The sequence below is a fragment of the Mesorhizobium sp. M0701 genome (genome assembly GCF_040320365.1).
Lineage (GTDB): Bacteria > Pseudomonadota > Alphaproteobacteria > Rhizobiales > Rhizobiaceae > Mesorhizobium.
This window is the reverse complement of sequence record NZ_JAMYPO010000047.1, coordinates 1-51,628: the sequence shown is the minus strand read 5'-3', so window position 1 is coordinate 51,628 and position 51,628 is coordinate 1. Positions and strand designations below refer to the sequence as shown.

Here is a 51,628-nt window from a genome sequence, read left to right as displayed (position 1 = left end):
CGAAAGCTCATCATCCTCGCAAACGCACTACTCAGGGACAATCGGACCTGGACACCATCTCTCCCTTGACCAACACGGATACTCTGGCGCTATGTCGAACTGTTCAACCGCCGCGACTGGGATGGGGTTCGGGCGTTGACCAGCGCCGACGCACAATTGCGGGTCGCGGATTGCTTCAAGGGCAGGCTGTCGGAATCACCTTACTTCGTCGAATATGAAAGAGCCTCGACGGCCTGGAAAATGGCGATTGGCGAGATCGATGGCCAGGCGGTGCTGCTCGTGCTCCACCATGGCGAAAACGGTTGGAAGCCGGCCCATCCGGTTCGGATCGAAGCCGCCGGCGGGACCATAAATCGCATCGCCGACTACTATGCCTGCCTTTGGATCATGCCGGCGGCAGGTGCGGTGGTCGTTTCCAGGCCGGCCTGACCAGCAACAGGACATGCAAGTGTCCGGCATCAAGCTCAATGGAATGGGATCGATGCCGGACAAGACATAGGCGGCTTACTGAAGCTTCGCCTGCAGGGCGTTGACGTCATCCGTCGTCATTTCGCCGTCGGTCGTCACCTTGCCGTCGACGATCTTCCAGAGGCGGAACGGGCCGGTGATGTCGCCGTATTTGTCAAAGGCGACCGGGCCGATGACGCCTTCGTAGCGGATCGGCTTGCCATCCTTGATCAGGCCGAGCGCCTTGGCGAACTCGTCCTTGCCGGCATAGATCGGCGTGCCGGCCGGGTCGACCGCCTTGTACATCGCCTCCTTGATCTTGGCCGGATCCTCGGAGCCCGCAATGGCGATGGCCAGGCCGACGATGGCGCCGGCATCATACGACCGGTCGGCCGCCGGGTTCGACGGTTCGATGCCCGAAAATTCCTTGTAGTTCTTGGTGAAATACTCGGTCAATGCGGTCGGGCTGGTGCCGGAGGAAGTGCCGTACGCATCCTTCAGGTAATCCGCGCCAACGGATTCGATGAAGTCCGGGCTGTTCATGCCGTCATTGAGCAGGAATTTCTGGACACCCGCCCTGCGAAATCCAGGTGCGGGCGATGGTTGCGCCGTCGACAGGCGTGCTGACGAGATAAAGCCCGTCGGGCTCGCCGGCCATCGCCACCGTCACTTCCGAGGCATAGCTCGACTGCTTTTCATTGTAGGGCGTGTCGGAGACGATGGTGCCGCCGAGTGCCTTATAGGCGCGCGAAAATTCCGCCACCATGTTGACGCCGAAATCGTTGTTGACGTGGATGACCGACAGCTTCTTGAAGCCTTTGTCGATGGCATATTTGGCGGCAGCGACGCCCTGCAGCGCATCAGATGTGAATCGACACCGAGGAGATAATGCCGCCGATGATCACCGGCACCTTCTTGACCTGCACGAGCTGCGTCGCGGCGTCGACCGCAATGTTGCCCTGGCTTTGGCTGTCGCGCGTGTCGGTCGCGAGATCGCAGCCGCGGACGCCGCCCGCATCGTTGATGTCGCGGAAGGCCATCTCGACCGATTTGGCGCCGGCCTGGCCGTACTCGCCGGCCGGGCCTGTCAGTTCCATGACGAGGCCGACGGTGATCTTGCAATCGGCGGCTCGCGCTGCGCCGGCCGCTGTCAGCAGTGCGAGCGCGGTGGTGATCTGAAGTATGGTCTTTTTCATTGTTGTTCCCCTTTCGTTGCACGACTCTCATTGATGTCTTGAGCCTGTTCAGCCTTCCGGCATCTGCAGCCAGGTTTCATGCAGATGTCGCCATTCGACGCCGTTGGGCGCCGATGAACTTGTGGTGAAAACGGCACTCGAGCGGCGGCGGCTATGTTTGCCGGCGCGCTGCTGCGCTTCGATGTAGCTGACGACGATCGTGTCGCCTTGTTGCCAGCCGGCCCGGATTTCCTCGATCGAGATGGTGAAATCGCCGTCACAAGTGGCGCGGCTTGCCCTGACATGGTCGAGCACCGCGTCACGATCGAGGACCTGGCCATCCGGCACAACCATGCAGAAGCCTTCGCCAATGACGCGTTCGAAGCGCCTGAAATCTGCATTGTCCGCACTCGCCGCATTGAACCAGTCGACGAAGAAGCGGTGGAGATCGACCACCTCGGCGCTGGCGCGGGAAAGCAAGGAGGGCTTTTCGTCCATGGCCGCGTTCATTTCCTGCCTGCATTCAAATTGTAATGCATGATCGAGCCGTGGCGGCCGTGACGGTCGCGTTCCAATGTGTAGACGTCGCCCAGCGGTCCACGGCTTTGCGCGATCACGGCAGCGATCCTCGCCCGGTCGTCGGCATCGAGCGCGACGTCCATGATTCTGGCATTGGCAAGGGCGTGCGCCTGGTTGCGGGCGCCGACGATGACGGCCGCCACTTGCGGCTGCTCCAGCACCCAGGCGCTGGCGATGGTGGCGATATCGACGCCGTGGCGGTCGGCGACGGCCTTCAGTGTGCGAAGCAACTCCTGGAAAAGCTCCCAGCCACCAAAGTCGTCAATGATCAGCTTGTATTTGACCAGCGATCGGTTTTCGAGCGGCGTCTGCGGCTCGGCAGCGCCAAGCCATTTTTCGCTGAGGAAGCCGCCCGCCACCGAACCATAGCAGAGGAAACTGACGCCGTGCCGGCTGGCGAGCGCTGCAAGGCTGTTGGCTGGCCGCTGGTCGAGCACCGAGTATTGCAATTGCTGGCTGACCAGCGGCACACCGGCGGCCAGGATCTCGGCCAACCGCGGCGTGTCGAAGTTCGTGGTGCCGATGTTGCGCACCTTGCCTTCCCTGCGGATTTCGTTGAGCCAGCCCATCGCTTCGACGTAGCCGGGCAGCGCATAGTCCCACCAGTGGAACTGCACGAGATCGAGCCGCTCGGTCTTCAGCCGCCGCAGCGACTGCTCGACGATGCCTCTGATGTAGTCGCGACTGATATTGGAAAGCCTTTCCAGGTCAGGCACCAGCTTGGTGTGCACCTTCATCTTGGCGGCAGCATCAAGGCCACGCTCATTGGCAAGGCGCAGGCGCGCCGCGCCGATCAGCTCTTCGACACCGGTATAGATATCGGCGCAATCATAGGTCCTGATGCCAGCGTCGAAGGTGGCGATCAGGTCAGTTACCGCCTGTTGGCGGTCGATCGCGCCGTGCCCGCCGGCAAGCTGCCAGCCGCCGCGAATAACGCGCGAGATCGTATAGCCGGGGCTGAGCTCGAAAGCCTTGGCGGTCATCTCCGGTCATTCTCCTTCGGCAGCGGCACCGCCGTCGTTTCGGCATGGCTGAACCGCCGCTTGCCGGTCCTGACGATCCGGAGCCGGCTGGCACAATTGGGATCCGGACAAGCGATCTCGGCGTCCGACGTCATCCAGTCGTTCCTGTGGGTCGGGCGCTGCTTTGCGGCCAGAAGCGGCAACACTGCCGCAATGGAATAGATCGAGAAACCTTGCCCCGCCGGCATCGACAGCATCTCGCCCTTCAATTCGAAATAGTCGCCGGGCTTGGCGCCGCAATAGATCGGCTTGCCCTCGGGGACAACCGCCTCGACGCGAAGGTCGAAGAGTTCGAAAGTGTCGTCGGTCTCAGCCATTCAGATCTCCACCCGGGTGAAGGTGATGTCGCAGGCACCGTTGCGGCGGATCACGCCACAAGCGGCTGCGAATTTATCGCGATCCTCAGGCACCACCTGCGCGACGACGCTTCCGGCAAGCCAGCCGATCGGGAACAGCAGGCGTGCACCCGCTCCGTAGAACAGGCCGACGTCAAAGATGGCATTCGGGTTGCCGCCCCACATGCGCGGCGGCACGTAGGACAACACGATGTCGCCCGGCTGCGGCGTCAGCGTTGCGTTTTCCGCCGGCAAGGGCCTGGCATAGGTTTGGCCCTCAAGTTCGGCTGATGGAACCGGGCAGGAGATTTCCGGCCCCGTCCACATCGCATGGATGCCGGCAACGACGCGCGGCTGCTCGAGATACGCCAGCAGGAAGGCAGCGTTGTCGGGCGCCTTTTCAGGCAACAGCAGCGCGGTCACGGAAAGCATCGAGTGTGGCTCGGTGATGTTGATGCCAGGCACCGTCATGCCCTCAATCCTTCCTTGCTTGTGGATTGGAGCTTGTCGCGCAGAAAGGCGAAGGGCCGGCTGATGTCGGCCACCAGCGCCTCGCGCGCCGCTTGCGCATCCTGCCTGGAAAGCGCTGCGACGATGCTGCGGTGGTAGTGGGCCGTATCGACCTCGCCGGCGTCGGAGAAGGCGTAAATGGCAACGCGGATGCAAGGCCCGGATTGCAACCACAGGCTCTCGATCATCGGGATCAGCACGGCGGAACCGCAGCAACGGTAGATCTCGAAGTGGAAGCTCTGGTTGAGCGTGGCCTCGCGGTCGATATCCTTCTTATGCTTCAGCGCCCGCATCTCGTCCCATTCGCCGAGCATGGCCTCGACCGAAGCAATCTGGCGCGGGTTCATGCGCGGGGCGGCCAGCGCGATCGCTTCGCCCTCGATCAGAGAGCGGGCGCGCAAGAGGTCGTCGATGCGCTCCAGCGTGATCGGCGGCACGCGCACCGAACGGTTGGGAAGCGCCTCCAGTGCCTTCTCGGTGATCAGCCGTCCGAGCGCCTCGCGCACCGGCATGGTGCTGGTGACCAGCGCGTCGGCGAGGCCGCGGATGGTCAGAACCTGGCTCGGCTCGAAAAGGCCGCCGATCAAGGCGCGGCGCAGCTCCGAATAGACGCGATCCTGCACGGTCTCGCGGCCGACCGGCGTAAGCTGGGCTGCGATCATCTCATTGTTCTTTTCGATGGCGGCCTTCTGCATGGGCAATCCCGGTCTTGGCCGTTTTCGGCTTGCGGAAGAAATTAAAGCCGAATAGCGTGATCAAAGCAAGCGTGATCACAAATCAAATCATAGGCGACCAGGATCGCTTTTCGGCCTGAGGGATTGATGGGCGACACGACGGAACGGCAGGAGGAGATCCGCACGCCGGTTCTGACGGCCAGGAACGTCGTCAAACGGTTCGGCGGCCTGGTCGCGGTCAACAATGTCTCGTTCGACGTCCGGCCGGGCGAAATACTTGGCCTTATCGGCCCGAACGGCGCCGGCAAGACCACGATGTTCGACCTGCTCGCCGGCAGCATTCTGCCGACCAGCGGCGAAATCCTCCTCAACGGCGTATCGGTGTCGGGGGAAGCAGCCCATCGCCGCATTGGCCGCGGCCTTGGCCGCACGTTCCAGATCCCCCGGCCCTTGCCTAACCTGACGCTGATCGAAAACGTCATGCTGGCCGCGCAAGGGCAGGCCGGAGAAAAACTGCTCGCCAATTTCCTGACGCCCCGGCGGGTCGCTGCCGAAGAAGGGGCTGCCGAGACAAGAGCCGTCGAACTGCTCGAGCTCGTCACGATCGCTCACCTCGCGCACGAACCTGCGCGCGTGCTTTCAGGCGGCCAGCGCAAGCTGCTCGAGTTGGCCCGCGTGATGATGGCCGACCCGGCGATCATCCTGCTCGACGAGCCGGCGGCCGGGGTCAACGCAACCCTGCTCGAGATCATTATCGACCGCATCCGCGACATCAATGCGCGCGGCATCACCTTCCTGCTGATCGAGCACAATATCGACATGGTGACGCGGCTTTGCCACCGCGTGCTGGTCATGGCGAGCGGCCAGCTTCTGTGCGAAGGAACCCCGGAGGAGGTGGCGCGCGACCCGCGCGTCATCGAGGCCTACCTCGGAGGCACGGCATGAGCCAAAAGGTACTCGATGTCCGCGATCTCGAAGCCGGCTACGAGCCTGGCGTTCCGATCGTGCGCGGCGCTTCGATCACCGTCGACCAGGGCGAGATCGTCGTCGTTCTCGGTCCCAACGGCGCCGGCAAGTCGAGCCTTATCAAGGCCATCGCCGGCCTTGTCCCGATCACCGGCGGCACGGTGCTGCTGGACGGCAAGGATATCACGGCGTCGCCCGCTCACATCATGGTCCGCCTTGGCCTTGCCTTCGTGCCACAGACAGAGAACATCTTCCCGCTGATGTCGGTCGAGGACAATCTCAGGGTCGCCTGCGGCATCCTGAGGCCGCGCGAGGTCCCAGCCCGCATCGAGGAAATGTATGCGGCCTTTCCCGATCTCGCCCGTCAGCGCAGAACGGCCGCGGGCAATCTGTCGGGTGGACAGCGGCAGATGCTGGCCGTCGCCCGGGCGTTGATCGTCCATCCCAAGGTGCTGGTGCTCGACGAGCCGTCGGCCGGCCTGTCGCCGAAATTCGTGGCGATGGTGTTCGAGATGCTGGCCGGCATCCGAAAGTCCGGCGTCACCATCCTGCTGGTCGAACAGAACGCCAAGGCAGCGCTTGCCATTGGAGACCGCGCCTATGTGCTGGTCGAGGGCAAGGAGCGGCACCAGGGCGTCGCCTCCGAGCTCTGGAACGACCCGGTCGTGGCTGAACTCTATCTTGGCCAGCGCCGCCTCGACCTTGGACAAGGAAGCGCGGCATGAACCTGCAATTCGTCATCGACGGACTGCTGGCAGGGTCGATGATCGGCCTCGGCGCCATCGGCGTGACACTCACCTATTCGATCCTGCGCTTCTCGAACTTCGCCCATGGCGACTTCATGGCCTGGGGCGCCTATGCGACGCTCGCCGTGGTTGGCGCCATTGGCGCGATTTTCGGCAAGATCGCGCCGATCGCGCCCCTCTCCTTCGGTTGGCCGCTGATCGTCGCGCTCATCATCGGCATGGCGGCCACCGGCCTGCTGGCGCTGGCGCTCGACATGGTGCTGTTCGCGCGGCTGCGGGCCAAGGGCCAGGCGATCATCGTGGTGATGGCGAGCTTCGGCGCCTCGATGGCGCTGAGAAGCCTGCTCGAATTCATCTTCACCTCGCGTCCGACCTATTTCAGCCGGGCGATCCAGATCGCCATGCCGATAGGTTTCGGCATCCGCATCACCCCGGACCAGATCGCGCTGCTGCTGCTGACCGCCGTGCTGGTGCTCGGCGTGCATCTCCTGATGACGCGGACCCAGACCGGCCGCTCGATGCAGGCATTGAGCCAGAACGCGGCACTTGCCCGCATCGTCGGCATCGACGTCGCCAGGGTGGTGCGCGTCACCTGGATCATCGGCGGCGCGCTGGCCTGCGTCGCCGGCGTGATGATCGGCATTCTCATCCAGATCCGCCCGTTCATGGGTTTCGAGATGCTGCTGCCGATGTTCGCGGCCGCCATCCTCGGCGGCATCGGCAGCGTGCCCGGCGCCGTTCTCGGCGGCCTGATCATCGGCATGGCCGAAGCGGCTGCCGTGCAATTGATCGGCGCCGAATGGCGGGCAGCCGTCTCGTTCATCATCCTGATGGCGGTGCTGTTCGTGCGGCCCATCGGCCTTTTCGGAGTGAGGGAACGCTGATGGATCTGCTCGGCTACGGCGCCTTCTTCCTGACCACCGCGCTGATCTTTTCGCTCATCACGCTCGGGCTCAATCTGCAATGGGGGCTGACCGGGCTTTTCAATGTCGGGGTCGCCGGCTTCGTTGCCATCGGCGCCTACACCTCGGCGCTGCTGACCACACCCGACGATGCCGCGCGCCTGGGCGGCTTCGACCTGCCGATCCTTATCGGCTGGCTTGGCGCCATGCTGTTGGGCGGCGTCGCCGCCGCCATCACCGGCATTGCCACGCTACGTCTGAGATCGGACTATCTGGCGATCACTACTTTCGGCGTCGCCGTCGTCGTGCAACTGGTAGCGCTCAATGCCCAGAAGCTGACCGGCGGGCCGTTCGGCATCGGCTTCATTCCGCGTCCGTTCGGCGGTCTTGCCGAAACGCCGTTGCTGTTCAACCTTTCGAACCTTGCGATCGTCTCGGTAGTGACGCTGATCGTCTATCTCGCGCTGGAGCATCTGTCGCGCAGCCCGTGGGGGCGCGTGTTGAAGGCGCTTCGCGAGGATGAGCGGGCCGCGATATCCCTAGGCAAAAGCGCACGGTTCTACCGCGTCCAGGCCTTTGCCGTCGGTGGCGCCATCATGGCGCTTGCCGGTGCGCTGCAGGCGCATTTCACCGGCTTCATCGCCCCGGACAATTATTTGCCGGCGCTGACTTTCCAGGTCTGGGTGATGCTGATCGTCGGTGGCTCGGGCAGCAACATCGGCGCCGTCATCGGCAGCATCCTGGTCTGGGCGATATGGGCCGGATCGGGAGCCTTGACCAGTATGTTGTTCTCGCCGGAACAGCAGGCCCGCGCCGCTTCGCTGCAGATCGTCGCCATCGGCGTGATGCTGTGCGTCATCCTTCTGGTCAGGCCGAACGGCCTGTTTGGCGACAGGCCGCGGCGTCCAAGGTTCGGCAAGCGTGCACGCGTGGCCCCGAGCGAGAGCGGCTCATGAACGCTGTGACCCGGCCGCACGGCGTTTCCCTTTGGCATGCAGTCAGCCGCAGTCGCCACGACCGGCCCACCCTCGAAGGCGCACTCGAAGTCGATCTGGCAATTGTCGGCGGCGGGTTTTCAGGTCTTTCCACCGCGCTGCACAGTGCCGAGAAAGGCATCTCGGTTGCCGTCCTCGAGGCGGAAATCATCGCCTGGGGGGCAACCGGCAGGAATGCCGGCTTCGTCGTGCCGAATTTCGCGAAAAGAGACCCCGACAATATCATTGCCCAGCTCGGGCCCGAACGCGGCGAACGCCTTGTCGATTTCGCCGCCGGCAGCGCCGACCTCGTCTTCGACCTGATCAGGCGGCATGACATCGAATGCGATGCCGTCCAGAGCGGCTGGATACAACCAGCCCATTCACCGGCCGCTTTGCAAAAGACCAGATCGCGCGCCGAACAATGGGCACCACGCGGAAGGCCGGCTGTTGCGCTGGATGGACAGGCGGTCGAAGAGCTGACCGGCGTTCGCGGTTATCTCGGCGGCTGGATGGACAGATCGGGTGGCGTCCTCAATCCGGTCGAATATGCGCGCGGATTGGCCGACGCGGCGGAAAAGGCCGGAGCGCGCATCTTCGAGAATACGCGTGTCGCGTCGATCGATCACATAGGCGATGGTTGGGCTTTGAAGACGGCTGCCGGTTCGGTGCGTGCCGAAAAAGTGCTGGTCGCCACCAATGCCTATGGCGGGTCGCTGAACCGCACGCTTGAGCGAACCTACATCCCGCTGAAAATCTTCCAGATCGCGACGGCGCCGCTGCCGCGTGAAATACGCACTCGCCTGCTTCCTGGCGGGCAAGGCGTCGGCGACACAAGACGCAATCTCTTCACCTTCCGCTTCGATGGCGAAAACAGGCTGATCACCGGCGGCATGCATGTTTTTGGCCCCGGTGCCGACACGCGGGTGCCGCGGGCGATCTGGCGGCGGCTTGCCGGGCATCTCGATCTCCCGGACATCCCGCCGCTTGAATACAGCTGGTCGGGGATGGCTGCCGTCGAGCCCGACTTCCTGCCGCACCTCGTCGATCTCGGCCCCGGGCTGATCGCCGGCTTGGCGTGCAACGGACGCGGCATCGCCATGACCACTGCGATGGGCAAGGTGCTTGCGGATTGGGCTGATGGAACAAAGCCTCAGGATTTGCCGCTGCCGTTTGCGCCGCCGTCGCCGATCCCGTTCCATAGCCTGATGCGGCATGCACCAAACATGGTGCTCCCCTGGAGCATGCTGCGCGACCGGCTGGATGGCTGATCGACGTGCGTCTCCGGCCGCCGTCCTGATACCCGAACTGCTAGACTCGCCCACATCATATTGTTAACGACAGCGGATGAAGCAGAACTATCTTTATCTCATCATCGGCGCTTTGGCCGTCGCCGTTATTGCGTTGGGGATTTACGTTTATCGCGAGGAGACTAGGCCGAAAGGCGTGGAACTTCGCATCGACGATTCCGGCATTTCAGTTCAGGAAAAATAGACCGCGTAGTCCTGTTGCCCGGCTTTGCACTGGAAGTCGGCTTGTACCGCCTCACCCCAACTCCAACGTCGTTATCGCAAAAACTCCGGACTGCTTGAGCTGCGGCGCCTTTCCCTTGTACATCCGAGCCGTCTCGAAGCCCGGTTGAAGGCCTGCGGACGACAGCAAGTCTGCAAATTGCCGGCTGGTTTCGGGAACGTCGAGATGGACGTTTCCGGGACCGGACATGTGCGCGAGCGCGGCGAAGAGATGGCTTGCCGCGTCCAGGCTGTCGGCAAAGAGCGGGCCGATCTTGCAGCCGTCCCGGCATTGGCGCGCGACGCCGTATCCCGCAATGGCGCCGTGCTTGAGGATCGCAAGCGCCATATGCGGCGGGCGCAGCCAGTGTTCCAGGAAGGATCGCCTCGGGCCGGGAAAGAAGCGGCGGTCATAGTCCAGTATGTCCGGCACGAGTTCCGGCCCTATGGCGCGAATGTCGTTGCCGACTGCTGCCGGGACATTCGGTGACCCCATGAACCGGATCGTCCGGTAGGCCGGTGCAAAACCCATGCTGCGGTAGTTGGCCTGCTGTTCGACGACACCGTCGAGGCCGATCGTGCGCTTGCCGAGCCGCGCCGTGCCGGCATCCCAAACGACCTTGCCATGGCCTTGGCCACGCTTGTCCGGCCGGCAGATGTAGAGGCCGATGAAGCCGAAACCGTCGCCATAGGCAACGGCCGAAATGCCGGCCGCCATCTCGCCATCGATAAAGGCGCCGATGAAGCCCTGCGGGTCGGCTGCCTGAAACAGCGCGGCATCGTTAAGGCCGGGATTCCAGCCTTCCGCCGCCGCCCAATCGACTAGGGTTTGCACTTCCTCACGTGCGAGCGTTCGGATCGTTCGGGGCATTGCGATCACTCGGCGGCGCCAGGCGCGAAGGATTTCAACGCGCCATGATAAGACTTTGCCAACGGGCTTGCATAGGCGCCGCGCTTGGATGTCGTCAGGCCAAGGGCGATCAATGCCTCGGCCTGTTTCACGGCAGCGCCCACGCCGTCGATGACCGGAAGCCCGAATTCCCGCTGCAGCGCCGCCGCCAGATCGGCCATGCCGGCGCAGCCGAGCACGATCGCCTCGGCGCGATCCTCGTCGATGGCGCGCGCAATCTCGTTGCGCAGCCTGAGCAGTGCGTCGGACGCCGGATCTTCGAGGGCAAGAACCGGGATGTCGGCGGCGCGCACACGCGCGCGCCCTGCCATGCCATAGCGCTGCACCAACCCTTCGACCGGCACGCGCGAACGTCCGGTGGTGGTGACGACGGTGAAGCGCTGGGCGATGAACGAGGCCGTGCTGAGCGATGCCTCGCAAATGCCGACGACCGGAATGTTGGCCATGGCGCGCGCGGCATCGAGGCCGGTGTCGTCGAAACAGGCAATGATCGCGGCTTGCGCGCCCGAGCGTTCGCCGGCGGCGATCTCGACCAGCAGGCCGGGCACGGCAAGTGCTTCATCGTAATAGCCTTCGATCGATACAGGTCCCATCGACGAGGTGACGGCAACGATCTTCGTCGATTGGGCAGCGACCGATCGGGCCGCCGCCGCGATAGTGTCGGTCATGCTGGCGGTGGTGTTTGGATTGACGACGAGGATCTGCACTGTCAGGCACGCTCGCGGCGGCGGCCGACATAGACGATTGCGCCGAGCGTCAGCAGGATCACCAGGAAGGAAAACACGGTCGTCACGGTGCCCAGCGCATAGAGCACCGGCGTCGTGACATTGGTCGTCATGCCGTAGATTTCGAGCGGCAAGGTGTTGAACGTGCCCGAGGTCATCAGCGTGCGGGCGAACTCGTCATATGACAGAGTGAAGCCGAACAGGCCGACGCCGATCAGGCTGGGCGCGATCATCGGCAGCACGACATGTGCGAAGGTCTGCCACGACGATGCTCCGAGATCGCGCGCGGCTTCCTCATAGGCTGGCGAGAACCGGTTGAAGACAGCAAATATAATCAGCACGCCGAAAGGCAAGGTCCAGGTCAGATGGGCGCCGAAAGCGGAGGTGTACCAGGCGGGGCGGAAGCCGATCTGCTGGAAGACGACGCCGATGCCGAGACTGATGATGATCGACGGCACGACCAGGCTGGCGACGGCCAGATAGAACAGTGCGGTTGCGCCGCGAAATTTCTGCCGGAAGGCCAGGCCGGCGAGCAGCGACACGGCGACAGTGACGACCATCACCATCAGGCCAAGGACGAGCGAGCGTTTGAAGCTGCCGCCGAAGTCGCCGACCGCCTGGCGCTCGAACAAATTGGCGAACCAGTGCAGCGACACGCCGTTCAGCGGAAATGTCAGACCGCCGTTCTCGCCCTGGAAAGAGAGGATCAGGATCGCCGAAAGCGGGCCGTAGAGGAACAACACGAAAAGACCGAAGAACGCCGCCAACACATAGAATTCGAGGGTGCGCTTGTCCTGGCTCATCGCCTCACAGCTCCTTGCGGATGTCGACGATGCGCAGGATGCCCGCGACCATCAACAGCACCAGCACCAAGAGCACGACGGCGTTGGCGGCGGCTGCCGGATATTGCAGCAGCGACATCTGGTTCTTCATCATCAGCGCGACGGAGGCGCTCTGCCCGCCGGACATCACCTGCACCGTCGAGAAATCGGCCATCACCAGGGTGACGACGAAAATGGTGCCGATCGCCATGCCGGGCTTGGCGAGCGGAATGACGACGTTCCACAGAACCTGCCAGCCGGAAGCGCCGGCGTCGCGCGCGGCTTCTATCAACGACTTGTCGATGCGCATCAGCGTGTTGAAGATCGGCGTCACCATGAACAGCGTATAGAGATGCACCATGGCCAGCACCACGGCGAATTCGGAATAGAGCAGCCATTCGATCGGCTTCGGGATCAGCCCCATTTGCACCAGCGTCGAGTTGACCAGGCCATTGCGGCCAAGCACCGGAATCCACGAGATCATGCGGATGATGTTGGAGGTCAGGAACGGCACCGTGCAGACAAGGAACAGCACCATCTGCATGGCCGTGGTCCTGATATGGAAGGCAAGGAAATAGGCGACCCAGAAACCGATGAACAGCGTCAGCGCCCAGACGATGGCGGCGTATTTCAGCGTATTCAGGTAGGTTTTCCAGGTGACCCAGGAGCCGAGCGTGTCGGAATAATTGGTGGTCAGGAAATCCGGATTCATCGCCGCGAAATCGTAATCCCAGAATGAGACCACGGCGATCATCAGGATCGGCAGCAGGAGGAACGCGCCGAGGATCAGGGCAAGTGGTGTTGCCTGGAGATAGGGTGCGATGGCGGCAAAGGAGCGCCTACGTCTGGCAGGCTTTGTGGCAATGGTTGCGGGCTGATCGAGTGCCACTGTCATCTGGAACAGCCTCGGTGGTATTTTGCCGGGCTGTGATCCTTCGCGCCCCCCTCTGTCCTGCCGGACATCTCCCCCACAAGGGGGGAGATTGGCTTGCATGCCGACCCACGCCAATGATCGCCGTATGACGAAGAGCGCTGAAGAGAGCCACAGCCGATCTCCCCCCTTGTGGGGGAGATGTCCGGCAGGACAGAGGGGGGCGCGAAGGAATGCAACATCTCAGTTATCGCCTGCCTTGCATCAAGCAGCGATGAACTCGTTCCAGCGCTTCACCATGTAGCGGTCCTCGTCCATGACCGAGTTCCAGCAGGCGACCTTGCCCATGCGCTCTTCGAACGAGCCGCCGTCACGCACGGCGCCAGCCTTTTCCATGACCTTGCCGTCCGGCGACAGGATATCGCCCTTTGCCGGCTTGCCTTCGATCCAGTAGCCCCACTCGTCCTCGGACATGAACTTCTTGGCCGACACCATGTTGGCCGAGTAATAGCCCTGGCGGTTGAGATAGCCGCCAACCCAGCCGGACGTGTACCAGTTGATGTATTCATAGGCGGCATCGAGTTCGGCGCCGGAGAGATGGGCTGCCAGGCCAAGCCCGCCACCCCAGGACCGGTAGCCTTCCTTGAGCGGCTGGAACCGGCACGCGATGCCCTTGGAGCGGACCGCGGCCACGGCCGGCGACCACATCGACTGGATTACGACTTCGCCTGAAGCCATCAGGTTGACGCTCTCGTCGAAGGATTTCCAGAAGGCGCGGAACTGGCCGGCTTGCTTGGCCTTGATCAGGAAGTCGATCGTCTTGTCGATCTCCTCCTTGGTCATGTTGCCCTTGTCGGCGTATTTGATGTTGCCCGTTGCCTCCATGATCATCGCCGCATCCATGATGCCGATTGACGGGATGTTGAGGATGGCGGTCTTGCCCTTGAAGGCCGGATCCATGATGTCGGCCCAGGTGGTGATATCGCGGCCGACGAGGTCGGGGCGGATGCCAAGCGTATCGGCATTGTAGATCGTCGGCACCATGGTGAACCAGTTGGTCGGCGCCTTGGCGAAGACCTTGCTGTCCTGCGCCTCGACGTAACCGACGGTATGCGGCGCGGTGCCCTGGGCAATGACGCTGTCCGGCGTCAGCTTGCCGGTTTTGAACAGCGGCACCAGCTCGTCGTAATATTTCAGCTTGGTGACATCCATCGGCTGCAGGACGCCTGTCGGGAACACCTTCTTGCAGATCCAGTATTCGATGTCGGCGATGTCGTAGCTGTCGGGCTGCGTCACGGCGCGCTGCGCGGCGGCGTCGGAATCGGTTGCTGTCATCTCCAGCGTGATGCCGAGGTCGGCCTTGCACTTGTCGGCGATGGCATTGAGGTTGGATACGCCGGTGCCGAACTGGCGCAGCGTGATGTTCGATTGCGCCCAGATGGTCGGAAAGCCTGATATGGCGCCGGAACCGGCGGCGAAACCGACGGCGGCGGCACCTGTCTTGAGCAGCGAACGTCGCGATATTCCAGTCTTCTTGTCGGTGGTGTTGGTCATGTTCAGTTCCCCTGTTTTGGTTGGTTATGCTGGATTTCAGGAATCGAGACGGCCAAGGACGATCGCGTCCTCGGCGTCCCAGGCGATCGGCACTGCGTCGCCGACGGCAACCGGCCTGGCGAAGAAGCTGGTGTCGTCGACGATTACCGTGAAATCCTCGATGCCGGCGCCATTGACCGAGAGCTTCACGGTCGAACCGCGGTACTCGACGTTTGAAACGATGCCGGTGAAGCCGAGCCCGGCTGCCGGCGGCTCGCCGATGCGCACGTGGTCGGTGCGAATGGCGATGTCGATGGGCTCCCCAGTCTCCCTGCCCTGCCCGCTGGCGGCGAGCGTGACGCCGCCGGGCACATCGAAAACGACCATGCCGTCGCGACTACCGGTGACACGGCCGGAGATGACATTGTGGTCGCCCATGAAACGAGCGACGAAGGCCGTGGCCGGCCGCTCGAACACCGTGCGAGGGTGCGCCGCCTGCTCGATACGGCCGTCGTTCATCACCACGATCAGGTCGGCCAGCGCCATCGCCTCTTCCTGGCTGTGGGTGACGTGGACGAAAGTGATGCCGAGCGACGTCTGCAGCTTCTTCAGTTCGGCTCGCATGCGGATCTTCAGGAAAGGATCGAGCGCCGAAAGCGGTTCGTCGAGCAACAGCGCCTCGGGATCGGTGATCAATGCGCGCGCAAGAGCAACGCGCTGCTGCTGCCCGCCGGAAAGCTGCGCCGGGCGGCGGCTGGCATAGGCCTCCATCTGCATCAGCTTCAGCATGTCGAGTGCCTTGGCGCGGCGCTCCTCCTTGCCGACGCCTTTCATCTTCAGGCTGAAGGCGACATTGTCGATCAGGTCGAGATGCGGAAACAGTGCGTAGGACTGGAACATCATGGCAGTGCCGCGCCTGGCCGGCGGCAGGTCGGTGACCACTGTGTTGCCGAGACGCACGTCGCCACTCGATATGCTCTCGTGCCCGGCGATCATGCGCAACGTCGAGGTCTTGCCACAGCCCGACGGACCGAGCAGGCAGCAATAGGTTCCCGCAGGGATTTTCAGGCTGATGCCTTCGACGGCAGTCGTCGCGCCATAGACTTTCGAAACGGACACAATGTCGATTTCGGCGGCTTTGGACATCCAGCTTCCCCTTTGGTCGGATTAGCCAAAGCATCATGCGTGCCAGTTGCGCGCCGCCGCACCAACCGACTGAATCCTCGAAGAAATCAGGGCCGCCTCTATATAGCTGCCGATACGTCGCCCTTGTGCAATGCACAAATTATAGGCGATTGCCGCCGATCTTCGCAAAGATCGTATGCAATCTTTTTCATCTCTGTATTCACTTTGTCTCTCGTCCAAGCGATGCGATTCAGGGTAGAAGAACGCAGGACCACTGCCATGAACATTGCCGACCAGACCTTCCCTGCTATCGAGGCCGCCAACGAGGATCGCGCGCAGGCGATCCGCGACCAGTTGCGCGACGCGATCGTCGATCGCCGGCTGGCGCCGGGAACAAAGCTTTCCGAAGGCGAAGTCGGCACGCTGTTCGATGTCAGCCGCACCGTGGCGCGTGCGGCACTGCAGATGCTTTCCTTCGAGGGATTGGTGCGCACCGAGCGCAATCGCGGCGCCTTCGTCGCCAACCCGTCGCCGGAGGAAGCGCGGCAGGTTTTTGCTTCGCGCCGGCTCATCGAACCAGGCATCGCGATTGCCGCCGCCGGACGGATGACGCCGGCGCATGTCGCCGCGTTCAAGGCCCAGCTCGACGAAGAAGGCCGTTTCATCGCCGAACGCGGACCGAACGCAAGGCGATCGGAGATCAAGGCGTCGGGGGATTTTCACCTGCTTCTGGCGTCGGTCGCGGGAAACGTCATCCTGCAGCGCTTCATGGAGGAATTGGTCGCTCGTTCATCGCTGGTGATCGCACTCTATGGCCGCTCGGGCATCTCGAGCTGCGGCCACAACGAACACACGCAGATCCTCGAGGCGCTGGAAAATGGCAATGCCGAACGCGCCAGCGCGCTGATGCTGCACCACATCGACCATATCGAGGCCGACCTCGATTTGCGCGTCAGGAGCGGCCCGGCACTCAGGCAGGCGCTCGAGTTCTGAGATCGCGTCAACGCACGATCCTCACGCACATCGGCGTGCCAATTTCGATGGATCGGCCGGTGTCGGTCAGCCGGCCGGTTGCGGCATCACGGGCGAAAATCGAGATGCGGTCGGCATTCTGGTTGGCCGAGAACAGATGGCCGCCCGAGGGCGTCAGTGCCAGATTGCGCGGCGTGGCACCGCCGCAAGGCGTATAGTCGACAAGGGCAATCCTGCCGGTTTGCTGGTCGATCGAAAACACCACGATGCTGTCATGACCGCGGTTGGAGCCGTAGAGAAAGCGGCCGTCAGGCGAGATCTGGATGTCGGCGCAGTGATTGCCGTCGCGCGCCTCGGGCGGCACGGCCGGCTTGCTGTCGATCACCGTAAGCTTGCCTGATGCTTCGTCCAGCGCCAGCGAGACAACCGTCGAATCCAGCTCGTTCATGACGAACACGAAGCGACCGCCCGGATGCAGTGCGAGATGGCGCGGACCCGCGCCTGGCGCAAGCGCCGACTCGGCGAGCTTCGTCAGGCTGCCGTCTGAGCCGATGCGATAGGACACCAGCCGGTCGATGCCGAGGTCAGCGACGATCGCCATGCCGCCGGCAACCGTCTCGGTTACGCTATGGGCATGCGGCCGCTCCTGGCGGGCAGGATCTGGTCCGGTCCCGCTGTGGGCAACGCTCGACAACGGCGCTGTCAGGCCGCCATTCTCACCCAACCCATAGACCACGACCGAGCGATCGGGGCCGCCCTCGCCCATGCCGTAATTGGCGACCAGCAGCTTGGTCCGGTCGCGCGTGATGGTGTTGTGCGCCGTGATGCTGCCCAGCGTCGGCTGCTTGTTGATGTAGGACAGCGTGGCGGTCTGCCTGTCGAAACGGTAGGCCGAGACCACCCCTTCGCGCCAGGTGAACACTTCTGAGTTGGCATAGACGTGGGAGCCGGCCGGCGTAACCGACAGGAAGGTGGGATTGTCGATGTCTCCCGTCTCGGCCAGTTTCTTCGTCTGCAGCGTCCCTTCGTCGAAACTGTAGACACCCAGCCCGATGCCGCGCGCGCCCTGAAAATACGGGGCGTCGCGATTGAGGCTGCCGACGAAAACCAGACAGGCATTCTGCATCACTTCCTCCCTTGTTCCGCCGGCATTGGCCCCGACGGAGCGGCAAAATTTCGCCTGTTCACGCTTGCAACACAACCCCATATGTGAAAATACTATTCACAAAAGAAGATTGACGGGAGGATCGATCATGCATTTCGCTGGTCTGCGGCGCGCCCTGATGGACGATTCCCGCTCCCAGAGGAAGTCGTCATGAGCGGTTTCGCGCCAACCGTGGGCGTGGCATCGACACACCCCGCCAACATGCCTAGGGATCACGCCGACCTTCCCGTCTGGAACGCGGAGAACTGGTTCTACGAAGACTGGCCGGTCGGCCAGAAGATCCGCTCGCTGCGCCGGACCATTGCCGAGGGCGACAGCCATCTCTTCAACACGCTGGTGCTCGACATCCATCCATACGTGCAGGACCAGATGTTCGCCGAAACGCAAGGCATTTTCGGCAAGCGGCTGGTGGCAGGGGCCTTCGTGTTCTCTGCCGGGCTCGGTCTCGTCGCCACCAATTGCATTAACGCCTTTTCGTATGGCTACGACAAATTGCGCTTCATCAAGCCGGTGTTCATAGGCGACACGATCTATTCGATCCGCTCCAACCTCGACAAGAAGCCAAAATACAAGGAAATGGGGCTGATCCGCGCCAGCTATGAAGTCTTCAAGGGTGAAGGCGAGCTCGTGCTTTATTGCGAGCACCTGCAGACGGTGAAGTACCGCAATCCGGCCGATTTCGCCGGCAAGACGGAGAAATAGGCAATGGCTGCCATTGCCGAACTGCCGCTGACCGGGCTCATCGTTGTCGATATGAGCCAATTCTTGTCCGGGCCCTACTGCTCGCTCAGACTGCTCGACCTCGGCGCTCGCGTCATCAAGATCGAACGGCCGGACGGCGGCGACCTGTCGCGCCGGCTCTATCTCAGCGACACCGAGATCGGCGGCGATTCCACCATTTTCCATGCGATCAACCGCGCCAAGGAAAGCCTTGCCATCGACTTGAAGGACGAGGCCGACCTTGCGGCGCTGCGCGGCCTGCTGGCCAAGGCCGACGTGCTGATCCAGAATTTCAGGCCCGGCGTCATCGAACGCCTGGGCTTCGATTACGAGGCGGTGCGCAAGATCAATCCGCGCCTGGTCTATGCCTCGATCAGCGGCTATGGCGAGGAAGGCCCGTGGGTCAAGCGGCCCGGGCAGGATCTGCTGGCGCAGGCCCGCTCCGGCGTGATGTGGCTGAACGGCGACGAGGACCAAGGGCCGGTGCCCTTCGGCCTGGCGATCGCCGACATGCTGGCGGGTTCCGCCGCCGCGCAAGGCATCCTCGCCGCACTGGTGCGGCGCGGCGTGACCGGCAACGGCAGCCATGTCGAGACCAGCCTGCTCGAAGCGCTGGTCGACTTCCAGTTCGAGGTGCTGACCACGCATCTCAATGACGGGCGCCGGCTGCCGCGGCGGTCGAGCTTCCGCAGCGCGCACGCCTATCTCTCGGCGCCCTACGGCGTCTATCCGGCCAAGGACGGCTATCTGGCGATCGCCATGACGCCGATCTCGAAACTCGCCGATCTCCTCGGGCTCGAGGAACTTGCGCCCTATCGCGACCAGCCGTCGACCTGGTTCACCGCCCGCGACGAGATCAAGGCGATCATCGCGCAAAAGATCGCAACGAAGACGGTCGACGAATGGCTTGCCATTCTCGAGCCTGCCGACATCTGGTGCGCCAAGGTTTTGAGCTGGCCGGAAATGATGGCCAGCGAAGGCTTCCAGGTCCTCGACATGCTGCAGACGGTGACGCGCGAGGATGACGTTTCGATCCTCACCACGCGCTCGCCGCTCAGGGTAGACGGCATCCGCGCGAAGGTCGAGCGGGCCGCGCCACGCATCGGCGAGCACAGCGCAAAAATCCGCGCGGAGTTCGGGCTGTGAGCGACGTCACGCTCAAAGGCATGACCTGGAGCCATCCGCGCGGCTATGACCCGATGGTCGCCTGTTCGAGACTGTGGAAGCAACAAACTGGCATCGCCGTTGAATGGGACAAGCGCTCGCTGCAGGATTTCGAATCCTTCCCGGTCGAGGAACTGGCCCGTGCCTACGACCTGATCGTCGTCGACCATCCGCATGTCGGCCAGATCACCGCCGAGAATTGCCTGGCGCCGCTCGATGTCGCCGGCCGGGAAGCCGAACGTGCAGCACTTGCGGCGGGCAGTGTCGGCCGGTCCTTTCCGAGCTACAACTGGCAAGGCCGGCAGTGGGCGTTTCCGATCGACGCGGCCAGCCAGGTGCAGGCATGGCGGCCCGACATGCTTTCGGCAGCGCCGGCGAGCTGGGCCGATGCTCTCGATCTGGCCCGGCAAGGCCACGTGCTGTTGCCGCTCAGGCCGCCGCATGCGCTGATGGTGTTCTACACGCTTGCCGGCAATCTCGGACGGCCCGCCGGTGAAGGCCCTGGCGACCATGTGGATCCGGCAGCGGGCAAGCAGGTCTTCGAGATGATGCGCGAGATCGCAGCTCTCGTCGACCCGGCCTGTCTTGGCATGGATCCGATCGCGGTTCTGGAGCAAATGGCCGGATCCGGCTCGCGGATCGCCTGCGCGCCGCTGATCTATGGCTATGTCTCCTATGCCATCGCCGGGTTTCGACCCAACCGCCTGGCTTTCGCGGATATCCCGGCCGCTGGCAATGCCGGCCCCAAAGGCTCGGCGCTCGGCGGGACCGGCATCGCCGTGTCGGCCTTCTCGAAGGCCGGACAGGAAGCAATCGACTTCGCCTACTGGATCGCCAGCGGTGGGGTGCAGCGCGGCCCTTACGCCTCGGCCGGCGGCCAGCCCGGCCATGCGGCAGCCTGGGCGGATACCGCCGTCAACGCCGCCGCCGGCAATTTCTACGAGGACACGCGGGCTACGCTCGAAGGTGCCTGGGTGAGGCCGCGGCACGACGGCTACATGGCGTTCCAGCAGGCGGCGTCCGATCGCATCAATGTCGGCCTGAGCGAAAGGCACAATGCCGCTCGCGTCGTTGCCGATCTCAATCGCCTGTTTCGGGAGAGCCTTTCGACGCAGGTGTCCGGCGTTGCCGGCGGAGGAGCCTGAAACAACCGAACGGAGGAGAACATGAACAGCCTGATCCGCGGCCTTATGGCCGCAACCGCACTTGCATCGGTCACGACCATAGCCTGCGCCCAAGACGTTTCGGGCGTGATTGCTGGATTGCCGACCGAACTGAAGGCGCAATATGACGGCGCGCCGCAAAAGGTGCTGCCGTCGGCCTGGGATAATTTCACGCCGCCGCCAAAGCCATGGAAATGGTGCCACTCCGAGTCCTACCAGGGCAATCCGTGGCGCGTCACCGTGACCAAGGAGTTGAAGCGGCTGGTCGACGGCCTGATCGCCGACGGCACCGTGGCGAGCTTCGAGGTGTCGGATTCCAACAACGACGCCAGTCAGCAGATCAACCAGATCCGCGCCTTCATCGACAAGAAATGCTCGATCATCAGCTCGATCCCCGGCTCGGCGACGGCGCTGGACGATGCCATCGATGCCGCAGCCAAAGCCGGCATCCCCTTCATCACGGCAGCGGGGTCGGTGACCAGCCCGAATGCGATCAATGTCGATTCCAACTATGCGCGCTGGGGCTACGACATGATGACGGCGATCGGCAAAGCAATGCCGGACGGTGGCAGCGTGCTTCTGGTCGAAGGCATCGCCGGTCATCCGATCGTCGTGCAGGAGCGCCAGGGCGGCGACAAGGCGCTGGCCGAAATTTCAAAGCTCAAGGTCTCGCGCAGCGTCAACGGCAACTGGACGGCCAACGTCACCAAGACGGCGGTGCTGCAGGCGATCGCCACCAATCCGGCGCCGATCGATGCGGTGTGGACGACGGGCAGCGAAAGCCGCGTCGTTGCCGAGGCCTTTGCCGAGGCCGGCCGCCCTGCCCCGCTGATCACCGGCTCGATCACCGGCGATGCGCTCGGCTACTGGAAGGCCAATCCCGACAAATACCGCTTCGAAGGCCATGCGGTTCTGCCGCACTGGACGGCCGAGACGCTGTTTCGTGTCGGGGCGCGCATGCTGGATGGGCAGAAGCCCAAGCTCAACACGCTGCTGATCCCGATTCCGCCGGTGCACAATGCCGACCTCGGCGCCTGGTACAAGGACTGCATGACGCCGGACGCCGTCTCGATCTTCCCGGTCCCGCCGAAGGATCCGATGCCGGAGGAATGGCTCGACGCCTACTTCGCCAATCCGGCACCGACCAAGGGCTGGGACTATTCGAAGGTGCCGGACGCCTGCGCCAAGTAGCATTTATGAGCGCCGGCTCCGCACCAGCGGTGCCGGCTTTCTCCATCAGGATTGCTCATGCTGGAAGTCCAGGCCATCTCGAAACGCTACGGCGAAACGATTGCGCTGGCCAATGCCTCAATCGCATTCCGCGCCGGCACGATCCACACCATCCTGGGCGAGAATGGTTCGGGCAAGAGCACCCTGGTCAAGCTGCTGTCGGGAATCGTCCAGCCGGACAGCGGCGCGATCCTGCTCGACGGAGCGCCCTTTACCGGCCTCTCGCCGGCAGCGTTCCAGACCGCCGGATTGGCCACCGTGTTCCAGGAAGTGCTGATCGCGCCTGACCGTTCGGTGACGGACAATATCCTGCTCGGCCTCGACGGCCTGCTGACGCGCACCGTGCCGCGCGCCGAGCGGCGGCAGCGCGCACAAACGGTGCTGAACCGCTTTGCGGTGACCGAGATCCCGCTCGACCAGTTGGCCGGGCAATTGCCGCTTGCGGTTCAGCAATTGGTAGTGCTCGCCCGCGCCGTAGTGCGCAGCCCGCGCATTCTCATCCTTGACGAGGTTACGGCTGCGCTCGACTTTGCCGATCGCGAGGCGGTTTTCGCCATGATGCGCAAGCTTGCCTCCGAAGGCTGCCTGATCCTGTTCATCACCCATCGCATGGACGAGGTGATGTCGCTTTCGGACCGGATTTCCGTGCTGCGCGGCGGCAGCGTGGTGACGACTGAGGAACGCGGCACGTCCACCGCATCCGAACTTCTCAGAGCGATGGCGCCACGCACGGCGGCGGAGCTGGCGCATGGCTGATCGCGCCAGCCTTTCGGTGCGTGGCCTGGTGATCGCGCCGGGCGCAAGCCCCATGACGCAAACCATTGCGCCGGGCGAGATCGTCGGCCTTGCCGGCCTCGACGGCCACGGACAGGAGCGGTTCCTGAAAGTGCTGGCCGGCCTGGAACGCCCGGCCGGCGGCGAGGTGACCGTCGAGGCGCCAACCGGAGCGCGCGCGATCACCAATTTCCGCAAGGCGGTCGCCGGCGGCATCGCCTATTTGCCGCGCGACCGGCGCACCACCGGCATTTTTCCGACCCAATCGGTGCTCGACAATTTTGCCGTCTCGACGCTGTCGCGCGATATGCGTTTCGGCCTGCTCAGCTTCGCCGCGCGGCGGCAGCGCTATGAGAGCTACCGGGACAGACTGTCGATCATCGCGCCACGGCCGGACGCCCCGATCACCACGCTTTCCGGCGGCAATCAGCAGAAGGTGCTGCTGGCCCGCGCATTGGCGCTGGAACCGGCGATCCTGCTCCTCAACGACCCTACCCGCGGCGTCGACGTGGCAACGCGCCACGTCCTTTATGACGTGTTCCGCAGGCTTGCGGCGGACGGCATGGCGCTGGTCATCCTATCGAGCGAGATCGAGGAGATCCTGCTGCTTTGCCATCGCGTGCTGGTGTTCCGCGAACAGCAGGTGGCGGCTGAAATCACCGGAGACGAGATGAAAAGCGATACGGTGATCGCCGCCATGTTCGGGCGGGCGGCATGAGCGGGTTGCGGCGCATGGCGGCGCGATGGCGCGGCGCCGGCTTTGCGGCAGTGCTGTTGGTGATCCTGATCGCGGTCAATCTGCTGCTCAATCCGGCGCGCTTCCATCCTGCCGCCTGGGGCGCGCTGATCGGGCTCGCCGCGCCGCTGATCGGCGCAGCGCTCGCCTCGGCTCCAGTGATCCTCGCCGGGCGCGGCGGCATCGACATTTCCGTCGGGCCATTGATGGGCTTCGTCAATGCGATGGTGATCCAGGTGCTGTTCCTCAGGCTTGGCATATCTTCGCCGCTGGTCATCGTGCCGGCGGCGCTTCTGATCGGCGCGATCGTCGGCGCTGCCAACGGCTTTCTGGCGACCATCGTCCGCATTCAGCCGATCGTCGCAACGCTCGGCACCTATCTGATCCTCACCGGCATGACGCTGACCATCCTGCCGGCGCCGATCGGCCCGGCGCCGGGCTGGCTGAAGGCAATGGCCGGACCCTGGTCGGCGCTGCCGCTGGCGCTGATCTTCCTGTTCTGGTGGCTGGTGCGGCAGACGCCTTATTACGACCAGCTGATGGCGGTGGGCAGCGACGACCGCGCCGCCTACACGGCCGGCATTCCGGTGACGAAAGTACGTTTCATAGCCTATGTCATGACCGGCATACTTGCCGCCTGTGCCGGCCTGATGCTGACCGCCCTGATCGGTTCGGCCGACCCTAATATCGGGCCAACCTACACGCTGATCGCGATTGCCGCGGTGGCGCTCGGCGGCGTCAGCCTTGCCGGCGGGCGCGGCGGGCTCGCCGGCGCCGCCATCGGCGCTGTCGACATCTTCCTGCTGCAGAGCGTGCTGACCGCCTTCAACGTCTCCACCTATGTGCTGCAGATCGCCTATGGCGCGATCCTGGTTGTGGCCGTCATCATGACGGCGCTGCAGGAGCGGCTCTCGGGACGGAAAGGCTGAGAAGCATGAGCCGGAACTGGTTCCAGTCCACCAATGCCCGCGTCGCCGGTGCCTTTGCCGTCGCTGTCGCCTTGCATCTCCTTGGCACCTTGCTCATCCCGGGCTACTCCCAGCCGTTCGCCATCCGGGCGCTGCTGGTGATCGCCTCGCTGCTGGCGGTGGCATCGATCGGCCAGACCCTCGTCGTAATCCTGGGCGGTATCGATCTGTCGATCCCCTTCATCATCGGCTTTGCCAATGTCGTTGCCGCACAGCTCTACGGCGTCGGCTGGAATTTTGCTCTTGTCTGCGCAGTCGTCGTCGCGCTCGCCATACTGATCGGGGCGCTGAACGGCCTGATCTCGCGTGGGCTCGATATCCACCCGCTGATCGTCACGCTCGGCACTGGCATGATCGTGCAAGGTGCCGTCCTGTTGTGGACCGGTGGCTTTCCATCCGGATCGGCGCCTGCCGCGGTTTCCGCCTTCGTTTCGATCGGCGGTTCGGTGGGACCGCTGCCGGTGCCGGGGCTGGTGCCATGCGTCGCGGTGCTGACCTTGCTGGTGGCGCTGGTGCTGGCGCGCACGCCATACGGCCGCCGTCTCTACGCCCTAGGCAGCAATCCAGGTGCTGCGCCGCTGGCGCTGATCGATCCAGTCCGCATGTGGACCGTGACCTATGCCGCGAGCGCCTTCTTCGCCGCCGCGGCCGGCGTGCTGCTGCTCGGCTTCACCGGCTCTGCCTATGGCGATGTCGGCCAGCCCTATCTGTTCCAGACGATCGCGGCCGTGGTGGTCGGCGGCGCCGCCCTTGTCGGCGGCCGCGGCAGCTATTTCGGCACCATTGCCGGCGTGCTGGTGCTGACGGAGATCAACACACTGCTGATCGGCCTCGGCTTCCGGCCCTCGACCGTGCAGGCGGCACTTGGCCTGGTCATCGTGCTCCTGGTTTCGCTCTACGGTCGCGAGCGGCACGTGTCGGCGACGATCTGAGGCCACCTATTCGTTTTAGCCGCATTTGTGCGACGCCAAGTGATTCCATCACTTGGCTGCAAAATGCTCTACAAACTCCACAGCCGCTTGGCGTTGCCGGACAGCAGTTGTTGCCTTTCATCGGCGCTGGTGCCGGCAAGCAGCGCGTGCGTCGCCGCCACCCAGGTGGCAAGCCCGCCGCCGAGCGTGCAGACCGGCCAGTCGCTGCCCCAGACAACGCGATCCCAGCCGAAGCATTCGATGGTGTGCTCGACATAGGGAAGCAGCGTTTCGACAGTCCAGGATCCGGCATCCGCATAGGCGACCACACCGGAAATTTTGCCGACGACGTTCGGGCGCCGCGCGATCTCCGCCATGTGCTCGCGCCAGGGGTGCTCGGCACCGCCCTTGATGTCGGGCACGCCGCAATGGTCGAGCACGAACTGCACATCCGGCGCGAGGTCGGCGAGTGCCGTCGCCTTGGGGATCTGGTGCGGCAGAACGACAAGGTCGAAGGTCAGGCCGCTGCCGGCAAGCCGCTTGATGTTTTCACGAAACAGCGCGCCCTCCGAAAGCTCGTCCGGCATGACGTGCACCACGCGGCGAAAGCCTTTGACGAAAGGATCGGCGCGCTGGCGCTCGAGATAGGCGGCAAAGCCGGGCTCTTCCGGACGGCAGGAGGCGATTGCCCCGCGTAGCAAGCTGTTCTTCTGCTGCGACAGCGCTTTGACACGGCTGGTTTCAGCCTCGATATCGGCTGGATCGACATCGACCTCCATATGCAATGCGCCCTCGATGCCGGCGCGGCGGGCCTGGACTGCATAGTCGTCGTAGGAGAAATCGCGGTTGAGTGCCGGCACGCCGGCCAGCCATGGGTAGCGCAGCGCGGACTGGTCGATCAGGTGCAGATGGGTGTCGAAGATCATGGTGGCGCTCCTCCTTGGCGACTTCGAGATCATCTCACGGAGAAATTCTTCATTCAAATAAGAATTCATCTTGATTGCTTGACGGTCGATCCCGCCAGTTGCGACAGCTTTTCGGTCGCTGCCAGCAGCAGCTCAATCGTCCTCGTAATGTCGGGCGCCTTGGGTGCGTTGACCAGGGTTATGTAGGGGATCGACAGTGCGGCGATCGCCTTGCCGTCCGAGCCGAGAACGGGTGTCGACAGGTTGAACACGCCTGCCGTCTGCATCGACGCCATCATCTCGTAGCCGCGTTCCCGGATCTGGTCGAGGCGGGCGAAGAATTCCGGCGATTGCGGCGGCTTGTCGGTGCTGCGCAGATGTTCTGAGATCATCATCTGCCGCTCTTCCGGCGGGCGGAACGCCAGCAATACATGGCCGGACCCGGTGTCGAACAGGCTGATATGCGAGCCGACGCGGATGGAGATGCCCCAGTAATCCGGCGCCTCCTGCTGTGCGATCACCACCGCGGAACCGCGGTCGAAGACGACGAGCTGATTTGCCTGCTGTGTGGTTTCGGCCAGTTCGCGCATCAGCGACGTCGCGTAGGAAGCCAGCCGGCGCACCGGCGCGTGCAGCTGCGCCAGGCCAAACAGCTTGAGCGTCAGCGAGTAACGGTCGCCATCCGGCCGCGTGACATAGCCGCGCCGCACCAGCCGATCCAGCATGCGATAGAACTCGTTCGGGCTGCGGTCGAGTTTCTTGGCGATTTCCGCCTGCGTCAGGCCGCCGTCGACGCCGGCCAGCAGCTCGAGAATGTCGAGCCCCTTGTCCAACGCCGGGGCTCGATAGCGGTCGTCTTCCTCGTCCTCTGCCATTGGGCTTCTCCAGTGAATTTCATATTTCATATACGCATAACGGTTGCTTCCGGAAGAACTTTCGGCTTGACGATCTTATAAATATTTTGTTTGTATATGAATGAACCTGCCGATCGACCTCACTACGCGATCGACGCAGACTCTTGGGAGGATACCAATGACGAAACTGTTTTGCGGCCTGTCGGCCGGCGTAACGCTGCTCGCACTTGGTGCGAGTGCTGCCCTTGCTGCCGACCTGCCCGGTAAATTCGACGGCGTCACCATCGACGCCAAGCTGATCGGCGGCCAGCAATATGAAGGGCTGTACGCGCGCATCGGCGAATGGGAAAAACTGACCGGCGCCAAGGTCAACGTGATCTCGAAGAAAAACCACTTCGAGCTCGACAAGGAGATCAAGTCGGACATCGCCTCCGGCAGCATCAACTGGTGCGTCGGGTCGAACCACTCGTCCTTCGCGCCGCAATATCCTGATATCTACACCGATCTCAACAAGCTGCTGCCGAAGGAGGAGATCGACGCCTTCGTGCCGTCGACGATCAAGGCCTCCACGCTCGAGGGCAAGCTGGTGATGCTGCCTCGCGCGCAGTTCGACGTCTCGGCGCTCTATTACCAGAAGAGCCTCTACCAGGACGAAGCCAAGAAGGCCGCCTACAAGGCCAAGTACGGCAAGGATCTGACACCGCCCGACACCTGGGACGAGGTCGCCCAGCAGGCGGAATTCTTCGCCAGCCCGCCCGATTTCTACGGCACCCAGTTCGCCGGCAAGGAAGAGGCGATCAACGGCCGCTTTTACGAGATGCTCATCGCCGACGGCGGCGAATACCTCGACAAGGATGGCAAGCCGGCCTTCAACTCGGAAGCCGGCGTGCACGCGCTCGACTGGTTCGTCAATCTCTACAAGGCCAAGGCGGTGCCGGCCGGCACCACCAACTATCTGTGGGACGATCTCGGCCAGGGCTTTGCCTCGGGCACCGTCGCCATCAACCTCGACTGGCCGGGCTGGGCAGGCTTCTTCAACGATCCGAAGTCGTCGAAGGTCGCCGGCAATGTCGGCGTGAAGGTGGCGCCGAAGGGATCGGCCGGCATTCGCACCGGCTGGTCGGGGCACCACGGATTTTCGGTCACCGAAAACTGCGCCAGCAAGGAAGCCGCGGCGTCGCTGGTCTGGTTCCTGACCAATGAGGACAGCCAGAAGCTCGAGGCGGCAAGCGGCCCACTGCCGACCCGCACGGCGGTGTGGGACTGGGACATCCAGCAGGCGGCCAATGATCCTTACAAGAAGGAATTGTTGGCGGCTTTCCAGGAAGAGGCAAAGCACGCTTTTGCCGTGCCGCAGACACCTGAATGGATCGAAATCTCCAACGCCGTCTATCCCGAATTGCAGGCCGCCATCCTTGGCGACAAGACCTCCAAGCAGGCGCTGGACGACGCTGCCGCCAAGGCCACGCAAATCCTCGAGGACGCCGGCAAGCTTTGACCATTCTCCCAAGGGGGCGCCGCGCTCATTGAAGAGCGGCGTCCCCGAACTTTTTACGAACCATGCGCAACACGCTTTGTCTTGATCCCAGCTTGCCGATGGCGGCCTTCGGCGTCCGGGCACCAAACAGAACCGGATCGCCATGAAAGGCTGGAGACCTTCGCCGCCATTGCTGCTCCTGCTGCCGGCGGTGATCGTTCTGGCGGCGGTGGTGGTGGTGCCGCTGCTGCTGTCGCTCTATTCCAGCTTCACGCCGTTCCGGCTGACCAGGCCGGAGACGTTCTGGGTCTTCATCGGCGCGCGCAACTACGTCACCATCCTGACCAGCCGCGCTTTCTGGGTCGCCTTTGCCCGCACCGTGGTGCTGCTGACCGTGGCGCTCAACCTGGAAATGCTGATCGGGCTCGGGCTGGCCCTGCTGGTGGAGAAGGCATCGCGCGGCCAGCGGATCCTGCGCACCATCATGATGTTTCCGATGATGTTTTCGCCGATCCTCGTCGGCTTCCAGTTCAAATTCATGTTCAATGACAATATCGGCCTGGTGAACAACGCCCTGCAGGGGCTCGGCCTGACCGATCGCGCCATCCCGTGGCTGATCGACGGCAATCTCGCCTTCATCGCCATCCTGATCGCCGAGATCTGGTCGTCGACCTCGGTGTTCGCGATCCTGATCCTGGCCGGGCTGCTGGCGATGCCGCGCGAACCGGTCGAGGCGGCCCGCGTCGACGGCTGCACGCCGTGGCAGACATTCCGCTATGTCACCTGGCCGTTCATCATGCCGTTTGCCTTTATCGCCATGACCATCCGCTCACTCGACGTCGCGCGCGCCTATGACATCGTAAAGATCATGACCGACGGCGGCCCCGCCGGCCGCACTGAACTGGTCTGGACGCTGGTCGCCCGCACCGCCTATGGCGATGCCAGGATGGGAATGGCCAATGCCATGGCCTATTTCTCGATCCTGCTGTCGATCCTGTTCACCGTCTATTTCTACCGCAAGCTCGCCGCGGCGCGCACGCAGATCGCGGCGGAGTGGTGAGGATGGACCAGAACAGCCTGCATCGCGTCGGCAACAAAGCGCTCGGAATCGTCCACGGCATCGGACTGTTCCTGGCCATGCTGGTCATCTGCCTGCCCGGCATCTGGATCGTGCTGTCGTCGCTGCGGCCGACCGTCGAAATCATGGCCAAGCCGCCGGTGTGGATCCCGCAGCAACTCTCGCTCGACGCCTACATCGCCATGTTCAGCGGCGTCGGCCAGGGCGGCATCCCGGTGCTCGACTACTTCCGCAATTCGCTGATCATCTCGGTGACCTCGACGGTGATCGCCATCGTCATCGGCATGGCCGGCGGCTACGCCTTTGCGCGCTACCGCTTTCGCGCCAAGTCGGCGATGTTCCTCGGCCTGATGCTGACGCGCACGGTGCCCGGCATCGCGCTGTCGCTGCCGCTGTTCTTCGTCTTTGCGCGGCTCGGCATCATCGACACGCATTTCGGGCTGATCCTGGTCTATGTCGCGCTCAACGTGCCGTTCACCGTCTGGCTGATCGACGGCTTTTTCCGCCAGGTGCCGAAAGACCTCGCCGAAGCCGCGCAGATCGACGGCTGCACGCGCTGGCAGGCCTTCTGGCAGGTCGAGTTTCCGTTGGCCGGGCCCGGCATCGCCTCGGCCGGCATCTTTGCCTTCCTCACCTCCTGGAACGAGTTCGCGCTCGCCTCGCAGCTGACGCGCTCGATCAATTCCAAGACCCTGCCGGTCGGCCTGCTCGACTATACGGCCGAATTCACCATCGACTGGCGCGGCATGTGCGCGCTCGCCGTGGTCATGGTCATACCGGCGCTCACGCTTACCTTCATCGTCCAGAAACACCTCGTCGGCGGCCTCACTTCCGGCGCGGTGAAAGGCTGACATGGCAACGGTATCGCTCAAGAACCTCACCAAAAGCTACGGCCCTGTGGCGGTGGTGCACGGCATCGATCTCGAGGTCGCCGACCGCGAATTCATCGCGCTGGTCGGGCCGTCCGGTTGCGGCAAGTCGACAACCCTGCGCATGATCGCCGGCCTCGAGGCGATCAGCGACGGCGTCATCGAGATCGGCGGCCGCATGGTCAACGATCTGCCGCCGCGCTCGCGCAACATCTCGATGGTGTTCCAGTCCTACGCGCTCTACCCGCATATGACCGTGCGCGAAAACCTCGGCTTCTCGCTCAAGATAGCCGGCGCCGCGAAAGAAGAAATGGACCGTCGCGTCGCCGAAGCGTCCGGCATTCTCGGCCTCGACCAATTGCTCGACCGCCGGCCGTCGCAGCTGTCCGGCGGACAGCGCCAGCGCGTCGCCATGGGCCGCGCCATCGTGCGCGATCCCGACGTCTTCCTGTTCGACGAGCCGCTTTCCAATCTCGACGCCAAGCTTCGGACGCAGATGCGCACCGAGATCAAGAAGCTGCACGCCAAGGTCAAGTCGACAGTGATCTACGTCACCCATGACCAGGTCGAAGCGATGACATTGGCGGACCGTATCGTCATCATGCGTGACGGTTTCATCGAGCAGGTCGGCACACCCGACGAGGTCTTCCGCCGGCCGCAGACACGCTTCGTCGCGGGCTTCATCGGCTCGCCGCCGATGAATCTGCATGAGGCGGTTGTCGACGACGGACAGCTGCTGTTCGCCAGCGGCGAGAGGCTGCCTTTGCCCAGCCAGTTCAAGGCCAATATCGAGGCCGGCGACAAAGTCGTGTTCGGCCTCAGGCCCGACGACATCTATCCGACCGGGCATGGCATCAGCTCCGGCGAAGACGTCGACGTCCACCAGGTGGAGTTGCCGGTGACCGTCACCGAGCCGCTCGGCAACGAGACGCTGGTGTTTGCCGAATTCAACGGCAGCGACTGGGTATCGCGGATGCTCAATCCAAAGCCGCTGAAAGCCGGCGACCGGGTCAAGATGAGCCTGGACCTGTCGCAGGCCCATCTGTTTTCTGCTGAAACGGGCAAGACATTGCGAGGTTAAAACCATGGCAAAGATCGAGAAAATCGAACTGCGGATGGTCGACCTGGTGCCGAAGGTCAAGCGCACCGATGCCATCCAGAGTTTTGTCAGCCAGGAAACACCGATCGTCACCATCACCGACGCCGACGGCGCGGTCGGCACCGGCTACAGCTATACGATCGGCACGGGCGGCTCCTCGGTGATGCGGCTGCTGGCCGACCACCTTGCGCCGCGGCTGATCGGCCGCGACGCCGACATGATCGAGGCGATCTGGCACGAGCTGGAGTTCGCCACCCATGCCACGACGATCGGCGCGATCACGGCAATCGCGCTCGCGGCCATCGACACTGCCCTTTGGGACCTGCGGGCCAAGAAACAGAGGCTGCCGCTGTGGAAGCTGGCCGGCGGCGCCAAGGACCGCTGCCCGCTCTACACGACCGAAGGCGGCTGGCTGCATATCGAAACCGAGGCGCTGGTCGCGGATGCGCTGGCCGCCAAGGCCAAGGGCTTTCGCGGCTCGAAGGTCAAGATCGGCAAGCCGCACGGCTCCGAGGATCTTGCCCGGCTGACGGCGGTGCGCCGGGCGGTTGGAGACTCCTACGAAATCATGACCGACTGCAACCAGGGCTTTTCGGTCGACGAGGCGATCCGCCGGGCCGAACGCCTGCGTGAACTCGACCTCGCCTGGATCGAGGAACCGCTGCCGGCCGACGACATAGACGGCCATATCCGCCTGTCGAATGCGACGTCGACGCCGATCGCCGTCGGCGAGTCGCTCTACTCGATCCGGCATTTCCGCGAATATATGCAGAAGGGCGCGTGCTCGATCGTCCAGGTCGATGTCGGCCGCATCGGCGGCATCACGCCGTGGCTGAAGGTGGCGCATGCAGCCGAGGCGTTCGACACACCGGTCTGCCCGCATTTCCTGATGGAATTGCATGTCAGCCTGACATGCGCCGTTCAGAACGGCAGATATGTCGAGTATATTCCCCAGCTCGACGAGCTGACCGGCAAGAAAATGCGCATCGAGGACGGGCACGCGCTGGCGCCGGACGAGCCCGGCATCGGCATCGACTGGGACTGGGATGCAATCAAGTCGAAGAGCATCGCGGAATTCACCATGGCGATAGTGAAGTAGGAGGCGGACATGCAGCGAATGGGAATGGTGCTCGGCCTCAAGCCGGAGAAAGTCGCCGAGTATGTGCGGCTTCACGCTGCCGTGTGGCCGGACGTCCTCAAGATGATTTCCGCCTGCAACATCAAGAATTATTCGATTTATCTGAGGGAGCCGGAGCATCTTTTGTTCAGCACCTTCGAGTACCACGGCACCGACTATGCCGCCGACATGGCGAAGATGGCCGCCGATCCCACGATGCAGGAATGGTGGGCGCTCTGCATGCCATGCCAGGAGCCGCTGCCGACCCGCAAGGAGGGCGAGTGGTGGGCGTCGATGGACGAAGTCTTCCATTATGACTGATGACATTTTCGATCCTGCCTCGCTTTCCCAGGCCTGGGCACAGCCGTCAAAGCCCCGGCCGATCGTGATTTTCGGCGCCGGCTCGATCGTCGGCGATGCGCATTTCCCGGCCTATGGGAAAGCCGGCTTCCCGGTTGCCGGGCTGTTCGACCCCGACCTGGCCAAGGCGGAAAAACTGGCGCAGAGATGGGGCGTCACCGCTTACCGGTCGGTCGAGGAAGCTGCGTCAATCAAGGACGCCGTCTTCGATCTGGCGACGCCCCCGGCTCACCACGCCGGCGTGCTCAGGGCGATGCCCAATGGTGCGGTAGCGCTGATCCAGAAGCCGATGGGCAGCAATCTCGCCGAGGCGACCGAGATCCTCGAAATCTGCCGCTCCAAAGACCTGAAGGCGGCGGTGAATTTCCAGCTTCGCTTCGCGCCGATGATGCTGGCGCTCAAGGATGCGATCGCCAAGGGCTGGCTGGGCGAAGTGGTCGATTTCGATGCATGGCTGGCGCTGGCGACACCCTGGCAGCTCTGGGAATTCCTGTTGCACGCGCCGCGCGTCGAGATCGCCATGCATTCGATCCATTATCTCGACCTGATCCGGCAATTGCTCGGCGACCCCAAGGGGGTTCACGCCAAGTCGCTCGGCCATCCCGGCCACAAGGTTGCGCAAACGCGCACCAGCGCGATTCTCGACTATGGCGACACGGTGCGCTGTGCACTGTCGATCAACCACGATCACAAATTCGGTCGAAAACACCAGGCCTGCGAATTCCGGATCTGCGGCACCGAAGGCGCCGCTTACCTCAAACTGGGCGTCAACCTCGACTATCCGCGCGGCGAGCCGGACATTCTCGAAATCTACCCCAAAGGCGGCACGGACTGGATTGCGGTTCCACTCCTGGGCGCATGGTTTCCGGACGCCTTTGCCGGCCGCATGGCCAATGTCCAGCGCTACGCGTCGGGCGAGGACGCCGAGCTTGTCAGTTCCGTCGAGGACGGCTGGAACACGATGGCGCTGGTCGAAGCGGCCTACCGATCGAGCGCGGCGCCGGCAACACCGATAGCGGCGAGGCCCTGACATGGAGCAGACAGTCTATTTCGAGGACTACCGGATCGGCTCGTCGCGCATGACCAGCGGGCGCACGATCACCGAGACCGACTTCGTCGTCCATGCCGGCCATACCGGTGATTTCTTTCCCCACCACATGGACGCCGAGTTCATGAAGACGACGCCGTTCGGGCAGCGCATCGCCCACGGCACGCTGGTGTTTTCGGTCGGCGTCGGGCTGACGGCCAGCGTCGTCAATCCGGTTGCCTTCTCCTATGGCTACGACCGGCTGCGCTTCATCAAGCCGGTGTTCATCGGCGATACGATCAGGACCCGCACCACCATCTCGGCTAGGGAAGATGACCCGAAGCGACCCGATTCAGGCCGGGTCGTCGAGCGCTGTGAGGTGATCAACCAGCATGGCGACGTGGTGCTGGTCGCCGATCACATCTACATCGTCGAGCGTCGCGACAAGCCGAGCAGAGCCTCGACGGATGGCGCTGAAACCTAAGACAAAAAAACCGCCTTGCGGCGGGTCCTCGGTGAATCATCACCATACGCAAATTAGTAGCATAGCTGCCGGCACAAAGCAAGAACAAAATGTGGCAAACCGGATAAATCGCGACACGTTGCGCTGCCCCTTATCGCCCTGCGAACCCCGACTTGCAGGACTTGGGTTCCGCGGAGCAGGCGGATAGAGGTGGTGCCGACATCGGGAATTGGTCATATCCGGTTGACCGGATATACAGGCTTGCCGCCGCGCAGGACTGATGCGACATCGGCAAACACCTTGTTGCGAACCTCCGCGTAAGACTGGGTCGAGTAGTGCGCCGCGTGTGGACTGACCAGGACGGTGTCCAGCGCCAGCAGCGGATTGTCGGGCGAAGGCGGCTCCCGCTCGAACGTGTCGATGCCGGCGCCTGCCAGATGGCCGCGCCGGATCGCGTCCGCCAATGCGACCTCGTCGACCAGGCCGCCGCGGGCCACGTTGATGAGTATCGCCCCTTCCTTCATCCGCGACAGGGCTTGCGCCGACATGATGTTTCTGGTCTCCGGTGTCGCTGGAACGTGCAGCGAGACGATGTCGGCCCTGGCCAGCAGCTCGTCGAAGCCGACCGGTTCGGCACCACCGGCCGCGATGCGCTCGGCCGGCATATGCGGGTCATAGGCGATGATGTGGTAGCCGAAGACCCGCGCCCGCTCGGCAGTCAGCCGCCCGATCTGGCCCAAGCCGATCAGGCCGAGGATCTGCCTGTCGGGCCGTGTGATGCCGGCGCCGTCGGTCATTGCAGCCCAGCGGCCGGCGCGCACCGCACTGTCGAACTGCTTCAGCCTGCGCGTCAGGGCCAGGATCAGGGCCATGGCGTGGGTGCTGACTTCAACCAGATTGGCGTCCGGCACGTAGGTTACCTGAACACCGGCACGGCTGGCGGCCTCGACGTCGATCGAATCGAGCCCTACGCCGAACCGCCCGATGACCTTGAGCCTCTTCAGTTCCGCCAAAACGCGAGCCGTGATCGGCTCCCGCAAGACCATCAATGCGTCGGCGTCGCGGCAGTGTTCGATCAGGGCATCTTCCGTGAGCAGCGTCTTTTCGACAAACTCGGCGTTCAAGCCGTCGAGGTAGCGCAGCTGCTCCTCCTCGACTGACAGCACACCGTCGGTCTTGATGATCTTCATGGCAAACTCTTGCTATGAGGCGCTGCGCGCCGAGGCGACGCCGGCGGCAAGGCCGGCCCCGAGAAACATCGTGTCGCTGGCCAGCATGTAGAAGCTGATGCCGTGCCGCGACCATTTGCCGACATCATCCGCCGAAGGGCGAAAGATGCCGACGGCCTTGCGGCCCGCGCGCGCCGCGGCCGCGATCCTGACGATCGCGGCATTGAGCTTGTCCTGGCCGGCCGGCCCCATGGCGTCGATCGAGACCGACAGGTCGCCGGGGCCAATGAAGACCACGTCGACGCCGTCGACCTGGACGATGTCGTCGATGTTGGCGAGGCCTTCGGCCGTCTCGACCTGGATGGCGACCGTCAGGACCTCGTTGGCCGATTTGAGGTAGTCCGGAATCCTGTAGCCATAACCGGCGGCGCGGCCCGGGCCGACACCGCGGGCGCCGACCGGCGGGTACCGGCAGGCCATGACCGCCATGCGCGCTTGCTCGGCCGTGGAGACGCGGGGTACCAGGACACCCGACGCGCCGGCGTCGAGCGCGGCCGCCATCCACTCCGGCGTGTGGCCGGGAACGCGCACCATCGCCGGAACCTTGTGGACATCGGCGGCGCGGATCAGATCCTCGAGCCGTTCGCGGCCGATCTGCGAATGCTCCCAGTCGATGCACAGGAAATCGACCCCGCTGGCGGCGGCCACTTCGACCGCCACAGGGTGCGGGATGGCACAGAAGGTACCGATGAGGCGATCGAGAGAGATACATTTCTTGCGAAAGTCGTACATGAAATCTCCAGAAATTTTCGGCGTCGGCAAAAACCTGTTTGCCTATGTGGCCCTTGACGAAGGATGCACGGCTTCCGTCGACATCGGGAAATGCCGGCTGCCGCCTGAAAACGGCGGAAAAGTCTTGTAGTCGGCGCGCATCTCCAGCCGCGCCGGCGATTGCAGCGCGTGCGTCAATGCAGCGGGACTGTCGAACATGACGCGATTGCGCTGCATATGGTCGATCCGCGGCCAGGGAAGCGAACCGCACCAATCCAGTCGCGACAGAACCTCGATGTGGCGAATGCCGGGGAAGCCCCGCATCAATTGCGGATGATGCGTCACATAGTGGTAGAGCCAGGCATTCATGTCTTCGGCCGGCCCGGGATAGTGGACAAGATAGCTGCAGGGCAGCCCGGACGTCTTGATACCAGCGTCGTCGACCGGAAACGGACGCACGCACATTCCCTGTTGCGTCGGCCCCGAACCGGCGATGCTCGACAGCATACCAGGTGCCGCAAGCGCCTGCAGATGGCCGGACGGCGCCAGCGCCGCCTCCATGTCCGCCAGTTCGTCGAAATAGAGCTGGAAGCCAAAGACCGGCGGCGGACCATCGTTGTTGAACATGTCCGTCGCCACTTCGGGCAGATAGATGTTGGCAAGCGCAAGGCCCGGCGTCGATGCAATCACACGCCGCACGGCGTCAACATCTTCGCCGGCGATGGCCAAATTTGCCTCGCGGTCATCATGGAAGAAAGCAAGATAGGCAAAGCGCATGTGGACACCTGCTGGATCGAGTTCGACTAGATCAAATTCGGAAGAAAGAGAGCGATCTGCGGAAAGAGGACAATCAGCAGGATCAGCAGAAGCGTCAGCGCGATGTAAGGCGCCGCAGCCATGGCAACGGTCTTGAGCGATGTGCCTTTCGGCGCAACGCCGATCATGATGAACAGCAGCAGACCAAACGGCGGCGTGGTGAAGCCGACCTCGTAGGCGAGCAGCAGGATCAGCCCGAACCATACCGGCTCGTAGCCGAATTGCTGGGCGATCGGCAGGAAGATCGGCAGCGTGATCAGCATCATCGAGACCTGATCCATGAACATGCCGAGCAGCAGGATGACGAGCACCATCATGAGCAGCATGGGATACGGTCCAAGATCGTAGCCCACGATGAACTGGATAAAGCCGTTGGAGGCGCCGGAGAAGGCGAATATCTGCGAGAACGTCGTCGAAGCCGAGATGATCAGGAAGGTCATGCCGGTGACCTTCATCGCATCATCCAGCGACTTCCAGACAACCGACCAGCTGAACCGTCGGTAGACAATCAACAAGGCGAAGACGGCGGCACAGCCGAGTCCGGCCGATTCCGTCGGCGTCGCTATCCCGAGGATGATCGTGCCGACCACCATGAACACGATGACGCTCATCGGAATGATGTTGACGGCGACCGCCCTCACCTTCTCGGCCGCGGGAACGGCGGGTACCGGATAGTGCGGAGCGGCGTCCGGATCGATCTTTGTCTGCGCGAAGATCAGCGCCGCGTACATGACAACGAGCAGCAGTCCGGGCAGAGCCCCCGCTATGAGCAGCGCGCCGACGTCGATCTGGGCCAACGAGCCGAGCAAGACGGCCAGCGAGGATGGCGGGATGATGACGGCAAGGCTTCCGGCGCCAAGCACCGGGCCGTAGGCCATATGCGGCTTGTAGCCTCGCTTCAGCATCTCGGGCACCATCAGCGAGCCCATCATGCCGGTATTGGCGAGGCTCGAGCCCGACAGCGCGGAAAAGATCGTGCCGGCGGCGAGGACGACATAGGCGAGGCGTCCGCGCAGATTGCCGATGCACAGGTCGAGCGCGTAGATGACCTTCTCGCCGAGGCCGGAGCGGAAGAACAGGCTGCCCATGACGAGAAACATCGGCAGCGGGGCAAGCGCGTAGGTCGAGACAGCGTCGGAGAAGTTGGCGACCATCTGCGTCACGCCGATCGAGCCGCCGAAGAACAGATACAGCCCGATCACATTGGTGACGAAGAACGCGAAGGCGACCGGCAGCCCAAGCCCCATCAACACCAGGATGGTGCCAACGAGCACGGCGAATGGAAACAGCCAGGCCACCGGTCAGAGCCCTTCCATTTCCAGCGGATCGAGCGTGTACAGCGTGTCACGGCCGAGCAGATATCTGAGCCATTCCAGCGCCGAGAGATAGAAGGCGAGCATGATGGGCAGAAAGACCAGCCATTTCGGCATATCGAAGCTGCGCGTTTCATATTCGCCGCCCGCAACGGCACTTGTCAGCGAAGACAGAGCGACGCTGCCGAGGTAGAGGCTGACGCCGATGCAGGCGAGATAGACCAGCTTTTCAAGCACCGCCCGTGCCCGCACCGGCAGCGCCTGGCGCAGGAACTCGACGAAGACATGGCCCTTGCTGTGGACCAGCCATGGCATCGGCAGAAATGCCGCGTAAAGCAGGCCGTATTCCGTCGCCGACACCGCCCAGGCAAGCGGCCTCAGGCCCAGATTGCGGACGCACACATCAGCAACCACCGCGACGATGATGAGGCCAAGCACCACTTTTGCCGCCGCCGCCAACGCAAGGCTCAGCTTCCCAATCACTGCAAACGATCTGTCCATTCCCGACGACCCTCATGTCCACCTTTGCCTCCTTGGCCCAGCTTTGATGGAGGGCACGCAAGGCACCCTCGGCTCGGGCTACTGGAAGAATTTCTTCAACTGATCGATGCTGGTGGGATCGCGTTTGGCCATTCTCGCCCAGCTCGCCTGCGTGGCAGCCGCCAGGAATTTGTCGCGGCCGGCGCCGGTCAAGCTGATCACCTTCTGCCCGCCGTCGATCATCGCCTGTGCCTGTTTTTCGGACTGGGCAAGGTTGGCGTCATAGCTCGCGCGCTCGTATTCGACGGCCGTGTCGGCAAGCAGCTTCTGCGCTTCGGGCGACAGCGTGTCCCATTTGGCCTTGTTGATCGAGATCAGCACGTCGGTTTTGAAGAACTGCGGGTCGACACGGTATTTGGTGAATTTGTCCCAGCCGAACGACGCATAGCCAAACACGGTATACGCGTTGGCATTGACGACGCCGCGCTCGAGCGAGGTATAGACATCCCCCGGCGCTTGCACGATCACCGTTGCGCCCAAGGATTCAAGGAAATCGCGGTAGAGCGGCGACGAGCGGATTTTCAGGCTGCCCCAGTCGATGCTGCCTTCGCTGTTGAGCTTGGGTTCGTCGACGGTGAAGACGTTGAAGCCCGAGCCCGCGTCGACATGCGCCAGCAGGTGGGCATTGGCCTTCTTCTCGAAAATTCCGCTGATGAAATCCCAGCCGCCATTGTCGCGGACCTCCCACGGCGTCTTCGTCGATGCGGAGAAAACCTCGCCTTCGGGCACGAGTTCGAGGAACTGCCCTGCCGGTGTGTCGATCACATCGATCAGGCCGCTCCTGAGCGCCGCGCCCTGCTGGATCGGCGGAATGACCTCCGGCCCGCCACGGACGTTGATCTGGACCACGCCCTTGCCCTTTTCGTTCACCTTCTGAACGAACTTCAGGAAGCTCTGGGCGTAGCCGTTCTGCGTCGGCGTAAAATGCACGGCGTTGAGGACGACCTCTTCGGCCGCGGCGCTACCCGCCACACCCGACATGAGTGCAGCCAGAACAAGGGATTTCCAAATGCGCATTGCCATACTCCCTTTGATAGTTCGTCCATGATCGGGTTCGATCTAAAATTGCAATCGCCGCGCCGCCGCGTGAACGGCGGTTAGTTGGCATCATCTCCTACTGTCAGGAACCGCCCATGCGCGTAGAAGACCGGCGATCGATGAGCGCGGTCCAGCGCAACGCCCGACACGATGCCGATGACGATCATGTGCGATGCCCGCACGATGATTTCGGCCACCCGGCATTCGAATATTGCCCGTGCGCCGACAAGCAAGGGCGCGCCGGTTTCGCCACGCACCCATGATCCGGACGAGAACCGCGCGGCGCCCTTGGCTTTGGTCATGCCGCCAAAGGCACGTACAACGTTCTCCTGGTCGCCGGCGGGAAGATTGACCGAAAACGGCAAACCTTCGTGAATGACCGAGGCAAAGGTGCTGCCGCGGTTGACACAAGCCAGCAGCGACGGCGGCTCGGCGCTGAACGAGCAGAGAGCCGTCGCCGTGATGCCGCAAAAACCGATCTCGTCATGTTCCGACGCGAGGATGGCGACCGAGCCCGCCACGGCCCGCATAGCCTGCTTGAAGGCGCGCGGATTGATGGCGTCGTGCCCATCCACCCACGGCGTCGGAATGGCGGCCGCCGGCATCAATTTACTCGAAGCCCGGCCTGGCGCATCAGCGGCAGCACGCGGTCGCAGAAGAAGGGCAATTCGTAGGTGTAGTTGACGAATGTGAGGGCGGCGCCGGAATAACCCTGTTCCATGATCTCGGTGAGGTCGTCGACGATCTTTTCCGGCGTGCCGATGAGCGGGAACGTCCCGGCACCACCGGCGAACCTTTGCCGATATTCGGTGAAAGCCTTCGCATCGTGCGAGTTCGCGAATTCCTTCTTCTTGCGCATGTGCTCGTCGACCGCACCCTCGTCCGCGCATTCCAACGCGTAGTGCCGGTAGTAATCCTCGGCTTCCTGCTGGGTCTCCCGGCAGACGACGTGACAAACCGTATAGACGCCGACTTCGCGCCCGACTTCGGCCGCGCGGTTGGTGATGTCGACCACATGCGCACGGCCGTCGGCAATTTCGGAAAAGGTCGAAAACAGATAATCGCAGTGGCGCGCTGCGTAGTTGCGCCCCGGCGCGCCGAAGGCGGCGTTCATGGTCACCGGTCGCGGCGCCTGCAGGCTTGGCGGCCGGCTGACGACGCCCTTCAGATCATAGAACTCGCCGCCGAAGTCGAACGGCTCCCTCGATTGATAGGCACGCGCGATGATGTTGATCCATTCCTCGGCCTGATCGTAGGTCCGCTCGCCGACCGTCTGCCCGAACATGGCGAACTCATCCGGGTTCCAGCCGCAGACGATGTTCAAGCCGGCACGCCCGTTGGAGATGTGGTCGACCGTCGCCAGCGCTTTGGCAGCCTGCAGCGGATGAACCAGCGGTACATGCACCGTCATGAACAGGCCGATGTTTTCCGTGGCGACAGCAAGGCCCGCCGCCCAGGTGAACGTCTCGAACGACCATTCCCGCACATGCGTCAAACCGCCGAAGCCGCGCCAGCGGGCGATCGGCAGCAGAAACTCGAGGCCGGCGCGATCGGCGATGCAGGCGGAGTTTAGGTTGTCTTCCCAGCGGGCACGCCAGCGCTCGGGAACGGTGGTCATTGCCAGGCCGCCATCGGCATTCATTGAAAAGACGCCGAGCTTGAACCTGTTCGGCCCTTTCAGCGGGTGCTGCTTCCTGATCATGCTTTCCCCTGCCGCGACATGCCCTCACCTTCACCGTTGGAGTTTTGAAACGGTGGGCTAAGCTTCGTGAAACGCTCCTCGGCGTTCTGAATGAAGTGGGTCATGCGGTCGTAAGCGGCGACGGGGTCGCGCTTGACGAATGCCTCATAGATTGCGCGCATGCCGGCAACGATGACGGCCTGCGTCGGCTGGTGCGACAGCGTCCTTAAGCGGACGACGAGCACATGGTCGGCGAACCTTGCAATCGTTTGGGAAAGGCGCTCGTTCTCGACGGCGCCGAGCCAACAATTCCTGAATGCCGAATTGGCCTGGAAAAAGCGGTCGGCATCGCCGGCGGCGGCCGCAGCCTCGGCCTCCCGAAGCGCGGCTGCCAGCGTCTTGAGGCCAGCGGCGTCAAGTGTCCGTGCGGCGTGCGCGGCGGCCCGTGGCTCAAGCAGGCGGCGGACCTCGAAGATGTCGGCGACATCCGTCGCGGTAATCGTGGGCAGGGTGAAGCCGCGTGTGGTGCCGACGAGATAGCCCTCATGCACCAACTGCATCAAGGCGTCGCGGACAGGCATTCTGGAAATGCCGAGCTGGGCGGCTATATCGACATCGACGAGCTTCTGGCCAGGCGCCAATTCGCCATGCTGTATCGTCAGCCGGATTTGTTGATAGACCTGGGCACGCAGATTGCCATCGCCAACTCGTTTGAGCTCTATCGTTTCCGTCATCCACGCCTTCCCATGCGAAGATTTCGTATATCGTTTGAGGCTGTGTTCTCGCAGTCGTGCCGTTTGAAATGCAGCCACGTGTCGGCAGAAATCGACCTATCAGCCGTGTTCCCGGCTCAAGTGGAGCATAGGCTGGATCACCTGGCAAGATGTTTTAAGTTTATAATGTATACTGTTTGAGTTCGCTGTCCGGAGGGCAAAGGGTCACGCCATCCGTGCGGTCGCACCGCGCGACGGCGGGGAGAGCCAGCGATCCGCGCGGTTCGGTAAAAAACGTACAGACGTTTTTCCGTGACACATCGAAGTTGACGGATTTAACTAAAATTACTTGCGATCTGCGCGCGCCGGCACGCCCACCCCGATCCCCTCGCCGGTACGCATTACTGGATCGCCCGCCGTATCGAAAGGTGCGGCGGGCTTTTCGTTTCGTTTGGCGGGGAGGCGCTTATGCGAGACTTGCCCAGGAATATCGACGCCGACGTCGTGATCGAAATCAGCAAGCTGCTCGACGACCGGGCGAAGTCCGTGCCAGTGCCGGTGCACAAGCTGGCGGCGATGATCCGGCTGGGCGTCGAGACCCGTCTGACCAATCACTCCATCGAAGAGCTGATCGTTGAGATGGCCGCGACGCGGGGGCTTCCGATGTTGTTCGATTTGCCGGTGGCAAATGTCGACAATGTCGTGCCGTTCGCCTCGGCGCGGCGTCCCCGCTGACACTTCGCTCGAACCTCACCGATCGTCACGTCGCCGCCCGATTTCACTTGCCCTGATGCGCGGGCCGAGTGTCGCCTTTCTTTTCGGGGTCGTGGGTATGGTGGCTGTCGCGTTCGCCGCCGCCGCCGGAGACCTTGCTGTGGCTGCGACGGTCGGAGTCGGCCGGCGGCTTTTCGACGCTCAGCGGCTTCTTGGCGTTTTCGTGCGCGGCGCCGGGACCGCCCTGGCGGATGCTGGCAGGAGTCTTCTTCGACGTGGACATGACCTAGCGATCCTGGACGTTGCCTTGATGGGTGGTGTTGACCTTCGTATTGCCTTGCTGGCCCTGCTTGTCGGGATCCGGAACGGTGGATTGCGGCGCCTGGTCGGCTGCTACCGATTTTTTGTCACCGGCGCCTTTTGGGCTCAGATTCTTCGGCGGCACAGGCGGAGGTTTTGTGCTCATGGCGTTTCTCCTTCCGCCACCCAAACAAGCGGCTTGGGAGAAAAGTTCCCGAGGGTCCGACACTAACGGTGATTGCCGCAACGAGCCGGGTCCACAGGCCGTGGCTTGGGGCCGGCGGGATCCAGGATTATTTCTTGATGATGTTTCCGTTGTTCAGATCGAAGGCCTGGGCACCGAACGCCTGCCTGAAGAAATCCTCCTGCAGATCGCCCCATTCGCCGAGATAGGCGCCGCAATTGCTGCAATGGATCGGCGTCGAATCCTTCGGGTTGTCGGGAATCTCCATCAGGATCGTCCCGCACGCCTTGCAATCGAGCTTGTCATCCAAACGGCGGCCCATTGGCATATGATCGCGCGTTTTCAGCCGCGCGCCAATTGTCGTTTTCATACTAAGTCCCGAATGGCACGTTTTCCAACCAGCGAGGGGATCGAAAGCTAGCGTTCCGCCGGATTTCCGAAGGCCGGATCGCGCCGCCTCGAATACGTCCCCACCCGCGGCAGCTCGTCTGGAAAGTCGACCCAGGGCAGCCTCATGTCCCAATATGCGTGGGCCTGCGGCGGAAACCGTTCGGGATGATCGAGGAAGCCGATCGCCAGATAGAGTTCGTCGGGCAGGCCCTGGTCGACATAGCCGATCGATGTTCCGCAATCCGCACAGAAGGACCGAAGCACGGCTGGGGTTTTCGAAAAGGTCTTCGGCGTGCCGGTGAGCAATGTGAATTCGGAAGGCCGATAACCGACCCACACCGACAGAGGGCTTCCTATCGCCTTGCGGCAGTCGTCATCGTGATCGGAGCAAATCCAGAAAGGCTCGCCGCGCATCTCCGCCGTTATGGCGCCGCAAAAACAGGACCCCGTTTCAGTTCGTGGTATTGCCTTGCTGCTGGATTTCATTGCTGGCCCTACGTCATTGCTGGCCTGGCATTTCGGTATTTTCCTTTGGGTTCTTCTTGATGCCGGCGGCAGGCGAGGTATCGGCCGGAGCATTGCCACCCTGGTTCTGCTCAGGGGCTCTTTTGAGCGGCGAAGTCTGCCAGCCCATATCGCCGTACAAAAAGCCTATGAGAAAGCCGACGATGATGATGGCCGAAATCACCATCGCAATTAACGCGTTACGTCGCTCCATTTCGCGCGGCTCCTTTCTTCGAGCCGAACAAACAATGGCGGAAATGGTTCCGGTTAGACGGGACGGCGTGACGATACGGAGCCGGCCCGGGAACATCCAGCCTCACGGCGGGTTCGTATGAGTGCTCTTCCACAGGGAGCGGCTTGCATGAGACCCGCCGTAACCGATCGCATCGAAACCAAGAAATACGACCACCCGACAGGCGGCTGGGGATCGCTCAAATCCCTGGTCCGCAAGGCGCGAGGCGAAGGCCTGCTATTGTCCGGGATATGGAGCACGCTGCTCAAGCAGAACAAGGCCGACGGCTATATGTGCGTGTCTTGCTCATGGGCAAAGCCAGCCCAGCCGAGGCCTTTCGAATTCTGTGAAAACGGCGCCAAGGCGACGATGTGGGACCAGACCAAGCTGCGCTGCGAACCCGCTTTCTTCGCCGAGCATTCGGTGACGGAACTGCTCGATTGGCCGGACCACGATCTGGAGAAACAGGGCAGGCTAACAGAGCCCATGCGCTACAGTGCCGCCACCGACCGTTACGAGCCGGTCTCCTGGGACGATGCGTTCCGCGACATAGCTGCCGAACTGCGGCGGCTCGATCCCAAATCGGTAGTGTTCTACACGTCTGGCCGGGCCTCGCTCGAGGCCTCGTTCATGTACCAGCTTTTTGCGCGGATCTATGGGTCTTCGAACCTGCCCGATTCGTCCAACATGTGTCATGAATCGACCTCGGTCGGCTTGCCGGAATCGATCGGCTCGCCGGTCGGGACCGTGCAGCTCGAAGACTTTGCGAAATGCGACATGATGTTCTTCTTCGGGCACAACACCGGGGTGACGGCGCCGCGCCTGCTGCATCCGCTGCAGGAGGCACGTCAACGCAACGTGCCCGTCTTCACTTTCAATCCCTTGCCCGAGCGGGGACTGAAGCGCTTCAAGAATCCGCAAAACCCCCTCGACATGCTGTCGCCCGGACCGGGTACCAAAATGTCCAGCGACTACTTCCAGGTTCGTTCTGGCGGCGATATCGCCGCGATGACGGGTATCGCCAAGGCGTTGCTGGCCCTCGACGATGCCGCCCGCGAAAGCGGCAGGACGCGTGTCCTCGACACAGCTTTCATCGCCGAGCACACGCATGGCTTCGCCGAATTCGAAGCCTTCCTGCACAAAACCCAGTGGAGCGATATCGTCGCGCGATCCGGCATTGCGCAGACCGACCTGGAGCATGTCGCCGAGGTCTACAGCCATGCCAACGCGGTGATCGGCAATTACGGCATGGGCTTGACCCAGCATCGGCACGGCACCGAGAACGTCCAGATGCTGTGCAACCTTTTGATGCTGCGCGGCAACATCGGAAAACCCGGCGCCGGCATTTCGCCGCTGCGCGGCCATTCCAATGTCCAGGGGCAGCGCACCGTCGGCATATCGGAAAAACCCGAGCTCGTGCCGCTCGACAAGTTCGCCGAATTCTACGCCTTCGAACCGCCGCGCGAAAAAGGCCTCGATACGGTCGAGACCTGCGAAGGCGTCATCGACGGATCGGTCAAGGGCTTCGTCGGGCTCGGCGGCAATTTCGTGCGGGCCGTTCCGGAAACCGGCCTGGTCGAGAAAGCCTGGCGTGGGCTCGACCTGCATGTCGAGATCGCGACCAAGCTCAACCGCAGCCAGCTGATCGCCGGCCGGACAACCTACCTGCTGCCTTGCCTGTCACGGCTGGAAAGAGATCATCAGGCGAGCGGCGACCAAAGGGTGTCGGTAGAGGATTCCACCGCCTGTATCCACGGCTCGTTCGGATCGCGACCTCCGGCTTCGCCGCATCTGCTTTCCGAGCCCAGGATCGTTGCCGAGCTTGCCAAGGCGACAGTGCCGGGCAGGAGTTCGATCCCATGGGACGAGTGGGTTGGGGATTATTCCCGCATCCGCGACGAAATCGAGCGCTGCTACCCCCAACATTTCCGCGACTTCAACGAGCGTTTCCTGACGCCCGGCGGCTTCCATCGCGACATCAAGGCGAGCAAGCGGGTGTGGGAGACGCCGAACAAGAAGGCCAACTTCAAGCTGCCAAGTGGCCTTGAAACTGATCCCGACATCGATGTCGCCGGCCGCGATGTGCTGACACTGATCACGGTGCGCTCCAACGACCAGTTCAACACGACCGTCTACGGCTACAACGACCGGCTGCGCGGCATCAGCGGCACACGCATGGTGCTGTTGATGAACGAGAAGGATATCCAGCGCCTCGGTTTGAGCGCCGGACAGGAAGTCGATCTCGAAGCCAATGCGCAGGACGGTGTGGAGCGCCGCGTGCACGGGCTGCGCGTTACACCTTACTCGGTGCCGGAGGGAAATTGCGCCGGTTACTACCCCGAGCTCAACCCGCTGGTTCCTTTGTGGCACAGAGCCGAGAAGGCTCATGTTCCGGCGGTCAAATCGGTTCCGGTGCGGATATTGCCATAGGCGTTCGTCGTTCGCGGCAGGCACGCACCACGCCGATGTGACCTGGCGCGACTTTCAAATCGCGACCTCAGCCGGCTCGCGCGAGTTCATCCACGGCATTCAGGATCGCACTCTGGCTCGCCGGCTTCTGCACGATCCTGCAAGCGCGGAACCCGGCCGGAATTTCGCGTTCACCAAAGCCTGAGAGGAAGGCGAACGGAACACCACGCGTCCGCAACGCTTCCGCAATCGGATAGCTGGTTTCGTCGTTCAACTGGATATCCAGTAACGCCGCGTCGACGCCGCCTTCGCCAACGAGCCGGAGTGCCGCCGTCACCGACGAAACAGGTCCAACCACCTGATGGCCGGCTTTGCGCAGGTAAGCCGCCGCATCGTCGGCGATCAGCCATTCATCCTCGACGATCAGCACACGCACCTTTCCGGTCATGACGAGCCCTCGCGGGTCAGAGGGAATGCGATTTCCGCCTCCAAACCATTTGAGCGGAAAGTTGTTTCAACTTTTCCGCCCAGCCTGTAGCCGATTTCTCCGCGCAGAAGGGTAAGGCCGAAGCCGCTGTCGGTTGGCTCCTTGATGCGGGGGCCGCCCTTCTCGCGCCAGACGAGCTTGAAGGTTCCGTCGGCCACCGACCATTTGACAACTATCCGCCCGGCAGGTTTCGACAGTGCGCCATACTTGGCGGCATTCGTCGCCAGTTCATGGATGGCCATGCCGAAGGAAAGCCCTTGTGCCGGCTTGAGATTTACCCTCCTGCCATCGAGCTCGAACCGTTCGGGGCCGAAGGGATCGAGTTCCTGACGCAGCAGTTCCTCGACGGAGGCTTCCGTCCAGCTCTCGCGCGAGAGCAGGCTATAGGCTCGCGACATTGCATGCAGGCGCCCGATCAAGGCTTCGGCGAACTCCTCTTTCGATGCCGAGTTTTCACGGGTCCGGTTGGTGATGCTGGCGACAACCGCCAGCATGTTCTTGACGCGATGGTTCAGCTCGGAGATGAGAACCTGCTGACGCTCTTCCGCCTGCGCCAGCATCGTCACGTCGATCAGGGTCACGACGACGCCCTGGATGCTGCCGCTCTTGTCCCGGTACGGGTTGATGCGAACCAGGTAGAACCGGCCCTTGTCGTCGCGCGCAAGGTGATGGTTCAGGGTCTCTCCCGTCTCGAACACTGCCTCGATGTGGGGCTTCAGCTCGGGATAGTCGAGCTGGCTTGAAAGGTCGGTCAGCGGCCGTCCGACATCGGATGGGCGCAGATTGAAGAAGGCCGATGCAGCGGGGGTAAAGGTCCGCACCACAAGGTTGCGGTCGAGGAAGATGGTTGCGATCTCTGTGCTTTCGAACAGGTTTCTGAGATCGCTGTTGGCGCGGTCGAGCTCCTCAACCTTGCTGGTCAGCTCCGCGTTGATGGTGCTGAGCTCTTCGTTGAGCGACTGCTTCTCCTCCTTCGAGGCCTCAAGCTCCTCATTAGTCGACTGCGCCTCTTCATTGGCGGAGAACGTCTTCGTCTTATAGCTGGAAAAGTCGTGACCGGAATGGCCGCGCAGAGTGGGGTCGATTTCATCGGCGGCCCGATCCATGTCAGCCTTGTGCTCGCCACCCCCCTCGGCCAGCCCGTTCAGCACATTGAAGCCGCGGCCAAACGCCTGAAGCTTTGCGCCGATCTCCTCGGCGGGCGCTGCGATATCGATCAGGCCGCTCGAAATCGCGCTTTGCGGCATGTCCGGGTTGCGCGCGCCGGAACCGTTGGAGGCTTGGGCAATCGTCAGTCCGCCATGTTCCTTGATCGCCCTGGCGCCCAGCGTGCCGTCCGAATCGCCCCCCGACAGGATGATGCCTATGGCGTACTCCCCTTGGTCCTCGGCCAGTGCACGGAAGAAGATGTCGATTGGTTCGCGCTCGCGGTTAAGCGTGTTCGGCCGGCGTAGCGAAAGCGCGCCCTTACGGATGGTGAGGACGACGTTTTGCGGCATCACATAGACTTGGTCGGGTTGGACCGCCATGCCCTCCTCGGCGACGATGACCGGCATTCCGGTGTAACGTGCGATAACGTCATGCAGCAGGCTTTCGCGTTCTGGGCTCAGATTAGTGACGACGACGAACGCCATGCCGGTGCCGCCGGTCAGTCCTTTGAACAGGCCCTCCATCGCGGGAATGCCGCCGGCCGATGCGCCGACGCCGACAATGGGAAATCTTCCGTTCTGGAATACCATGCCACGCCTCGGTAACAGCCGCGGCTGCGAAACCGCCAAATCGGACCTCAGACTAATGCATGTCGCGCAAAAGTGTGCAGCGGTTTTGCGATAACGAGATGAATAAAAACAACAGCCTAAAGCGCGTCGCATGAGGCCGGCAAAACGCGACGTGCTTTAGGACCGGACCGAGCCTCAGGCCAGTAAATGGTCCTCGAACGGAACAAAGCACCGCCGGTGGGCATTAACATCCGGTTTTCGAGGCGGTTCCAATGGCAAAACGACCACCTGAGATAAAGCCGGCAAAACAAATCTCGTTACGTTCGCCGGATCTGGCCAAGGTCCCGGTATCCGAAGAAATCCCGCCTCGTCTGCTCGCGCGCGCGGAACGGTTGCAAGAGGCCTTGTCCCGTCATTTTGTACAAGTCCGCGCCGACAGCCGTGACTCCCGCAGAAAGAAGGAACAATGAGGTGCGCGACCTGCAAGGCTTGCATATCCTGATCGTCGAGGACGAATGGATGCTGGCGGGCGATCTTGCACGTTATTTCAGCAAGATGGGCGCCGTCGTGCTTGGCCCCGTGGCGACAGTCGAACAGGCGTCGAAGCATACCGATGAGGCGGAAGCCGCAATCCTGGACGTCAATCTCAACGGAAGACGGGTATTCCCGATCGCGGACGAACTGATGCGCCGCGGCGTGCCGTTCGTGTTTTTCAGCGGCGACGAAGACATCGTTATTCCTGAGCGCCTTCGGTATGCCAGCAGCCTCAGAAAATCCTCGGACGGCCAGGCTGTTTTCGATGCTCTCTTCCCCTCCGAGCCCAAAGCATCAAGCGGAAATCTGGCGACCGAGCCGTCAGACGACGTATTTTCCCTGCTGCCTAAGCTCAGGCTCGCAGCGCGTCTGCTGCTGGGAGACGTTGACGCTTCCGACCGGCTGGTCGAGCGGACGCTCGAGCAGGCGATCGGCGAGATCGACAGGAGACGATCCGGTTCCTCCACCGAGGACTGGCTTAACGGCATCATGCGAAACATCGTCAAGGCACGCGGAGCAAACCTGCTGCACTGACCATGCCGCCGGCAACTAGTACCTCTGCACAGGGATTATGACTCTTTGGCGGTTGGCTTTGGATAGGCCTTGGCCAATTTGAGGCGCGCCTGTTCGGTTGAGAACATCCAGTTGCGGCGGTGCTCCGCCTGGTGTGGCCTTCACCTACGCTCGGGGCATTCATGCCGAACGGATATTGCAGGGCTTCTCCGGCATCCTGCAGGTCGATGGCTATGCCGGATACAACAGACTGATCGCACCTGACCGTGTCGGCTCGGACATCCGGCTTGCCTATTGTTGGGCACACGCTCGCCGCAAGCTGGTGGAGATAACCCGCAACGGAGCAGCACCTATCGCCGAAGAGGGCGTCAAGCGGATCAGCGAACTGGGTCGGATCGAGGCCGAACTGCGTGGCCTTGATCCGGAGGCTCGCCTCGCCGGACGACAGGAACGATCAACGCCACTGGTCACCGACATGCAGACCTGGCTCGTCCATCACCGCGCCCGTGTCGCGACCAAGTCTCCACTCGGCGAGGCCTTGGCGTACATCGCCAAATATTGGGATGGTTTGAAGCTCTTCCTGACCGACGGCCGCATCGAGATCGACAACAACAGCGTCGAGCGAACCATCCGGCCGATAGCGAAGACCGATTCATTATGCACCTCCTTTTCAAATGGCGGAAAACAGCGATTCTTGGTTGTCGTCGTGGATGCGACGCGGAGT

58 protein-coding genes and 2 pseudogenes are annotated in these 51,628 nt (G+C 62.8%); 29 read left to right on the top strand and 31 right to left on the bottom strand.

Annotation, left to right across the window (positions count from 1 at the left end; genetic code table 11):
• The first annotated feature begins 135 nt into the window (after positions 1-135).
• On the top strand, positions 136-429 hold the full coding sequence (locus tag NKI24_RS30135) for a hypothetical protein (RefSeq protein WP_352743891.1): 294 nt from the start codon (positions 136-138) through the stop codon (positions 427-429).
• A 75-nt stretch (positions 430-504) separates the two neighbouring features.
• Here NKI24_RS30135 and NKI24_RS30130 read toward each other — a convergent pair.
• The 6 genes and pseudogenes from NKI24_RS30130 to NKI24_RS30105 form a co-directional block, all read right to left on the bottom strand.
• A pseudogene (locus NKI24_RS30130) lies at positions 505-1,643 on the bottom strand (ABC transporter substrate-binding protein).
• 48 nt (positions 1,644-1,691) lie between these two features.
• The gene (locus tag NKI24_RS30125) at positions 1,692-2,120 is read right to left on the bottom strand and encodes a DUF4440 domain-containing protein (RefSeq protein WP_352452387.1); all 429 of its coding nucleotides are present in this window, start codon (positions 2,118-2,120) and stop codon (positions 1,692-1,694) included.
• Between the two features lie 8 nt (positions 2,121-2,128).
• Positions 2,129-3,184, bottom strand: coding sequence for an aldo/keto reductase (locus NKI24_RS30120; RefSeq protein WP_352743893.1), 1,056 nt, complete (start codon positions 3,182-3,184; stop codon positions 2,129-2,131).
• Entirely contained in the window at positions 3,181-3,540 is a 360-nt protein-coding gene (locus tag NKI24_RS30115; RefSeq protein WP_352452385.1) for a TIGR04076 family protein, read from the bottom strand. Before NKI24_RS30115 ends, NKI24_RS30120 begins: the two co-directional genes overlap by 4 nt.
• The gene (locus tag NKI24_RS30110) at positions 3,541-4,029 is read right to left on the bottom strand and encodes a DUF3830 family protein (RefSeq protein ID WP_031211593.1); all 489 of its coding nucleotides are present in this window, start codon (positions 4,027-4,029) and stop codon (positions 3,541-3,543) included. It abuts the gene before it with no gap.
• Positions 4,026-4,763 (bottom strand): GntR family transcriptional regulator, encoded by a 738-nt coding sequence (locus NKI24_RS30105; RefSeq protein ID WP_352750176.1) that lies wholly within the window; start codon positions 4,761-4,763, stop codon positions 4,026-4,028. Before NKI24_RS30105 ends, NKI24_RS30110 begins: the two co-directional genes overlap by 4 nt.
• A 126-nt stretch (positions 4,764-4,889) precedes the next feature.
• Between NKI24_RS30105 and NKI24_RS30100 the strand changes: the two genes are divergently transcribed.
• The 6 genes from NKI24_RS30100 (at position 4,890) to NKI24_RS30075 (ending at position 9,824) form a co-directional block, all read left to right on the top strand.
• On the top strand, positions 4,890-5,687 hold the full coding sequence (locus NKI24_RS30100; RefSeq protein ID WP_352750175.1) for an ABC transporter ATP-binding protein: 798 nt from the start codon (positions 4,890-4,892) through the stop codon (positions 5,685-5,687).
• Positions 5,684-6,433, top strand: a complete 750-nt coding sequence (locus NKI24_RS30095) for an ABC transporter ATP-binding protein (protein ID WP_352452381.1) — start codon at positions 5,684-5,686, stop codon at positions 6,431-6,433. The genes NKI24_RS30100 and NKI24_RS30095 overlap by 4 nt, the downstream gene beginning before the upstream one ends.
• Positions 6,430-7,338, top strand: a complete 909-nt coding sequence (locus NKI24_RS30090; RefSeq protein ID WP_352750174.1) for a branched-chain amino acid ABC transporter permease — start codon at positions 6,430-6,432, stop codon at positions 7,336-7,338. Before NKI24_RS30095 ends, NKI24_RS30090 begins: the two co-directional genes overlap by 4 nt.
• A complete protein-coding gene (locus NKI24_RS30085) occupies positions 7,335-8,312 on the top strand; it encodes a branched-chain amino acid ABC transporter permease (RefSeq protein ID WP_023676067.1) in 978 nt (325 codons plus the stop codon). Before NKI24_RS30090 ends, NKI24_RS30085 begins: the two co-directional genes overlap by 4 nt.
• Positions 8,309-9,601: an NAD(P)/FAD-dependent oxidoreductase gene (locus tag NKI24_RS30080; protein ID WP_352750173.1), complete on the top strand. Its 1,293-nt coding sequence runs from the start codon at positions 8,309-8,311 to the stop codon at positions 9,599-9,601. Before NKI24_RS30085 ends, NKI24_RS30080 begins: the two co-directional genes overlap by 4 nt.
• Positions 9,602-9,677: 76 nt before the next feature.
• Positions 9,678-9,824, top strand: a complete 147-nt coding sequence (locus NKI24_RS30075) for a hypothetical protein (protein WP_352452379.1) — start codon at positions 9,678-9,680, stop codon at positions 9,822-9,824.
• 51 nt (positions 9,825-9,875) lie between these two features.
• On the opposite strand, the gene NKI24_RS30070 is transcribed toward NKI24_RS30075, so the two are convergent.
• The 6 genes from NKI24_RS30070 to NKI24_RS30045 form a co-directional block, all read right to left on the bottom strand.
• A complete protein-coding gene (locus NKI24_RS30070; protein ID WP_352451585.1) occupies positions 9,876-10,712 on the bottom strand; it encodes a GNAT family N-acetyltransferase in 837 nt (278 codons plus the stop codon).
• A 5-nt stretch (positions 10,713-10,717) separates the two neighbouring features.
• Positions 10,718-11,458, bottom strand: coding sequence for an aspartate/glutamate racemase family protein (locus NKI24_RS30065; protein WP_352750172.1), 741 nt, complete (start codon positions 11,456-11,458; stop codon positions 10,718-10,720).
• A gap of 2 nt (positions 11,459-11,460) precedes the next feature.
• Positions 11,461-12,279, bottom strand: coding sequence for an ABC transporter permease (locus tag NKI24_RS30060; RefSeq protein ID WP_352750171.1), 819 nt, complete (start codon positions 12,277-12,279; stop codon positions 11,461-11,463).
• 4 nt (positions 12,280-12,283) lie between these two features.
• Positions 12,284-13,192 (bottom strand): ABC transporter permease, encoded by a 909-nt coding sequence (locus tag NKI24_RS30055; protein ID WP_352750170.1) that lies wholly within the window; start codon positions 13,190-13,192, stop codon positions 12,284-12,286.
• 240 nt (positions 13,193-13,432) lie between these two features.
• On the bottom strand, positions 13,433-14,722 hold the full coding sequence (locus NKI24_RS30050; protein ID WP_352451581.1) for an ABC transporter substrate-binding protein: 1,290 nt from the start codon (positions 14,720-14,722) through the stop codon (positions 13,433-13,435).
• 36 nt (positions 14,723-14,758) lie between these two features.
• Complete coding sequence (locus NKI24_RS30045; RefSeq protein ID WP_352451580.1) at positions 14,759-15,847, bottom strand: ABC transporter ATP-binding protein; 1,089 nt, start codon at positions 15,845-15,847, stop codon at positions 14,759-14,761.
• Positions 15,848-16,105: 258 nt separating this feature from the next.
• Between NKI24_RS30045 and NKI24_RS30040 the strand changes: the two genes are divergently transcribed.
• Positions 16,106-16,819 (top strand): GntR family transcriptional regulator, encoded by a 714-nt coding sequence (locus NKI24_RS30040; RefSeq protein WP_023676076.1) that lies wholly within the window; start codon positions 16,106-16,108, stop codon positions 16,817-16,819.
• Between the two features lie 7 nt (positions 16,820-16,826).
• Here the strand turns inward: NKI24_RS30040 and NKI24_RS30035 are convergent, their stop codons facing one another.
• Positions 16,827-17,924, bottom strand: a complete 1,098-nt coding sequence (locus NKI24_RS30035; protein WP_352750169.1) for a lactonase family protein — start codon at positions 17,922-17,924, stop codon at positions 16,827-16,829.
• A gap of 189 nt (positions 17,925-18,113) precedes the next feature.
• Between NKI24_RS30035 and NKI24_RS30030 the strand changes: the two genes are divergently transcribed.
• From NKI24_RS30030 to NKI24_RS29995, 8 genes are read left to right on the top strand one after another with little or no spacing between them, the layout of a single operon-like run.
• On the top strand, positions 18,114-18,665 hold the full coding sequence (locus NKI24_RS30030) for a MaoC family dehydratase (RefSeq protein ID WP_352455282.1): 552 nt from the start codon (positions 18,114-18,116) through the stop codon (positions 18,663-18,665).
• A gap of 3 nt (positions 18,666-18,668) precedes the next feature.
• Entirely contained in the window at positions 18,669-19,829 is a 1,161-nt protein-coding gene (locus tag NKI24_RS30025; RefSeq protein WP_352680380.1) for a CaiB/BaiF CoA transferase family protein, read from the top strand.
• A gap of 20 nt (positions 19,830-19,849) precedes the next feature.
• On the top strand, positions 19,850-20,992 hold the full coding sequence (locus tag NKI24_RS30020; protein ID WP_352680448.1) for an extracellular solute-binding protein: 1,143 nt from the start codon (positions 19,850-19,852) through the stop codon (positions 20,990-20,992).
• Positions 20,993-21,013: 21 nt separating this feature from the next.
• Positions 21,014-22,201 (top strand): ABC transporter substrate-binding protein, encoded by a 1,188-nt coding sequence (locus NKI24_RS30015; protein ID WP_352680379.1) that lies wholly within the window; start codon positions 21,014-21,016, stop codon positions 22,199-22,201.
• Positions 22,202-22,258: 57 nt separating this feature from the next.
• Positions 22,259-22,996, top strand: coding sequence for an ATP-binding cassette domain-containing protein (locus NKI24_RS30010; RefSeq protein WP_352680378.1), 738 nt, complete (start codon positions 22,259-22,261; stop codon positions 22,994-22,996).
• Positions 22,989-23,732, top strand: coding sequence for an ATP-binding cassette domain-containing protein (locus NKI24_RS30005; protein WP_352750168.1), 744 nt, complete (start codon positions 22,989-22,991; stop codon positions 23,730-23,732). Before NKI24_RS30010 ends, NKI24_RS30005 begins: the two co-directional genes overlap by 8 nt.
• Complete coding sequence (locus NKI24_RS30000; RefSeq protein WP_352750167.1) at positions 23,729-24,679, top strand: ABC transporter permease; 951 nt, start codon at positions 23,729-23,731, stop codon at positions 24,677-24,679. Before NKI24_RS30005 ends, NKI24_RS30000 begins: the two co-directional genes overlap by 4 nt.
• A gap of 5 nt (positions 24,680-24,684) precedes the next feature.
• Positions 24,685-25,650 carry an ABC transporter permease gene (locus tag NKI24_RS29995; RefSeq protein WP_352680375.1) on the top strand — a complete coding sequence of 322 codons (966 nt, stop codon included), beginning with the start codon at positions 24,685-24,687 and terminating at the stop codon, positions 25,648-25,650.
• 68 nt (positions 25,651-25,718) lie between these two features.
• Here NKI24_RS29995 and NKI24_RS29990 read toward each other — a convergent pair whose 3' ends face one another.
• Complete coding sequence (locus NKI24_RS29990) at positions 25,719-26,555, bottom strand: amidohydrolase family protein (protein ID WP_352750166.1); 837 nt, start codon at positions 26,553-26,555, stop codon at positions 25,719-25,721.
• Positions 26,556-26,620: 65 nt separating this feature from the next.
• Positions 26,621-27,409 (bottom strand): IclR family transcriptional regulator, encoded by a 789-nt coding sequence (locus NKI24_RS29985; protein ID WP_352612164.1) that lies wholly within the window; start codon positions 27,407-27,409, stop codon positions 26,621-26,623.
• Between the two features lie 157 nt (positions 27,410-27,566).
• Here NKI24_RS29985 and NKI24_RS29980 point away from each other — a divergent pair, with 157 nt between their 5' ends.
• The 8 genes from NKI24_RS29980 to NKI24_RS29945 all read left to right on the top strand — a co-directional run bounded on the left by NKI24_RS29980 (position 27,567) and on the right by NKI24_RS29945 (position 34,899).
• Positions 27,567-28,886, top strand: coding sequence for a type 2 periplasmic-binding domain-containing protein (locus NKI24_RS29980; protein WP_352750165.1), 1,320 nt, complete (start codon positions 27,567-27,569; stop codon positions 28,884-28,886).
• Positions 28,887-29,028: 142 nt separating this feature from the next.
• Positions 29,029-29,925 (top strand): carbohydrate ABC transporter permease, encoded by an 897-nt coding sequence (locus NKI24_RS29975; RefSeq protein ID WP_352680372.1) that lies wholly within the window; start codon positions 29,029-29,031, stop codon positions 29,923-29,925.
• Positions 29,926-29,927: 2 nt separating this feature from the next.
• The gene (locus NKI24_RS29970) at positions 29,928-30,794 is read left to right on the top strand and encodes a carbohydrate ABC transporter permease (RefSeq protein WP_352451567.1); all 867 of its coding nucleotides are present in this window, start codon (positions 29,928-29,930) and stop codon (positions 30,792-30,794) included.
• A 1-nt stretch (position 30,795) separates the two neighbouring features.
• The gene (locus tag NKI24_RS29965; protein WP_352750164.1) at positions 30,796-31,893 is read left to right on the top strand and encodes an ABC transporter ATP-binding protein; all 1,098 of its coding nucleotides are present in this window, start codon (positions 30,796-30,798) and stop codon (positions 31,891-31,893) included.
• Between the two features lie 4 nt (positions 31,894-31,897).
• Positions 31,898-33,010: a mandelate racemase/muconate lactonizing enzyme family protein gene (locus NKI24_RS29960; RefSeq protein ID WP_352750163.1), complete on the top strand. Its 1,113-nt coding sequence runs from the start codon at positions 31,898-31,900 to the stop codon at positions 33,008-33,010.
• A gap of 9 nt (positions 33,011-33,019) precedes the next feature.
• Positions 33,020-33,349, top strand: coding sequence for an L-rhamnose mutarotase (locus NKI24_RS29955; protein WP_352750162.1), 330 nt, complete (start codon positions 33,020-33,022; stop codon positions 33,347-33,349).
• Positions 33,342-34,418 carry a Gfo/Idh/MocA family protein gene (locus NKI24_RS29950; protein WP_352750161.1) on the top strand — a complete coding sequence of 359 codons (1,077 nt, stop codon included), beginning with the start codon at positions 33,342-33,344 and terminating at the stop codon, positions 34,416-34,418. Before NKI24_RS29955 ends, NKI24_RS29950 begins: the two co-directional genes overlap by 8 nt.
• Before the next feature lies 1 nt (position 34,419).
• Entirely contained in the window at positions 34,420-34,899 is a 480-nt protein-coding gene (locus tag NKI24_RS29945) for a MaoC/PaaZ C-terminal domain-containing protein (protein ID WP_023676095.1), read from the top strand.
• Between the two features lie 212 nt (positions 34,900-35,111).
• Here the strand turns inward: NKI24_RS29945 and NKI24_RS29940 are convergent, their stop codons facing one another.
• The 9 genes from NKI24_RS29940 to NKI24_RS29900 form a co-directional block, all read right to left on the bottom strand.
• A complete protein-coding gene (locus NKI24_RS29940) occupies positions 35,112-36,068 on the bottom strand; it encodes a C-terminal binding protein (protein ID WP_352750160.1) in 957 nt (318 codons plus the stop codon).
• Between the two features lie 12 nt (positions 36,069-36,080).
• Positions 36,081-36,839, bottom strand: coding sequence for an HpcH/HpaI aldolase family protein (locus NKI24_RS29935; protein WP_352750159.1), 759 nt, complete (start codon positions 36,837-36,839; stop codon positions 36,081-36,083).
• A gap of 42 nt (positions 36,840-36,881) precedes the next feature.
• Entirely contained in the window at positions 36,882-37,595 is a 714-nt protein-coding gene (locus tag NKI24_RS29930; protein WP_352750158.1) for a hypothetical protein, read from the bottom strand.
• A gap of 26 nt (positions 37,596-37,621) precedes the next feature.
• Positions 37,622-38,932, bottom strand: coding sequence for a TRAP transporter large permease (locus NKI24_RS29925; RefSeq protein WP_352750157.1), 1,311 nt, complete (start codon positions 38,930-38,932; stop codon positions 37,622-37,624).
• A 3-nt stretch (positions 38,933-38,935) separates the two neighbouring features.
• The gene (locus NKI24_RS29920) at positions 38,936-39,448 is read right to left on the bottom strand and encodes a TRAP transporter small permease (RefSeq protein ID WP_352612143.1); all 513 of its coding nucleotides are present in this window, start codon (positions 39,446-39,448) and stop codon (positions 38,936-38,938) included.
• Positions 39,449-39,526: 78 nt separating this feature from the next.
• Positions 39,527-40,504 carry a TRAP transporter substrate-binding protein DctP gene (dctP, locus tag NKI24_RS29915; RefSeq protein WP_352750156.1) on the bottom strand — a complete coding sequence of 326 codons (978 nt, stop codon included), beginning with the start codon at positions 40,502-40,504 and terminating at the stop codon, positions 39,527-39,529.
• 80 nt (positions 40,505-40,584) lie between these two features.
• Positions 40,585-41,130 (bottom strand): flavin reductase family protein, encoded by a 546-nt coding sequence (locus NKI24_RS29910; RefSeq protein ID WP_352502197.1) that lies wholly within the window; start codon positions 41,128-41,130, stop codon positions 40,585-40,587.
• On the bottom strand, positions 41,130-42,224 hold the full coding sequence (locus tag NKI24_RS29905) for an LLM class flavin-dependent oxidoreductase (protein WP_352502222.1): 1,095 nt from the start codon (positions 42,222-42,224) through the stop codon (positions 41,130-41,132). Before NKI24_RS29905 ends, NKI24_RS29910 begins: the two co-directional genes overlap by 1 nt.
• Complete coding sequence (locus NKI24_RS29900; protein WP_352750155.1) at positions 42,224-42,940, bottom strand: GntR family transcriptional regulator; 717 nt, start codon at positions 42,938-42,940, stop codon at positions 42,224-42,226. Before NKI24_RS29900 ends, NKI24_RS29905 begins: the two co-directional genes overlap by 1 nt.
• A 447-nt stretch (positions 42,941-43,387) precedes the next feature.
• Here NKI24_RS29900 and NKI24_RS29895 point away from each other — a divergent pair, with 447 nt between their 5' ends.
• Positions 43,388-43,654: a hypothetical protein gene (locus tag NKI24_RS29895; RefSeq protein ID WP_352743931.1), complete on the top strand. Its 267-nt coding sequence runs from the start codon at positions 43,388-43,390 to the stop codon at positions 43,652-43,654.
• 43 nt (positions 43,655-43,697) lie between these two features.
• Here NKI24_RS29895 and NKI24_RS29890 read toward each other — a convergent pair whose 3' ends face one another.
• The 5 genes from NKI24_RS29890 to NKI24_RS29870 form a co-directional block, all read right to left on the bottom strand.
• Complete coding sequence (locus tag NKI24_RS29890) at positions 43,698-43,916, bottom strand: hypothetical protein (protein ID WP_352590409.1); 219 nt, start codon at positions 43,914-43,916, stop codon at positions 43,698-43,700.
• Positions 43,917-43,919: 3 nt separating this feature from the next.
• Positions 43,920-44,099, bottom strand: a complete 180-nt coding sequence (locus tag NKI24_RS29885) for a hypothetical protein (protein WP_031193315.1) — start codon at positions 44,097-44,099, stop codon at positions 43,920-43,922.
• A gap of 127 nt (positions 44,100-44,226) precedes the next feature.
• On the bottom strand, positions 44,227-44,487 hold the full coding sequence (locus tag NKI24_RS29880) for a hypothetical protein (RefSeq protein WP_352750154.1): 261 nt from the start codon (positions 44,485-44,487) through the stop codon (positions 44,227-44,229).
• A gap of 47 nt (positions 44,488-44,534) precedes the next feature.
• Complete coding sequence (locus tag NKI24_RS29875) at positions 44,535-44,993, bottom strand: GFA family protein (protein ID WP_352750153.1); 459 nt, start codon at positions 44,991-44,993, stop codon at positions 44,535-44,537.
• A 13-nt stretch (positions 44,994-45,006) separates the two neighbouring features.
• On the bottom strand, positions 45,007-45,225 hold the full coding sequence (locus NKI24_RS29870; RefSeq protein WP_254818791.1) for a hypothetical protein: 219 nt from the start codon (positions 45,223-45,225) through the stop codon (positions 45,007-45,009).
• Positions 45,226-45,372: 147 nt separating this feature from the next.
• Between NKI24_RS29870 and NKI24_RS29865 the strand changes: the two genes are divergently transcribed.
• On the top strand, positions 45,373-47,673 hold the full coding sequence (locus NKI24_RS29865; protein ID WP_352750152.1) for an FdhF/YdeP family oxidoreductase: 2,301 nt from the start codon (positions 45,373-45,375) through the stop codon (positions 47,671-47,673).
• Positions 47,674-47,740: 67 nt separating this feature from the next.
• On the opposite strand, the gene NKI24_RS29860 is transcribed toward NKI24_RS29865, so the two are convergent.
• Entirely contained in the window at positions 47,741-48,082 is a 342-nt protein-coding gene (locus tag NKI24_RS29860) for a response regulator (protein ID WP_245274673.1), read from the bottom strand.
• Between the two features lie 14 nt (positions 48,083-48,096).
• Positions 48,097-49,878 (bottom strand): chemotaxis protein CheB, encoded by a 1,782-nt coding sequence (locus tag NKI24_RS29855; RefSeq protein WP_352750151.1) that lies wholly within the window; start codon positions 49,876-49,878, stop codon positions 48,097-48,099.
• Between the two features lie 251 nt (positions 49,879-50,129).
• Here NKI24_RS29855 and NKI24_RS29850 point away from each other — a divergent pair, with 251 nt between their 5' ends.
• The 3 genes and pseudogenes from NKI24_RS29850 to NKI24_RS29840 form a co-directional block, all read left to right on the top strand.
• Entirely contained in the window at positions 50,130-50,327 is a 198-nt protein-coding gene (locus tag NKI24_RS29850; RefSeq protein WP_156937318.1) for a hypothetical protein, read from the top strand.
• A gap of 1 nt (position 50,328) precedes the next feature.
• Positions 50,329-50,925, top strand: coding sequence for a response regulator (locus tag NKI24_RS29845; protein ID WP_036238319.1), 597 nt, complete (start codon positions 50,329-50,331; stop codon positions 50,923-50,925).
• Between the two features lie 115 nt (positions 50,926-51,040).
• Positions 51,041-51,547, top strand: a pseudogene (locus NKI24_RS29840) (IS66 family transposase); the annotation flags it as partial.
• Positions 51,548-51,628 lie beyond the last annotated feature (81 nt).

Excerpts from the sequence above, each read along its gene's own strand:
- NKI24_RS30110 (WP_031211593.1), bottom strand. The coding sequence starts at position 4,029 with ATGACGGTGCCTGGCATCAACATCACCGAGCCACACTCGATGCTTTCC.
- NKI24_RS29885 (WP_031193315.1), bottom strand. The coding sequence starts at position 44,099 with ATGAGCACAAAACCTCCGCCTGTGCCGCCGAAGAATCTGAGCCCAAAA.
- NKI24_RS30040 (WP_023676076.1), top strand. The coding sequence starts at position 16,106 with ATGAACATTGCCGACCAGACCTTCCCTGCTATCGAGGCCGCCAACGAG.
- NKI24_RS30120 (WP_352743893.1), bottom strand. The coding sequence starts at position 3,184 with ATGACCGCCAAGGCTTTCGAGCTCAGCCCCGGCTATACGATCTCGCGC.
- NKI24_RS29910 (WP_352502197.1), bottom strand. The coding sequence starts at position 41,130 with ATGCCGGCGGCCGCCATTCCGACGCCGTGGGTGGATGGGCACGACGCC.
- NKI24_RS29990 (WP_352750166.1), bottom strand. The coding sequence starts at position 26,555 with ATGATCTTCGACACCCATCTGCACCTGATCGACCAGTCCGCGCTGCGC.
- NKI24_RS30045 (WP_352451580.1), bottom strand. The coding sequence starts at position 15,847 with ATGTCCAAAGCCGCCGAAATCGACATTGTGTCCGTTTCGAAAGTCTAT.
- NKI24_RS29935 (WP_352750159.1), bottom strand. The coding sequence starts at position 36,839 with ATGTACGACTTTCGCAAGAAATGTATCTCTCTCGATCGCCTCATCGGT.
- NKI24_RS30025 (WP_352680380.1), top strand. The coding sequence starts at position 18,669 with ATGGCTGCCATTGCCGAACTGCCGCTGACCGGGCTCATCGTTGTCGAT.
- NKI24_RS30125 (WP_352452387.1), bottom strand. The coding sequence starts at position 2,120 with ATGGACGAAAAGCCCTCCTTGCTTTCCCGCGCCAGCGCCGAGGTGGTC.
- NKI24_RS29965 (WP_352750164.1), top strand. The coding sequence starts at position 30,796 with ATGGCAACGGTATCGCTCAAGAACCTCACCAAAAGCTACGGCCCTGTG.
- NKI24_RS30030 (WP_352455282.1), top strand. The coding sequence starts at position 18,114 with ATGAGCGGTTTCGCGCCAACCGTGGGCGTGGCATCGACACACCCCGCC.
- NKI24_RS30115 (WP_352452385.1), bottom strand. The coding sequence starts at position 3,540 with ATGGCTGAGACCGACGACACTTTCGAACTCTTCGACCTTCGCGTCGAG.
- NKI24_RS30090 (WP_352750174.1), top strand. The coding sequence starts at position 6,430 with ATGAACCTGCAATTCGTCATCGACGGACTGCTGGCAGGGTCGATGATC.
- NKI24_RS29955 (WP_352750162.1), top strand. The coding sequence starts at position 33,020 with ATGCAGCGAATGGGAATGGTGCTCGGCCTCAAGCCGGAGAAAGTCGCC.
- NKI24_RS29945 (WP_023676095.1), top strand. The coding sequence starts at position 34,420 with ATGGAGCAGACAGTCTATTTCGAGGACTACCGGATCGGCTCGTCGCGC.
- NKI24_RS29975 (WP_352680372.1), top strand. The coding sequence starts at position 29,029 with ATGAAAGGCTGGAGACCTTCGCCGCCATTGCTGCTCCTGCTGCCGGCG.
- NKI24_RS29960 (WP_352750163.1), top strand. The coding sequence starts at position 31,898 with ATGGCAAAGATCGAGAAAATCGAACTGCGGATGGTCGACCTGGTGCCG.
- NKI24_RS30010 (WP_352680378.1), top strand. The coding sequence starts at position 22,259 with ATGCTGGAAGTCCAGGCCATCTCGAAACGCTACGGCGAAACGATTGCG.
- NKI24_RS30055 (WP_352750170.1), bottom strand. The coding sequence starts at position 13,192 with ATGACAGTGGCACTCGATCAGCCCGCAACCATTGCCACAAAGCCTGCC.
- NKI24_RS29880 (WP_352750154.1), bottom strand. The coding sequence starts at position 44,487 with ATGAAAACGACAATTGGCGCGCGGCTGAAAACGCGCGATCATATGCCA.
- dctP (WP_352750156.1), bottom strand. The coding sequence starts at position 40,504 with ATGCGCATTTGGAAATCCCTTGTTCTGGCTGCACTCATGTCGGGTGTG.
- NKI24_RS30095 (WP_352452381.1), top strand. The coding sequence starts at position 5,684 with ATGAGCCAAAAGGTACTCGATGTCCGCGATCTCGAAGCCGGCTACGAG.
- NKI24_RS29890 (WP_352590409.1), bottom strand. The coding sequence starts at position 43,916 with ATGTCCACGTCGAAGAAGACTCCTGCCAGCATCCGCCAGGGCGGTCCC.
- NKI24_RS30005 (WP_352750168.1), top strand. The coding sequence starts at position 22,989 with ATGGCTGATCGCGCCAGCCTTTCGGTGCGTGGCCTGGTGATCGCGCCG.
- NKI24_RS29930 (WP_352750158.1), bottom strand. The coding sequence starts at position 37,595 with ATGCGCTTTGCCTATCTTGCTTTCTTCCATGATGACCGCGAGGCAAAT.
- NKI24_RS29970 (WP_352451567.1), top strand. The coding sequence starts at position 29,928 with ATGGACCAGAACAGCCTGCATCGCGTCGGCAACAAAGCGCTCGGAATC.
- NKI24_RS29875 (WP_352750153.1), bottom strand. The coding sequence starts at position 44,993 with ATGAAATCCAGCAGCAAGGCAATACCACGAACTGAAACGGGGTCCTGT.
- NKI24_RS29850 (WP_156937318.1), top strand. The coding sequence starts at position 50,130 with ATGGCAAAACGACCACCTGAGATAAAGCCGGCAAAACAAATCTCGTTA.
- NKI24_RS29950 (WP_352750161.1), top strand. The coding sequence starts at position 33,342 with ATGACTGATGACATTTTCGATCCTGCCTCGCTTTCCCAGGCCTGGGCA.
- NKI24_RS30050 (WP_352451581.1), bottom strand. The coding sequence starts at position 14,722 with ATGACCAACACCACCGACAAGAAGACTGGAATATCGCGACGTTCGCTG.
- NKI24_RS30015 (WP_352680379.1), top strand. The coding sequence starts at position 21,014 with ATGAACAGCCTGATCCGCGGCCTTATGGCCGCAACCGCACTTGCATCG.
- NKI24_RS29920 (WP_352612143.1), bottom strand. The coding sequence starts at position 39,448 with ATGGACAGATCGTTTGCAGTGATTGGGAAGCTGAGCCTTGCGTTGGCG.
- NKI24_RS29980 (WP_352750165.1), top strand. The coding sequence starts at position 27,567 with ATGACGAAACTGTTTTGCGGCCTGTCGGCCGGCGTAACGCTGCTCGCA.
- NKI24_RS30105 (WP_352750176.1), bottom strand. The coding sequence starts at position 4,763 with ATGCAGAAGGCCGCCATCGAAAAGAACAATGAGATGATCGCAGCCCAG.
- NKI24_RS29900 (WP_352750155.1), bottom strand. The coding sequence starts at position 42,940 with ATGACGGAAACGATAGAGCTCAAACGAGTTGGCGATGGCAATCTGCGT.
- NKI24_RS30035 (WP_352750169.1), bottom strand. The coding sequence starts at position 17,924 with ATGCAGAATGCCTGTCTGGTTTTCGTCGGCAGCCTCAATCGCGACGCC.
- NKI24_RS30060 (WP_352750171.1), bottom strand. The coding sequence starts at position 12,279 with ATGAGCCAGGACAAGCGCACCCTCGAATTCTATGTGTTGGCGGCGTTC.
- NKI24_RS29895 (WP_352743931.1), top strand. The coding sequence starts at position 43,388 with ATGCGAGACTTGCCCAGGAATATCGACGCCGACGTCGTGATCGAAATC.
- NKI24_RS30070 (WP_352451585.1), bottom strand. The coding sequence starts at position 10,712 with ATGCCCCGAACGATCCGAACGCTCGCACGTGAGGAAGTGCAAACCCTA.
- NKI24_RS30100 (WP_352750175.1), top strand. The coding sequence starts at position 4,890 with ATGGGCGACACGACGGAACGGCAGGAGGAGATCCGCACGCCGGTTCTG.
- NKI24_RS29855 (WP_352750151.1), bottom strand. The coding sequence starts at position 49,878 with ATGGTATTCCAGAACGGAAGATTTCCCATTGTCGGCGTCGGCGCATCG.
- NKI24_RS30000 (WP_352750167.1), top strand. The coding sequence starts at position 23,729 with ATGAGCGGGTTGCGGCGCATGGCGGCGCGATGGCGCGGCGCCGGCTTT.
- NKI24_RS29940 (WP_352750160.1), bottom strand. The coding sequence starts at position 36,068 with ATGAAGATCATCAAGACCGACGGTGTGCTGTCAGTCGAGGAGGAGCAG.
- NKI24_RS30075 (WP_352452379.1), top strand. The coding sequence starts at position 9,678 with ATGAAGCAGAACTATCTTTATCTCATCATCGGCGCTTTGGCCGTCGCC.
- NKI24_RS30080 (WP_352750173.1), top strand. The coding sequence starts at position 8,309 with ATGAACGCTGTGACCCGGCCGCACGGCGTTTCCCTTTGGCATGCAGTC.
- NKI24_RS29985 (WP_352612164.1), bottom strand. The coding sequence starts at position 27,409 with ATGGCAGAGGACGAGGAAGACGACCGCTATCGAGCCCCGGCGTTGGAC.
- NKI24_RS29870 (WP_254818791.1), bottom strand. The coding sequence starts at position 45,225 with ATGGAGCGACGTAACGCGTTAATTGCGATGGTGATTTCGGCCATCATC.
- NKI24_RS29995 (WP_352680375.1), top strand. The coding sequence starts at position 24,685 with ATGAGCCGGAACTGGTTCCAGTCCACCAATGCCCGCGTCGCCGGTGCC.
- NKI24_RS29865 (WP_352750152.1), top strand. The coding sequence starts at position 45,373 with ATGAGACCCGCCGTAACCGATCGCATCGAAACCAAGAAATACGACCAC.
- NKI24_RS30020 (WP_352680448.1), top strand. The coding sequence starts at position 19,850 with ATGACCTGGAGCCATCCGCGCGGCTATGACCCGATGGTCGCCTGTTCG.